The organism is Bacillus sp. MYb209 (assembly GCF_002975175.1).
Taxonomy (GTDB): domain Bacteria; phylum Bacillota; class Bacilli; order Bacillales; family Bacillaceae_G; genus Bacillus_A.
On sequence record NZ_PCNZ01000002.1, the window covers coordinates 562,187 to 604,363 of the forward strand.

The 42,177-nt window shown below is 37.1% G+C and carries 38 protein-coding genes and 1 other annotated feature (1 of these 39 running past the window's edge); all 38 genes read left to right on the plus strand.

The genetic code is table 11. The features are described 5' to 3' along the window. Positions 1-799, plus strand: partial view of a bacillithiol biosynthesis cysteine-adding enzyme BshC gene (gene bshC / locus CQZ94_RS06720; RefSeq protein ID WP_105584728.1) — the final stretch only. Its footprint begins 818 nt before the window's first position; only the last 799 of its 1,617 coding nucleotides appear in the window; the start codon falls outside the window, past its left edge; the stop codon is at positions 797-799. Positions 800-1,165: 366 nt separating this feature from the next. Further along, positions 1,166-2,098, plus strand: a complete 933-nt coding sequence (rsmH, locus tag CQZ94_RS06725) for a 16S rRNA (cytosine(1402)-N(4))-methyltransferase RsmH (protein ID WP_002014746.1) — start codon at positions 1,166-1,168, stop codon at positions 2,096-2,098. A 15-nt stretch (positions 2,099-2,113) separates the two neighbouring features. Continuing rightward, the gene (ftsL, locus tag CQZ94_RS06730) at positions 2,114-2,476 is read left to right on the plus strand and encodes a cell division protein FtsL (RefSeq protein WP_016106033.1); all 363 of its coding nucleotides are present in this window, start codon (positions 2,114-2,116) and stop codon (positions 2,474-2,476) included. 22 nt (positions 2,477-2,498) lie between these two features. Beyond that, positions 2,499-4,649 (plus strand): penicillin-binding protein, encoded by a 2,151-nt coding sequence (locus CQZ94_RS06735; protein ID WP_105584729.1) that lies wholly within the window; start codon positions 2,499-2,501, stop codon positions 4,647-4,649. A gap of 81 nt (positions 4,650-4,730) precedes the next feature. Beyond that, positions 4,731-6,647: a stage V sporulation protein D gene (locus CQZ94_RS06740; protein WP_105584730.1), complete on the plus strand. Its 1,917-nt coding sequence runs from the start codon at positions 4,731-4,733 to the stop codon at positions 6,645-6,647. Between the two features lie 210 nt (positions 6,648-6,857). Further along, positions 6,858-8,333: a UDP-N-acetylmuramoyl-L-alanyl-D-glutamate--2,6-diaminopimelate ligase gene (gene murE, locus CQZ94_RS06745; protein ID WP_105584731.1), complete on the plus strand. Its 1,476-nt coding sequence runs from the start codon at positions 6,858-6,860 to the stop codon at positions 8,331-8,333. A 22-nt stretch (positions 8,334-8,355) separates the two neighbouring features. Next, the gene (mraY, locus tag CQZ94_RS06750) at positions 8,356-9,330 is read left to right on the plus strand and encodes a phospho-N-acetylmuramoyl-pentapeptide-transferase (protein ID WP_002014738.1); all 975 of its coding nucleotides are present in this window, start codon (positions 8,356-8,358) and stop codon (positions 9,328-9,330) included. Then, positions 9,331-10,683, plus strand: coding sequence for a UDP-N-acetylmuramoyl-L-alanine--D-glutamate ligase (gene murD / locus CQZ94_RS06755; protein ID WP_105584732.1), 1,353 nt, complete (start codon positions 9,331-9,333; stop codon positions 10,681-10,683). It abuts the gene before it with no gap. A 90-nt stretch (positions 10,684-10,773) separates the two neighbouring features. Further along, entirely contained in the window at positions 10,774-11,865 is a 1,092-nt protein-coding gene (gene spoVE, locus CQZ94_RS06760) for a stage V sporulation protein E (protein ID WP_078184359.1), read from the plus strand. 102 nt (positions 11,866-11,967) lie between these two features. After that, positions 11,968-13,062: an undecaprenyldiphospho-muramoylpentapeptide beta-N-acetylglucosaminyltransferase gene (gene murG / locus CQZ94_RS06765; protein WP_105584733.1), complete on the plus strand. Its 1,095-nt coding sequence runs from the start codon at positions 11,968-11,970 to the stop codon at positions 13,060-13,062. A gap of 61 nt (positions 13,063-13,123) precedes the next feature. After that, entirely contained in the window at positions 13,124-14,029 is a 906-nt protein-coding gene (murB, locus tag CQZ94_RS06770) for a UDP-N-acetylmuramate dehydrogenase (RefSeq protein WP_105584734.1), read from the plus strand. 98 nt (positions 14,030-14,127) lie between these two features. After that, positions 14,128-14,898, plus strand: coding sequence for a cell division protein DivIB (gene divIB / locus CQZ94_RS06775; RefSeq protein ID WP_105584735.1), 771 nt, complete (start codon positions 14,128-14,130; stop codon positions 14,896-14,898). A gap of 401 nt (positions 14,899-15,299) precedes the next feature. Continuing rightward, a complete protein-coding gene (gene ftsA, locus CQZ94_RS06780; RefSeq protein ID WP_105584736.1) occupies positions 15,300-16,601 on the plus strand; it encodes a cell division protein FtsA in 1,302 nt (433 codons plus the stop codon). 39 nt (positions 16,602-16,640) lie between these two features. Next, a complete protein-coding gene (ftsZ, locus tag CQZ94_RS06785) occupies positions 16,641-17,795 on the plus strand; it encodes a cell division protein FtsZ (protein WP_105584737.1) in 1,155 nt (384 codons plus the stop codon). 459 nt (positions 17,796-18,254) lie between these two features. After that, the gene (spoIIGA, locus tag CQZ94_RS06790; protein WP_142395765.1) at positions 18,255-19,172 is read left to right on the plus strand and encodes a sigma-E processing peptidase SpoIIGA; all 918 of its coding nucleotides are present in this window, start codon (positions 18,255-18,257) and stop codon (positions 19,170-19,172) included. A 19-nt stretch (positions 19,173-19,191) separates the two neighbouring features. Then, the gene (gene sigE, locus CQZ94_RS06795) at positions 19,192-19,911 is read left to right on the plus strand and encodes an RNA polymerase sporulation sigma factor SigE (RefSeq protein ID WP_002128857.1); all 720 of its coding nucleotides are present in this window, start codon (positions 19,192-19,194) and stop codon (positions 19,909-19,911) included. 157 nt (positions 19,912-20,068) lie between these two features. Then, complete coding sequence (gene sigG, locus CQZ94_RS06800) at positions 20,069-20,848, plus strand: RNA polymerase sporulation sigma factor SigG (RefSeq protein ID WP_000197755.1); 780 nt, start codon at positions 20,069-20,071, stop codon at positions 20,846-20,848. Between the two features lie 294 nt (positions 20,849-21,142). Further along, positions 21,143-21,421, plus strand: coding sequence for a YlmC/YmxH family sporulation protein (locus CQZ94_RS06805; protein ID WP_105584739.1), 279 nt, complete (start codon positions 21,143-21,145; stop codon positions 21,419-21,421). A gap of 118 nt (positions 21,422-21,539) precedes the next feature. Further along, positions 21,540-22,349 (plus strand): peptidoglycan editing factor PgeF, encoded by an 810-nt coding sequence (gene pgeF / locus CQZ94_RS06810; RefSeq protein WP_105584740.1) that lies wholly within the window; start codon positions 21,540-21,542, stop codon positions 22,347-22,349. A gap of 5 nt (positions 22,350-22,354) precedes the next feature. Further along, entirely contained in the window at positions 22,355-23,029 is a 675-nt protein-coding gene (locus tag CQZ94_RS06815; protein ID WP_105584741.1) for a YggS family pyridoxal phosphate-dependent enzyme, read from the plus strand. 19 nt (positions 23,030-23,048) lie between these two features. Next, on the plus strand, positions 23,049-23,519 hold the full coding sequence (locus CQZ94_RS06820; RefSeq protein ID WP_105584742.1) for a cell division protein SepF: 471 nt from the start codon (positions 23,049-23,051) through the stop codon (positions 23,517-23,519). A gap of 6 nt (positions 23,520-23,525) precedes the next feature. Further along, complete coding sequence (locus tag CQZ94_RS06825; protein WP_002088250.1) at positions 23,526-23,789, plus strand: YggT family protein; 264 nt, start codon at positions 23,526-23,528, stop codon at positions 23,787-23,789. Positions 23,790-23,804: 15 nt separating this feature from the next. Next, on the plus strand, positions 23,805-24,572 hold the full coding sequence (locus CQZ94_RS06830) for a YlmH family RNA-binding protein (protein ID WP_105584743.1): 768 nt from the start codon (positions 23,805-23,807) through the stop codon (positions 24,570-24,572). Positions 24,573-24,661: 89 nt separating this feature from the next. Beyond that, positions 24,662-25,168, plus strand: coding sequence for a septum site-determining protein DivIVA (gene divIVA, locus CQZ94_RS06835; RefSeq protein ID WP_001131609.1), 507 nt, complete (start codon positions 24,662-24,664; stop codon positions 25,166-25,168). A 51-nt stretch (positions 25,169-25,219) separates the two neighbouring features. Beyond that, positions 25,220-25,445, plus strand: a binding site (T-box leader). A 71-nt stretch (positions 25,446-25,516) separates the two neighbouring features. Next, positions 25,517-28,282, plus strand: coding sequence for an isoleucine--tRNA ligase (gene ileS2 / locus CQZ94_RS06840; protein WP_105584744.1), 2,766 nt, complete (start codon positions 25,517-25,519; stop codon positions 28,280-28,282). A gap of 156 nt (positions 28,283-28,438) precedes the next feature. Next, positions 28,439-28,768: a TraR/DksA C4-type zinc finger protein gene (locus CQZ94_RS06845; RefSeq protein ID WP_105584745.1), complete on the plus strand. Its 330-nt coding sequence runs from the start codon at positions 28,439-28,441 to the stop codon at positions 28,766-28,768. Positions 28,769-28,892: 124 nt separating this feature from the next. Next, positions 28,893-29,351, plus strand: coding sequence for a lipoprotein signal peptidase LspA (gene lspA, locus CQZ94_RS06850; protein WP_002111421.1), 459 nt, complete (start codon positions 28,893-28,895; stop codon positions 29,349-29,351). Between the two features lie 4 nt (positions 29,352-29,355). Then, positions 29,356-30,264, plus strand: a complete 909-nt coding sequence (locus CQZ94_RS06855; RefSeq protein WP_105584746.1) for an RluA family pseudouridine synthase — start codon at positions 29,356-29,358, stop codon at positions 30,262-30,264. Positions 30,265-30,470: 206 nt separating this feature from the next. Beyond that, positions 30,471-31,013 (plus strand): bifunctional pyrimidine operon transcriptional regulator/uracil phosphoribosyltransferase, encoded by a 543-nt coding sequence (pyrR, locus tag CQZ94_RS06860; RefSeq protein WP_001156489.1) that lies wholly within the window; start codon positions 30,471-30,473, stop codon positions 31,011-31,013. A gap of 146 nt (positions 31,014-31,159) precedes the next feature. Next, positions 31,160-32,434, plus strand: a complete 1,275-nt coding sequence (gene uraA, locus CQZ94_RS06865; protein WP_142395766.1) for a uracil permease — start codon at positions 31,160-31,162, stop codon at positions 32,432-32,434. 147 nt (positions 32,435-32,581) lie between these two features. Continuing rightward, positions 32,582-33,496, plus strand: coding sequence for an aspartate carbamoyltransferase (gene pyrB / locus CQZ94_RS06870; RefSeq protein ID WP_105584748.1), 915 nt, complete (start codon positions 32,582-32,584; stop codon positions 33,494-33,496). Beyond that, positions 33,480-34,766, plus strand: coding sequence for a dihydroorotase (gene pyrC, locus CQZ94_RS06875; protein WP_105584749.1), 1,287 nt, complete (start codon positions 33,480-33,482; stop codon positions 34,764-34,766). Before pyrB ends, pyrC begins: the two co-directional genes overlap by 17 nt. Beyond that, positions 34,763-35,860, plus strand: coding sequence for a carbamoyl phosphate synthase small subunit (locus CQZ94_RS06880; protein ID WP_105584750.1), 1,098 nt, complete (start codon positions 34,763-34,765; stop codon positions 35,858-35,860). Before pyrC ends, CQZ94_RS06880 begins: the two co-directional genes overlap by 4 nt. Next, a complete protein-coding gene (gene carB / locus CQZ94_RS06885; RefSeq protein WP_105584751.1) occupies positions 35,845-39,063 on the plus strand; it encodes a carbamoyl-phosphate synthase large subunit in 3,219 nt (1,072 codons plus the stop codon). The genes CQZ94_RS06880 and carB overlap by 16 nt, the downstream gene beginning before the upstream one ends. After that, positions 39,060-39,839: a dihydroorotate oxidase B electron transfer subunit gene (gene pyrK / locus CQZ94_RS06890; protein ID WP_105584752.1), complete on the plus strand. Its 780-nt coding sequence runs from the start codon at positions 39,060-39,062 to the stop codon at positions 39,837-39,839. Before carB ends, pyrK begins: the two co-directional genes overlap by 4 nt. Then, positions 39,836-40,747, plus strand: a complete 912-nt coding sequence (pyrD, locus tag CQZ94_RS06895) for a dihydroorotate oxidase B catalytic subunit (RefSeq protein WP_002121858.1) — start codon at positions 39,836-39,838, stop codon at positions 40,745-40,747. Before pyrK ends, pyrD begins: the two co-directional genes overlap by 4 nt. 2 nt (positions 40,748-40,749) lie before the next feature. Beyond that, entirely contained in the window at positions 40,750-41,466 is a 717-nt protein-coding gene (gene pyrF, locus CQZ94_RS06900) for an orotidine-5'-phosphate decarboxylase (protein WP_105584753.1), read from the plus strand. Further along, on the plus strand, positions 41,463-42,095 hold the full coding sequence (gene pyrE, locus CQZ94_RS06905) for an orotate phosphoribosyltransferase (RefSeq protein WP_105584754.1): 633 nt from the start codon (positions 41,463-41,465) through the stop codon (positions 42,093-42,095). The genes pyrF and pyrE overlap by 4 nt, the downstream gene beginning before the upstream one ends. Positions 42,096-42,177: the final 82 nt, after the last annotated feature.

A 42,177-nucleotide genomic window follows, 5' to 3' on the forward strand; every position in this document is an offset into this window, starting at 1 on the left:
TATTGAAACGAAGACAAATGCAGTGCATATATTTATGGAAATTGATAATGAGCGAGTATTGCTTGAAGAGAATCAAGGGAAGTTTATTGGAAAAGATGGAGTACATTCATTTTCGTATGAAGAATTGATGGAAGAGATGGAAAGAAGTCCAGAACGTTTTAGTAATAATGTTGTAACGCGCCCTCTTATGCAAGAATATGTGTTTCCTACGTTAGCGTTTATTGGCGGTCCGGGGGAGTTAGCTTATTGGAGTGAATTACAACAAGTGTTTCATACTGTCGGTTTTCAAATGCCACCCGTCGTTCCGCGTCTTACGATTACTTATATGGAGCGAGATATAGCGACAGATTTATATGATTTAGATTTGCAAGAAATTGATCCATTTCTAAATAATATAGATAATCTGCGTGACAATTGGCTTTCTAATCAAATAGAGGAACCGATAGACGAGCGATTTATAGAAGCGAAAAAAGAAATAATGGATATTCATACATCATTACAACAATTCGTGAAAAAAATAGATCCAGGGTTAAATGAGTTTGCTGGGAAAAATGAACTGAAAATTAATGAGCAAATTGAACTGTTAGAAAGAATGTTGAAAAGAAATGTTGAGAAGAAACATGAGGTTCAACTGAATAAATTCCGCCGTTTACAATTTGCGCTTCGTCCATTAGGAGCACCGCAAGAACGTGTGTGGAATGTCTGTTATTATTTAAATCAGTTCGGTCTTGATTTTGTTGATCGAGTAATGGAACAATCTTTTTCGTGGGACGGAAAACATCATGTAATAAAACTATAAAATCTTGCTCTTTTGAGCAGGATTTTATTTTTATTCCGTTGAATTAACTGTGAAGTGAAAAATTTCTGAATTATCCATCTTGTGTTAATGTAATGAATCGCTATGTATCAGGTATATATATATGACAAAATAGCACAAAATGTAAACGGATTATTATCTTTTTCGACAGGTTTTTGTTTAAATTCCCGCAAAAAATGATAAAATTTAGTATATAATAAAATAAAATAGCGATTTGTATAGCATGCTACCTTGTTGGAAGTTAAATGAGTCGTTCTTTAGTAGCATTTCATCCTCTAGTAGTAAATTTTGTTTGTAGAGTGAGAAATGTATTTAACATAATTAATTGGAAAAAGAGTAGGTGCAGCAATGTTCAAACACGTAACAGTACTTTTGAAAGAAACAGTAGATGGCTTAGATATAAAGCCGAGTGGTACATATGTAGATTGTACACTGGGTGGAGGAGGACATAGTTCTTATTTATTATCTCAGCTAACAGATGGTGGAAAATTAATAGCATTTGATCAAGATGAAATAGCGATTCAAAATGCGAAGGAAAAATTTTCTTCTTATGGTGAACAATTTGTAACAGTGAAGAGCAACTTCCGTTATTTATCTGAAAAACTACATGAATTAGGTATTACAGAAGTAGACGGGATTTTATTCGATTTAGGTGTTTCATCCCCACAATTAGATACACCAGAGCGTGGCTTTAGTTATCATCATGATGCACCGTTAGATATGCGGATGGATCAAGATGCCCCATTAACAGCATATGATGTTGTGAACAGCTGGTCATATGAACAACTCGTAAGAATTTTCTTCCAATACGGAGAAGAGAAATTTTCAAAGCAAATAACAAGGAAAATTGAAGCTTATCGCGAGAATAAGGCTATTGAAACGACAGGAGAATTAGTGGAATTAATTAAAGAAGGTATTCCAGCTCCGGCACGTAGAACAGGTGGACATCCTGCGAAGCGAGTATTCCAAGCGATTCGTATTGCTGTAAATGATGAATTAAAAGTATTTGAAGAAGCGTTGGAATCTGCAATTGATATGGTCAAGCCTGGTGGAAGAGTTAGTGTTATAACATTCCATTCTTTAGAAGATCGTATTTGTAAAACGACGTTTAAGCGAAATAGCACAACGCCGCAATTACCACAGGGACTACCGATTATTCCGGATGAATTTAAGCCGAAATTAAAGCTTATTACAAGGAAACCGATTTTACCTTCTGACATTGAATTAGAAGAAAATAATCGAGCGCGTTCTGCGAAGTTGAGAATCGCTGAAAAACGATAAAAAGGAGAGAGAGGTATGACTAATTTAGCTGTAAAGTATAAACAACAGGCGCAAGAAGAGGTACAAATTCAAACGCCACCACAGCAGATGGTTAAGCCAAAAGTTAAAACGAAAATTACAAGAATTGAAAAGCTATTGTACGTAACGTTTATTGGATTTTTATTATATGCCTGTGTAGCTTTTATTGGGAATAAAGCGGGTTTATATCAAGTTAATGTAGAAGCAGCGACGATAGAAGAAGAAATTGTGAAAAAACAAAAGGAAAATCAAGAATTGCAGGCTGAAGTAGAGAAGTTAAGTCGTTATGAACGTATCGCTGAAGTTGCAAAAAAACACGGGCTAGAAATTAATGCGAATAATGTGAAAGGCCTAAAGTAAGGCAAATAGGTGTGAAGAAAAGATGAAGAGAACTATGAACAAATTTCATACCAATAAGGGAGCAGGTTATTTTATGATATTTTTCCTCCTGCTCTTTTTGCTGTTATTAGCCCGATTTTTTTACATACAAGTAACAGGAACAGTGGACAATCATGATTTGAAAAAACTTGCTGAACAGAAACATAGTAAAAAAGGAGTTCTCGAAGCGAATCGAGGAACAATTTATGACCAAAATGGCCATGTGCTAGCGCAAGATGCAAATTCTTATAAACTTGTAGCCGAGTTAAAAGGAGCCAACGCCGTTAAGGATAAAGAGGATACTGCAAAGAAAATCGCAGGAGTACTCGGAAAAGATGAAGATGAAATTTTAGCTACTTTAAATAAAGAAGGCAAAAGTCAAGTGGAATTTGGAACATTAGGTAAGGACTTGACGAAAGAAAAGAAAGAACAAATAGAAGCATTGAAATTGCCGGGAATCTCTTTTATTACTGAAAATGCGAGAGTTTATCCAAACGGTGATTTCGCATCTTACGTCATAGGGCATGCAAAACCGAATGAAGATGGAATTTCAGTAGGTCAATTTGGCTTAGAACAGAGTTTGGATAAGTATTTAGGTGCTTCTAATGGAGAGGTAGCTTATACAGGGGACCGTAAAGGAGTATCACTTGACGGTGGGAAAGTGGATGTAAAAGCGCCTAAAAATGGAGATAACGTGTATTTAACACTTGATCAACGTATTCAAAGTTATTTAGAAGACGCAATGAAAGAAGCGAGCAAACATTATGAACCAGAAAATTTAATTGGAATTGTTGCGGATCCGAAGACAGGGAAAATATTAGCGATGTCTAGTAAACCTAGTTATGACCCTAATGATCGTCAAATTAAATATTTCTTCAATGACGCAATTGCAAATGCATTTGAACCGGGATCAACAATGAAGATTTTCACATTAGCAGCGGCCATTAATGAAGGTGTATACAATGGACAAGACTTTTATCAGTCGGGTACATATCAAGTTGGTAATCGGAAAATAAAAGATCATAACGGCGGTGCTGGATGGGGTTCTATTACTTTTGATGAAGGGGTAGAGCGCTCTTCAAACGTAGCGTTTGCAATTTTAGGTGATCAAAAACTTGGTCCAGATCGTTTCCGAAAATATATTCATAATTTTGGATTAGATGAAAAAACAAACATTGATTTACCTGGTGAAGGGTCAAATACAATTTTATTTGATCAACAAATACAACAAGTAACAACAGCGTTTGGACAAGGTTCTACAGTTACACCAATTCAACTTGTACAAGCTGCAACAGCGATTGCAAATGATGGGAAAATGATGAAACCTTATACAATTGATAAAATTGTTGACCCAATAACAGGTAAAGTACAGCTAGAGCATAAACCAGAAGAAGTAGGAAAACCTGTTTCCAAAGAGACAGCAGCGCAAGTAAGGCAATTACTAGAACGTGTTGTTACATCACCGAAAGGAACAGGAACTGCATATAAAGTTGATGGGTACTCAGTCGGGGGTAAAACAGGTACAGCACAAATTCCTGACGGGAAAGGTGGCTATATGACAGGAAGAGAGAATTATATATTCTCATTCTTAGGTATGGCACCGATGGACGATCCGCAACTTGTTGTGTATGTGGCCGTTAAACAACCAAAATTAAAAGATGATGAAAACGGGGCTAAACCTTTAGCTGATATCTTTAAATATGTAACGAAAAATAGTTTAGAGTATTTAAAGATTAAGCCAAATGAAATAAAGGATCCGAAGAAATATGTGAAAGAGCAACAAACTGTCGTTCCAGATGTAACCGGAAAAACGATGGATGAAGCGAAGAAAGCAATTGATAAAGCAAAACTTCGTCCAATCGTATTAGGTGAAGGGAAAGTGCAGCAGCAAGTGCCGAAGGCAACTGAACAAACATTAAAGGGTGATCGAGTCTTCTTAGTAGGAGATAAACCTACAATGCCAAATATACAGGGATGGGCACTGCGTGATGTTATGAATTTAGCAAAAACATTAAAGCTTAACTTAAAACCTTCTGGTACAGGATATGTAACGGAACAAAGTGTGGCGGAAGGAACATTGTTGCAACCTGGTACAGAATTAGGTGTAACACTCGTACCACCACTTGAACCGCAGCAAGAAGCGGAAAAGCCATAATGGTAATAGGGAAGAAGTTCTAATTAAATAAGTACAAGCATATATTGGAACAAGCTAGGCGTAAGGGAGGCTTGTTCCAATATGCGTGTATCAAATGTAACAGTTAGGAAACGACTTATTTTTATACTTATATCGGGTATACTCATTTTCACCATTATCGATATTCGTCTTGGATATGTGCAATTTTTTCTTGGAAATATGTTAACGGATCGTGCGAAGGATTCATGGAGTCGTAATATTACTTTTGAACCAGAGCGAGGGAAAATTTTAGATCGAAATGGTGTGGAGCTTGCTACGAATAAAAGTGCACCGACCGTCTTTGTTGTGCCGAGGCAAATTGAAAAACCAGCAGAGACTGCAGAGAAGTTAGCTGCAGTATTAGGTGTGGAAAAAGATGATATTTATAAGCGGATTACAAAAAAAGAGTCGATTGTAAGGCTTGATAAAGGCGGAAGGAAAATATCGCATGACAAAGCGAAAGAAGTACGCGGATTAAGTTTAAAGGGTGTGTACATCGCAGAGGATTCTATCCGGTACTATCCATTCGGTAATTTTTTATCACACGTATTAGGATTTGCGGGCAGTGATAATCAAGGGCTTATGGGACTAGAGAAATATTATGATAAAGAGCTAAATGGTGATAAAGGTCATGTGCGATTTTTTGCAGATGCAAAAGGACAGAGAATGCCTAACGTTGGAGATGATTTCAAAAAACCAGAAGCTGGCTTGAATTTAGGATTAACAATTGATTCACGCATTACGAGGATTATGGAAAGAGAAATGAATATTGCGGAATCAACGTATAATCCTGATGGTATGATAGCAATTGCAATGAATCCGAAAAATGGTGAAATTTTAGGTATGTCAAGTCGGCCAAGTTTTGATCCAGCAGATTTCCAAAGTGTTTCTCCCGAAGTATATAACAGAAACTTACCTGTATGGAGTACGTATGAGCCGGGGTCAACATTTAAGATTATTACATTAGCTGCAGCCTTGAATGAAAATTTGGTAGACTTAGAGAAAGATACGTTTTATGATGATGGAGCAGCTGAAGTCGGTGGAGCTAGATTGCGATGTTGGAAAGCTGGAGGCCATGGTAGCCAAACGTTTTTAGAGGTAGTTCAAAACTCTTGTAACCCAGGATTTATTGAACTCGGTGATCGTCTTGGTAAAGATCGATTGTTTAAATACATTCGCAATTTCGGGTTTGGACAGAAGACCGGAATTGACTTACAAGGTGAAGGTAGCGGGATTTTATTTAATTTAGATAAAGTTGGTCCAGTCGAGCAAGCGACGACTTCATTTGGGCAAGGTGTTTCTGTTACACCGATTCAACAAGTAGCAGCTGTAGCGGCCGCTGTAAATGGTGGAACTTTGTATCAGCCATATATAGCGAAGGAATTTATTGATCCGAAGAATAATCAAGTTGTCAGCAAAAAGACACCTGTTGCGAAAAGGGAAGTTATTTCCAAGGAAACTTCAGAGAAAGTTCGTTACGCATTAGAGAATGTTGTAGCGAAAGGTTCTGGTAAAGGGGCTTATATTGATGGATATCGTGTAGGTGGAAAAACTGGAACTGCTCAAAAGGTGAAAGATGGAAAATATTTGGATAATAACTATATTGTATCATTTATCGGTTTTGCTCCAGCCGACGATCCGCAAATTGTTGTTTATGTGGCAGTGGATAACCCAAAAGGAGTCACTCAATTTGGTGGAGTTGTAGCAGCACCTATTGTTGGGAATATTCTTCGTGACGCACTTCCTGCAATGGGAGTGGAACCGAGAAAAGAGCAAGTTGAGAAAGAATATAAATGGGGCGATACACCAACTGTGGAAGTTCCGAATTTAATTGGTATGAAAAAGAAAGATTTACAAACGCAACTTGTAGACTTGAAGCTTGATATAAGTGGTGATGGTGGGAGAGTAATTAAACAATCACCAGAAGCAGGAGCTAAAGTAAAAGAGGGTTCAAAAGTTAGAATTTACTTCGGGAATTAAAGGTAACTGATTGTGTTTTATGGTACAATTGGTGGAAGTGAGTTCTTTATAGAAAAATTGCTTTATTTGAGACGATAAGTGTCTCATTAATAAATAAATCTATTGATTAGACTATAGTAGCACTTACCTCCTATTTTTATATAACTAGGAGGTAATGTGTTACTTGCTAAAATAAGAGATAAATAAACAATGTAGAGAGGGTTTAGTGAAATGAAGTTGCATACACTTGTATCATGTTTGCATGATTTTCCAGTTGTTCCAAAAGAAAATCCAGAAATAACATCTATTGAAGCTGATTCACGTAAAGTGAAAGAGGGAAGCTTATTTATATGTATGAAAGGATATACGGTTGATAGCCATGACTTTGCTAAGCAAGCAGCCGCACAAGGAGCGGCTGCTATTATTGCGGAAAGACCAATTGATGTTGACGTTCCAGTTGTACTTGTGAAAAATACTTTTCGTTCGTTAGCGGTTTTAGCTGATTATTTTTATGGCCAACCAACACACAAGTTACATTTAATCGGTATTACAGGTACAAATGGAAAGACAACAACATCGCATATTATGGATGAAATTATGCGCGCACATGGTCATAAAACAGGGCTAATTGGAACGATTAATATGAAAATCGGTGATGAAACATTTGAGGTGAAAAATACAACACCAGATGCACTAACACTTCAACAGACGTTTTCAAAAATGGTTGAACAAGGTGTGGATAGTACAGTAATGGAAGTTTCGTCTCATGCTTTAGATCTTGGCCGTGTACACGGGTGCGATTATGATGTTGCAGTATTTACGAATTTAACACAAGATCATTTAGACTATCATAAAACGATGGAAGAATATAAACATGCGAAAGGGTTGCTTTTTGCACAGCTTGGCAATAGTTATCATCATAATCGTGAAAAATACGCTATATTAAACAGTGATGATCCAGTGGCAGAAGAGTATATGAGAAGTACAGCAGCTACTGTTGTAACATACGGTATAGATGTTGCAAGCGACATTATGGCACGAGATATCGTAATGACGAGTGGCGGTACAACATTTACACTTGTAACACCGTATGAAACTGTAAATGTTACGATGAAATTAATTGGTAAGTTTAATGTATACAATGTGTTAGCTGCTACAGCAGCAGGTCTTGTTTCAGGAGTGAGCTTACAAACAATTATTGATGTAATTAAAGAGCTTGCTGGCGTTCCTGGACGTTTTGAAGTTGTTGATGGTGGACAAAATTACACAGTTATTGTTGACTATGCACATACACCTGATAGCTTAGAGAACGTACTAAAAACAGCAAAACAGTTTGCAAAAGGTGATGTATATTGTATCGTTGGTTGCGGTGGAGATAGAGATAGAACGAAAAGACCAATAATGGCAAGTGTTGCAACCGAATATGCAACTCATGCAATTTACACATCAGATAATCCAAGAAGTGAAGATCCGAAGGCTATTTTAGATGATATGGTAAATGATGCAAATGGGAATAATTATGAAGTAATTGTTGATCGAAAAGAAGCGATACGTTCCGCTATCTCGAAAGTGAAAGCAGAAGATATTATTATTATTGCTGGTAAAGGGCATGAAACGTATCAAATTATTGGTAAAGAAGTTCATCATTTTGACGATCGTGAAGTTGCTAAAGAAGCAATCACGGAGCGTTTAAACAACGAAGTGTAACAGCATGAGAGGAGGACTACATGTGCTTGAACAAGGTTTATTAGTAACGGCTGGGGTAGCATTCTTAATTTCTGTTGCCCTTTCGCCATTATTTATTCCATTTTTAAGAAAGTTAAAGTTCGGACAGAGTATTCGTGACGAAGGACCGAAGTCACATCAAAAGAAATCAGGGACACCAACGATGGGTGGTATTGTCATATATGTATCTATGATGGTGACTACGCTTATTATGGCGATTAAATTTAACAATTTAGGTGCAGAAGTATCATTGTTATTATTAGTTACATTTGGGTACGGATTAATCGGATTTTTAGATGACTACATAAAAGTAGTAAAGAAAAGAAATCTTGGTTTAACATCAAAACAAAAATTGATTGGTCAGCTTGTAATTGCTATTGCGTTCTTTTTAATTGGAAAAGGGCAAGCATTTCACACTTATATCATGATTCCGGGAACTGATGTTAAATTTGAATTAGGCTGGGCATATTTTGTTCTTGTATTATTTATGCTTATTGGTGGATCAAATGCGGTTAATTTAACAGATGGTTTAGATGGTTTATTATCAGGAACAGCTGCTATTGCATTCGGAGCATTTAGTATTATTGCTGTAGCTCAAGAACAATTTGGGGTAGCGATTTTCTGTATGGCAGTTGTAGGAGCTGTACTTGGCTTTTTAGTATTCAATGCGAATCCAGCGAAAGTATTTATGGGGGATACAGGTTCTCTAGCTTTAGGTGGTGCTATCGCAGCTGTAGCGATTTTGTTAAAACAAGAATTGTTACTCGTTATTATTGGCGGCGTATTCGTAGCGGAAACTTTATCTGTTATTATCCAAGTTATTTCGTTCAAAACAACAGGAAAGCGTGTCTTTAAAATGAGTCCATTACATCATCATTATGAATTATGTGGTTGGTCAGAGTGGCGCGTTGTTGTAACGTTTTGGTCTGTAGGATTTTTATTAGCTGTGCTAGGAATTTATATCGGGGTGTGGATGTAATTGAAAACTGTAACTGAATATCAAAATAAAAATGTTCTTGTATTAGGTATTGCTAAAAGTGGTTATGCAGCAGCTACTTTATTAAAAAAATTAGGGGCAAACGTCATTGTAAATGATGGGAAACCATTAGTGGGTAATGTGCTTGCTGCTGAGTTACAAGCGGAAGGAATGGATGTTATATGTGGTGGGCATCCGTTAGAATTGCTGGAGAGAAACATTTCACTTGTCGTAAAAAACCCAGGAATTCCATATTCTAATCCACTCTTAGTGGCGGCGAAAGAAAAACAAATTCCAATTGTAACTGAGGTTGAATTAGCATATCGCATTTCAGCAGCACCGTTTGTTGGGATTACAGGATCTAACGGCAAAACAACAACGACAATGTTAACGTTTGAAATGTTAAAAGAAGGACAAAAGCACCCAGTTATTGCGGGGAATATAGGTACTGTAGCTTGTGAAGTTGCACAATTGGCGAAAGAAAATGAAGTTGTCGTTACGGAACTTTCATCGTTTCAATTGATGGGAGTGGAATCGTTCCAACCAAAAATTGCAGCCTTTTTAAATTTATTTGAAGCGCATTTAGATTATCACGGGACGAAGAAAGAGTATGGTTTGGCGAAAGCGAATATTTTCAAAAACCAAACTGAAACAGATTATAGTGTAATTAACGCAGATGATGCAGATGTCATGGCGTTATCGGCATATAGTAAAGGACAGAAAGTATTATTTTCGACGACGAAAGAAATTGAAGATGGTGCGTATATAAAAGATAACGCTCTTTATTTTAAAGGCGAAAAAGTAGTTAAAGTAAGTGATATTGTTTTACCTGGTAAGCACAATTTAGAAAATATTTTAGCAGCAATGAGTGTTGCTAAATTACTAGGTGTTTCTAATGAAGCAATTACTGCTGTGTTAAAAAGTTTTACAGGTGTAAAACATCGCTTAGAATATGTAACAACGATTAATAATCGTAAATTTTATAATGATTCAAAAGCGACGAATATGCTAGCGACAGAAAAAGCATTATCTGCATTTACACAACCGATTGTATTATTGGCTGGTGGACTTGATCGTGGTAATGAATTTGATGATTTAATTCCATACTTTAAACATGTCAAAGCGATTGTAACATTTGGACAAACTGCACCAAAATTAGTAAGAGCGGCAGAAAAAGCAGGATTAGATGTAATTGAAAGTGTCGATACTTTAGATGATGCAGTAGTGAAAGCTTATGCTCATTCTACCGATGGTGATGTTATTCTTCTTTCACCAGCATGTGCAAGCTGGGATCAATTTAAAACATTTGAAGAAAGAGGAGACATTTTTATACAAGCTGTGCATAAACTTATATAAAGTAAATCAAAACATCAGTAGGCTAACACCTACTGATGTTTTGTTACATAGGGCAAAAGGTTCTGCCCAAAGAGGTGGTGTTCATGGGTAATGAAGAAAACGCCTGATTTTATTCTCATCATCGTTACACTTGCGTTGTTAACAATCGGAATGATTATGGTTTATAGTGCGAGTGCGGTTTGGGCCTCTTATAAAATGGGGGATTCATTCTTTTTTGCAAAAAGACAATTGTTATTTGCAAGTCTTGGGGTAGTAGCTATGTTTTTTCTAATGAAAATTGATTATTGGGTGTGGCGTACGTATTCAAAAGTAATTTTGCTAGTTTGTTTCGTTCTTCTTATTCTCGTTCTTATTCCTGGAGTAGGTCTCGTTCGTGGGGGGGCGCGAAGTTGGATTGGAATCGGGGCATTTTCTATCCAACCGTCAGAGTTTATGAAATTCGCGATGATTATTTTCTTAGCAAAATTTTTAGCGGAACGACAAAAATTAATTACATCTTTTAAACGAGGTTTACTACCGGCTCTTAGTTTTGTATTTCTTGCTTTTGGGATAATTATGTTACAGCCAGATCTTGGTACGGGAACGGTAATGGTTGGGACATGTATTATTATGATATTTATTTCGGGAGCAAGGGTCTTTCACTTTGCAATGTTTGGTTTGCTTGGTGCAGCGGGATTTGTAGGGTTAATTGCATCAGCGCCATATCGAATGAAACGCATCACATCATATTTAGATCCGTGGTCGGATCCACTCGGAAGTGGATTTCAAATTATCCAATCGTTACTCGCAATTGGACCTGGTGGTTTATTTGGGCTTGGACTTGGACAAAGTAGACAAAAATTTCTTTATTTACCTGAACCACAAACAGACTTTATATTTGCAATCTTATCCGAGGAATTAGGTTTTATTGGTGGTTCATTTGTGTTATTATTATTTAGTCTATTATTATGGCGTGGGATTCGTATAGCATTAGGAGCGCCAGATTTATATGGTACGTTTTTAGCAGTAGGTATTGTGGCGATGATTGCGATTCAAGTAATGATTAATGTTGGTGTTGTAACAGGACTGATGCCTGTTACGGGTATTACTTTGCCATTTTTAAGTTATGGTGGATCAAGTTTGACCTTAATGTTAATGGCAGTAGGTGTATTATTGAATATAAGTCGCCATTCTCGCTATTAAACCCTGTTTAAAAGACAGGGTTTTTCGTGTGTGTGTGAAAATACAATATGTATATAGAAATAAATACGATTGAATAAGAACAGGGAAGTGGAGGAATCAGTAGTGCGAGTATTAGTAAGTGGTGGGGGTACTGGAGGACATATTTATCCAGCTCTTGCTTTAATTAGAGAAATAAAAAAACTAAATCCAGAAGCAAGGTTTTTATACATTGGTACAGAGAATGGATTAGAGAGTACCATCGTACCGAAAGCGGGTATTCAGTTCCAATCTATTGTTATAAGTGGATTTAAACGAAAAATATCTCTTGATAATGTAAAAACAGTGATGCGTTTCCTAAAAGGTGTTCAAGATAGTAAACGATATATTCGTCGTTTTAACCCTGATATTGTGATTGGCACGGGTGGATACGTATGTGGGCCAGTTGTATATGCTGCGGCTAAATTAGGTATTCCGACTATTGTACATGAACAAAATAGTGTACCTGGTGTAACGAATAAATTTTTAAGTCGTTATGTCGATAAAGTTGCAGTTTGCTTTGAAGCAGCTGCAGAACATTTCCCACAGTCAAAAGTGGTTATGACAGGTAATCCACGTGCATCAGAAGTAATGGACCAAAATGGAATGAAAGGAAAACGTTCGGTAGGACTATCCCTTTCTAAAAAATCCGTGCTTATTTTTGGTGGGAGTCGCGGGGCTAGACCGATTAACGATGCTTTTGTAGAAGCGATTGAACAATTTGGGAATAAAAGTTACGAAGTATTATATGTAACAGGCGAAGTACATTATGATAAAGTTATGGAAGCCGTGAAACAAAAAGGGAATCCGAATAATGTTATTATTAAACCTTTTATTCATAATATGCCAGAGGTACTGACGGGTGTAGATCTTGTTGTTTCAAGAGCAGGGGCTACAACGCTTGCAGAATTAACAGCGTTAGGAAAGCCAAGTGTATTAATTCCAAGTCCGTATGTAACAAATAACCATCAAGAAAAAAATGCACGATCAGTTGTTGATAAAGGAGCAGCTAAAATGCTACTTGAAAAAGATTTAACATCTGAAACGCTTATTCGTGACATTGATGAGATTTTATTGGATACACAAACATTACAAAATATGAAACTGGCTACTAAGCAACTTGGTATTCCAGATGCAGCAAATAAGCTATATGAAGTAATGAACAAGCTTATTAAAAAATAACATTAGGTGAACGCCCTGCATATTACTGTAATAAGGAGACTTAATATGGGGGAGATTGTCTATGGAACAATTAGTAAAAGAGCTTTTAGAAGCAAATGTTGGTCGCGTGTTAGTTAATGAACCGTTAGCGCGTTACACGACTATGAAAATAGGCGGACCAGCTGATATTTTAATTGTGCCAAAGCATGTTGCTGGTATTGAGAAGACGCTAGAGTTAGTAAAGAAGTACAAGACAGGGTGGACTGCAATTGGTCGTGGTTCAAATCTTCTCGTATCTGATCAAGGTATAGAAGGTGTGGTTATTCGTTTAGGAGAAGGATTAGACCATTTAGAAGTCGAAAAACATAGAGTAAGAGTTGGTGCTGGATATCCCCTTATTAAATTGTCAACTTTACTTAGTCGACAGGGATTAGCGGGCTTGGAATTTGCAAGTGGTATTCCAGGAAGTGTTGGCGGTGCAGTGTATATGAATGCAGGCGCTCATAAGTCCGACATATCGAGTGTATTAACGAAAGCTCGTATTTTGTTTGACAATGGAACAATTAATTGGTTGACGAATACCGAAATGGGATTTTCTTATCGCACATCTGTATTGCAAATGAAACGCCCTGGTATTGTTTTGGAAGCTGAATTCCAATTGGAGGTAGGCGAACGCGAGGAAATTGTAAGAAGCATGCAAAAGAATAAAGAGTATCGCCGTGAAACGCAGCCTTGGAATCACCCTTGTGCAGGAAGTATATTTCGAAATCCAGTCCCATATTTTGCAGGAGATTTAATAGAAAAATCAGGGCTTCGTGGCTATAAAATAGGTGGAGCTCAAATTTCTGAAATGCATGGGAATTTTATTGTTAATACTGGTGTGGCTTCAGCGCAAGATGTATTAGACTTAATCGTATTGGTAAAGCGTACAATTAAGGATAAATTTGGTGTTGATATGCATACAGAAGTAGAAATAATTGGAAGATAACGGTTGTTCGTTCCGCTCATTATCATTTATGTTATAATAAGAAGATAAGAACGGCATGAGGAACATGCCGTTCTTTATGTTACATAGGGGGATCGTACATGAAAAATAGTAAAGTGATTGAACTACAAGATCGTGTACCAAAATTAAAGAATCAAAAGAACAAGAATACGAAACCTGTTAATCATCGGTTAATTTTATACATATCGATTTTATTTTTATTAGTACTCTTTTTAATTTATTTTCGGTCTCCGCTTAGTAATATAAAAAAGATAAGTGTGTTTGGAAATCATTATATGACAGATGAACAAGTTATGAAGGAATCAGGTGTGACATATGATACGAGTTATTTCCGAGTAACAGCACATAAAGCAGAAGAAAACTTAACGAAACGAAAAGAAATTAAAGAGGTAAATGTAAAAAAACGTTTCCCAAACAAAATTGATGTTCATATCGAAGAATATTTGACAATTGGCTATATAAACAAAGATGGGAAATTACAACCGTTATTAGAAAATGGGAAAACACTCGATGTACTTCCGAACGGAAAACTTCCAGTTGCAGCACCAATTTTTGAACCGTTTAAAGAGGAAAAAATGAAGGAATTAATTGCAGAACTAGAAAAATTAACGCCGACTATTTTAAGGTCTATTTCTGAGATTCGTTATACACCAACGAACGCAAATGAAGATCATCTTACTTTATATATGAATGAAGGATATGAAGTGAGCACCACTATTCAAAATTTCGCAAAGCGAATGGAAACTTATCCACTTATTTTAAAAACAATTGAACCTGGTAAGAAGGTTTTAATTGACTTAGAAGTGGGTGCATATACGAAGGAACTAGGTGCTGAAGAAAAGAAAGAATAGAATGATAGTTTTTACTGCGTTATTACGTATGAAATGAAACAAACGTTCTTTTATATGGATGCTAATTTGCAAGAATGCTTAATTTGATGAAAAAAATGTAAATTTTCTTAGATTCATACTAGGATTGGTACAAGTTTCACTTTTCTACAAGTACATCTTAGTGTAGACTTATACTTGGCGGTAATCTTTACACTTGAAATATAATTATTTCAAGATAGAGCAGTTATTCACAGGTTACTGCGATATTCTTAAATGAATGTTAAATAAAAATAAGAAAAATATAAGGTTAAAAAAGGGAAACGTATAAAGACGTTGAATATTTTTCTTATAAATAGTAAAGTTGCGATTGTTGTTCCATATATTGAGTTGTATGGTATAAATAAAGAAGGAGGTGCCAAAGAATGAACAGCAATGAAATATATGTTAGTCTTGACATCGGTACATCCAATGTTAAAGTCATCATTGGTGAAATGGTTAATGACAGCTTAAACATTATTGGTGTTGGAAACGTAAAATCAAATGGTTTGAAGAAGGGATCGATAGTTGATATAGATGAAACTGTTCGATCAATTAAAAAAGCAATTGAACAGGCTGAGCGCATGGTGGGTATCCACATTGAGCAAGTTGTAGTAGGTGTCAATGCAAACCAGGTACAGTTGCTCCCGTGTCACGGAGTAGTCGCTGTTTCAAATGAAGATCGTGAAATCGGGAATGAAGATGTCTTACGCGTTCTAGATGCAGCGCAAGTTGTGTCAATTGCTCCTGAACGTGAATTTATTGATGTGGTACCTCGACAGTTCATTGTAGACGGTCTTGACGAGATTAACGATCCACGCGGGATGATCGGTGTAAGATTAGAAATGGAAGGTACACTTATTACAGGCTCGAGAACTTTACTACATAACCTACTTCGTTGTGTAGAAAAAGCAGGTCTTGAAATTGTTGATATTTGTCTGCAACCTTTAGCGGCAGCGACAGTTGCGTTATCTTCGGATGAAAGAAATAGAGGGGTAGCCCTTGTTGATATGGGTGGAGGATCTACGACCTTATCTATTTTTAAAGATGGAGAGTTGCAAGCAACGAGCGTATTGCCATTAGGTGGAGATCATATAACGAAGGATATAGCGATTGGGCTGAAAACTTCAACAGAAAATGCAGATCAAATTAAGCTGAAATATGGACATGCTTTTTATGATACAGCATCTGAAGAAGAGATGTTTACGGTTCCTATTATGGGAAGCGATCAAACAGAACAATATTCTCAGTTGGAATTATCGGATATAATAGAGGCTCGTGTAGAGGAAATTTTAATGTTTGTTCAAGATGAAGTGCGTAAGTTAGGAGTAAAGCAAGTAGCTTCTGGATATGTACTAACTGGTGGGATAGCTTCTATGCCAGGTATTCTTGATCTTGCATACGATATTTTACATGAAAATGTTCGTATAGCAACTCCTGATTATATTGGTGTTCGTGAGCCTCAATATACAAGTGGAGTTGGATTAATTAAACATTCTTATCAAAAAGCTAAATTACGTGGGAAAAATGTGCAGGAAAAGCAAGAACATTTTGAACCAGTACCAGCACCAATGCCGGTACAACAGCAACCTGCGAAACAAAAAACTCGTAATCAAAACAATACTAATCAAAATGATGACCGTATGATGTCAAAAGTAAAACGTGTATTCCGTTATTTATGGGATTAAAATTGGACACGAAAAATGAGGTTCTAGGGGGATTTCGACATGTTAGAGTTTGATACTACTCAAGATCAATTAGCGAATATAAAAGTTATCGGTGTCGGCGGTGGCGGAAACAATGCTGTAAACCGTATGATTGAACACGGTGTACAAGGTGTAGACTTTATCGCTGTGAATACTGATGCACAAGCATTAAATCTATCAAAAGCTGAAACGAAAATGCAAATTGGTGGAAAATTAACGCGTGGACTTGGTGCAGGCGCAAACCCTGAAGTAGGGAAAAAAGCTGCAGAAGAAAGTAAAGAACAGATTCAAGAAGCGCTTCGTGGCGCGGATATGGTCTTCGTAACTGCTGGTATGGGTGGCGGAACTGGAACTGGTGCAGCTCCAGTTGTTGCTCAAGTTGCAAAAGAACTAGGCGCGTTAACAGTTGGTGTTGTAACACGCCCATTTACATTTGAAGGGCGTAAACGTGCAACTCAAGCTGCATCTGGTATTGCGTCATTTAAAGAAAATGTAGATACACTTATTGTAATTCCAAATGATCGCTTATTAGAGATTGTTGATAAAAATACGCCAATGTTAGAAGCGTTCCGTGAAGCAGATAACGTATTACGTCAAGGTGTTCAAGGTATTTCTGATTTAATTGCTACACCAGGTCTAATTAACTTAGACTTTGCAGACGTAAAGACAATTATGTCTAATAGAGGTTCTGCTTTAATGGGTATCGGTTCTGGTAATGGTGAAAATCGTGCTGCTGAAGCTGCGAAAAAAGCGATTTCTAGTCCATTACTAGAAACATCTATTGATGGAGCTCAAGGTGTTATTATGAACATTACGGGCGGCGCAAACTTAAGTTTATATGAAGTACAAGAAGCAGCAGACATTGTAGCTTCAGCTTCGGATCCAGAAGTAAATATGATCTTCGGTTCTGTTATTAATGAAGGATTAAAAGATGATATCGTTGTCACTGTAATTGCAACTGGTTTTGATGATAGTGCTTCGATGCAGCCACCAAAACCAATTATCCGTCCGACTGCGAATCATTCACAACAGCAACAACAGCCAGTAGCTCAACCTTCAAAACAACGTGAAGTTAAGCGTGAAATGAAACGTGAAGAGCCGGTTGTGCATGATCGTCATACAGATTCAGATGACATCGATATTCCAGCATTCTTACGTAACCGTCGTAGACGATAAAAGAAAAGGAGCTTTCATGCTCCTTTTTTTGTTGTCTAAATGGAAAAGATCTGCTAAGCAGATCTTTTTTTATTATTTTGCATATGGAGAGCCCAGTCCTATTTTTAAGCTATAAGCTGTGATAAATAAAGTGAAAATTTAATTAGTTGGGGTTGTTCATCCAAAAATGATTGTTAGCCCGACTCCCACTTAACTTCTGTACTTTTGTATAGCTGAATTTTGAGGCAGGGGTCTTACTGCCCGCAAATAGCAAGATAAATTTTGTATATATATATAATTCAATTATTATGTATACAAGTAAGAAATTTATATTATTCTATGAAAAATACACTTTTATTTTTTACCGACAGATTATGTCTAGAAATCACAAAATAACAAAAAAACCCCTCCACCAATTGACACACTTTCCTATTGGATATGCATTATACTAGTCTCAACTTAAAAAAAGAGGTGAATTGTTTGGTTGTTTACGCCGACATTGTTTGGTTGTTAAACGCCTGCATTGATTTTCTTTTACTTTTATTAACAGCCACCGTGTTAAAAAAGAGAATCAAAAGATGGAGGCTTGTGTTAGGGGCATTTATAGGTTCAACTATTGTTATTTTCGCCTTTACGCCTTTTGCTTCTATGATGACACATCCAATTATGAAACTATTGTACTCGTTACTTATTGTGTATACAGCATTTGGGTTTTCGACATTTAGAAATTATGCACAAACTGTTTTTACTTTCTATTTTGTAACCTTTATGGTTGGTGGAGGATTAATTGGAACGCATTACTTTTTGCAAACGAACGAAATGGTAAATGGATTAGTTCAATCTAAATCAGTTTCTTACGGTGATCCAATTAGTTGGTTGTTTGTTATTTTTGGTTTTCCAGTAATTTATTATTTTTCTAAAAAGCGTATAGAAAGCGTAGAGGTCACAAAGATACACTATGATCAAATCGTGAAAGTGAAAATTCAATTAGCTGGAGAGGAACTAGAACTAGCAGGCCTAATTGATAGTGGGAACCAACTTTATGACCCGTTAACGAAAACACCCGTTATGATTATGCATATTTCATCATTAGAACATTGTTTGCCAGCTTGGTTAACAGAACAAATTTATTCCAAAACAGAAATTCCTCAAATACCAGAAAATGATTCTGGATGGGCGACGAAACTACGTTTAATTCCTTTCCGAGCAGTAGGAGTAGAGAATCAATTTTTATGGGCAATTAAGCCAGATTGTGTGCGAGTTTATCATGAAGGTAGTTCGATTGTTGTAAACAAAGTACTGATTGGATTAAATACACAACAATTATCTACCAATGGAGAGTATCAATGCATTGTACATCCGAAAATGTTGATTTCGCAAAAGATGGTAATTGCTTAATTATGAGAGGCGGGATAATATGGTGAAATTTAAATTTTATTTGGTATACCTTTGGTATAAAGTATTGCTGAAATTAGGAATTAAGACCGATGAAATTTATTATATTGGCGGAAGTGAAGCGTTGCCACCGCCGTTAACGAAAGAAGAAGAGGCAGTTCTTTTGAATAAATTACCAAATGGAGATCAAGCTGCGAGGTCGATGCTTATTGAACGTAACCTACGGCTTGTTGTATATATAGCAAGAAAATTTGAAAATACAGGGATCAATATTGAGGATTTGATTAGTATAGGAACAATTGGTCTTATTAAGGCAGTGAATACATTTAATCCAGAAAAGAAAATTAAATTGGCAACATATGCATCTCGTTGTATAGAAAATGAAATTTTAATGCATTTGCGTCGAAATAATAAAAATCGTTCGGAAGTTTCTTTTGATGAACCGCTTAACATTGATTGGGACGGAAATGAACTGTTATTATCAGATGTTTTAGGTACAGATGATGACATTATTACAAAAGATTTAGAAGCTACTGTAGATCGTCATCTTTTAATGAAAGCATTGCATCAATTAAACGATCGTGAAAAACAAATTATGGAGCTTCGGTTTGGACTCGCTGGTGGCGAAGAGAAGACACAAAAAGATGTGGCTGATATGCTTGGAATTTCACAGTCTTATATTTCTCGTTTGGAAAAAAGAATTATAAAAAGATTACGAAAAGAATTTAATAAAATGGTGTGAAGAATAAGACCAGTCGGTATCTAGACTGGTCTTATTCTCTTTTTGTGCATTAGGAAATATGATGTTTGTGAAAAACGATGGAAAAACCGTATGCATAAAATCCCCTTCAAAGGAAATACTTTACACTGTACAGCAACTCCCGATAGGAGGGAACACTTTGACGAGAAACAAAGTAGAAATTTGCGGTGTTGATACAGCTAAACTTCCAGTACTAAAAAATGAAGAGATGCGTAAATTATTTCGTGAAATGCAAAGTGGAGAGATAAGCGCCAGAGAGAAATTAGTGAATGGAAACTTACGTCTTGTACTGAGCGTCATCCAAAGATTTAATAACAGAGGAGAATATGTTGATGATTTATTTCAAGTTGGTTGCATTGGACTTATGAAATCCATTGATAACTTTGATTTAGGCCAAAATGTAAAATTTTCAACGTATGCTGTGCCGATGATTATTGGGGAAATACGCAGATATTTGCGTGATAACAATCCAATTCGCGTATCTCGCTCATTACGAGATATTGCGTATAAAGCGTTGCAAGTAAGAGAAAAATTGATTGCTGAAAATTCAAAAGAACCAACAGCAATGGATATTGCCAAAGTTCTTGAAGTGACACATGAAGAAATTGTTTTTGCGTTAGATGCTATTCAAGATCCAGTTTCATTATTTGAACCGATTTATAATGATGGAGGAGATCCTATCTTTGTTATGGATCAGTTAAGCGATGAAAAACAAAAGGACGAGCAGTGGGTTGAAGAACTAGCGTTGAAAGAAGGGATGAAGCGTTTAAATGATCGTGAGAAAATGATTATTCGAAAACGGTTCTTCCAAGGAAAGACACAGATGGAAGTTGCCGAAGAAATTGGGATTTCTCAAGCACAAGTATCACGTTTGGAGAAGTCTGCTATTAAGCAAATGAATAAGACGATTCAAGGATAAAGGACCTCACCAGTTATGGTGAGGTCTTTTTTATATATAATATTTTGCGCTCATAGTAGAGTGGGTAGGTTCATATAATGAAAATAAAATGGATGTTCTATTAGTAGCGGTTATATACTGTTTATCCGCTTCGAAATTCGGCTGAAGTAAGAAGTTAGATGGAAGCGGAGCTACCCGTGAAAGTCCGATTAGCATGGACTAATAATCAGTAGGGATGGGAAAAATCCCACTGATTAAGGTTTCACTTTATTTGAGAGCGTACTTACGATTCATGATATAAGGGAGAGGATGAATATGATACGAGTTTCGGAGTTTCAAATGAAGGATGTTGTAAATATTTCAGATGGAAAAAGACTTGGAAATATTGGAGATATTGATTTTGATATAGACACAGGGAAGATTAGGGCAGTTATTATTTCCAAGCAGACACGTATGCTAGGACTCTTTGGAAAGGAAGTAGAATTTGTGATTCCTTGGGAGCAAATTATGAAAATTGGGGAAGATGTCATACTTGTCAGAGTAGATAATATTAATTCTGTAACAGAATCAATACAAACACCGACAATTTCATAAAGAATATTACAAATTCCTCTTTTTTTTCAGTTGTCATTATGAAAAAATAAAAGTATGGTAAAATAGACAGGAAGTACCATGCTTTTTTCTATTATTTTAATTAAAAGGAGCCGCTTTTATGAGAGAACCATTTAAATATGTGGACGGTATACTGTATTTACAAGCGTGGAAAGAACTTGGAAACATTACTGTTGGATTTACGACAAAAGATGGTGGCGTAAGTACAGGCTCCTTTCATGCGATGAATTTAGGATTACATGTGAATGATATCGTGGAGAATGTTCATGAAAACAGACGCATTTTAGCGAATAAGTTACAAAAACCATTAGAAAAATGGATTTGCTCTGAACAAGTTCATGACCATCATGTTGAGAAAGTAGGAGTGCAAGAAAAAGGGAAAGGCATTTATTCATATGAAGACGGTATTCCAAAAACGGATGGCATTTATACGACTAACAAAGATGTTCTCTTAACATCTTGTTACGCTGATTGTGTTCCGCTCTATTTTTATGCACCATCACATGATATGATAGGACTTGCGCATGCTGGGTGGAAAGGGACTGTAACAGAGATTGCGAAAGAAATGATTCAAAAGTGGAATGCAGAAGGTGTTTCAAGTGATGAAATTCATGTCGCGATTGGTCCTGCAATCGGATCATGTTGTTATGTTGTTGATGATTGTGTATTAACAGCAACACAGCAAGTAGTAAACGGATCTGTTCCCTATAAAGTAATTTCTGATGGTCAGTATGCAATTAATTTAAAAGAAGTTAATCGTATATTATGTGTACAAGCAGGCATAAAAGAAGAACATATTGTAATGTCATCTCTTTGTACAAGCTGTGAAGAACAATTATTTTTCTCTCATCGTCGTGATCAAGGTAAGACGGGGAGAATGTTGAGTTTCATAGGTTTTAAGGAGGAGTGAAGTAAGTGACAGTGCAAGGGAATTTAGTAGATGTAAACGAAGCAATTAAAGAATCTTGTGTACGAGCTGGACGTTCGATGAAAGATATTAAGCTCGTTGCAGTTACAAAAACTGTAGGAATTGAAAAAACAAGCGAAGTAATTGAAGCAGGAATTATTGATTTAGGTGAAAATAGAAATGAAGGTTTCTTACAAAAATACGAGCATTTCGGTTCAAAAGTGAATTGGCATTTTATTGGATCATTGCAAACGAGAAAAGTAAAAGAAATCATTAATGAGATTGATTATTTACATTCATTAGATCGTCTTTCGCTTGCAAAAGAAATTCAAAAACGTGCTGATAAGAAAGTTAAATGCTTTATTCAAGTGAAAACATCATCTGAAGAATCAAAGCAAGGATTGGCGATAGAAGAAACAATTTCTTTTATTCAAAGTTTGCAAGAATTGGATAAGATTGAAGTGGTAGGATTAATGACAATGGCTCCGTTTACAGGAGAAGAGGAAGAGATTCGTCGCTGCTTTAAGGAATTGCGCATGCTACAAACAGAGGTGCAGGAGCTAGAATTATTACATGCACCATGTAAAGAATTATCAATGGGAATGTCAAATGATTACACGATTGCAATTGAGGAAGGCGCTACATATATTCGTTTGGGAACGGTTTTAGTAGGAAAAGCGTAGGAGGAAGGAGAAAGTTATTATGAGTTGGTCAAAAGTAAAATACTTCTTTTTTGACACACCGGAAGAAAAAGAAGCAGCTCAATATAGTTATGAAAAGGAGCAAACAGACATGAAAAAGCAACAAAATCCCCCAGAACAACAAGATGTTCCGTTTGCGAAAGTGCAACCGAAGCAAAATGTAGTGAGTATTGAAACAGCGAAGCAATCTTCAAAAGTTGTTTTACTAGAACCACGCACATATTCGGAAGCGCAAGGCATTTCGGATCACTTAAAAGGTAGACGAGCTGTTGTAATTAATTTGCAAAGAATGTCTACAGATCAAGCTGTACGTATCGTTGACTTTTTAAGTGGTACTGTATACGCTATAGACGGGGATATTCAAAAAATAGGCCCGAAAACATTTATGTGTACACCTGAAAATGTTGATATCGTTGGTGCGATTTCAGAGTTATTCGGTGAAGAAGAAGAGACAAATATAAAGAGGTGGTAATACGCCATGACAACAGTTTTAACAGTGTTACTTACTGCTATCGAGATTTACTCGTGGGCACTAATTATTTACATTCTCCTATCATGGTTTCCTGGTGCAAAGGAATCAGCTTTTGGAGATTTTCTTGCGCGTATTTGTGAACCGTATTTAGAGCCATTTAGGAGGTTTATTCCACCATTTGGTATGATTGATATTTCTCCACTTGTTGCTATTATTGCCTTGAAACTTGCTAGAGGTGGTTTAGTAAGTTTATTCAACTATTTTTTATAGTGTGAGGTTAAATACATGAGCATCTACGAGCATTTTAGACCTGATGAACAGGTCTTTGTGGATAAAGTATTAGAGTGGAAACAGGCTGCTGAGTACCATCAAGTCAAGTTAACAGATTTTCTTGATCCAAGACAGCAACAAATTGTTTCTATGGTAATAGGGCAAGGAGATGTAGCTGTACGGTTTGATGGTGCGATGCCTGAAGCCGAACGGAAAAGAGCACTAATTTATCCAGATTATCTAGAATTAAATGAAGAGGAATTTCAAGTAGAAGTATTAGAAATTGACTACCCTTCCAAGTTTTTCACGCTAGAACATAGGCAAATATTAGGTGCATTCATGTCACTTGGTTTAACAAGGGAAAAATGTGGCGATATTTTGCTTCAAGAAGATCGTGCCCAAATTGCAGTTGCGAAAGAAGTTGTATCCTATATTGAAATGAACTTACAATCAATAGGGAAAATGAAAGTCACACTCTCTCCTATACAAGTAGAGAAAATTTTGCGTGTAGGTGAAAAGTGGGGAGAAAAATCTGGAACAGTTTCGTCACTTCGTCTAGATGTTTTATTAGCTGAAATGCTGCATATATCTAGGCAGAAGGTACAGCCTCTTATAAAAGGTGGCTTAGTAAAAGTCAATTGGAAAACAGTAGAGCAAACTTCGTATGAATGTTTTCCGGGGGATGTTTTCTCGGTTAGAGGGTATGGACGAAGTAAATTATTTTCTGTAGAAGGTAAAACGAAGCGCGACAAATGGAGAGTTTTGTATGGTATACTAAAATGATTGGTTTTTTAGAAGGAAATTCTCTTATTTTGTCGAAGAAAAGATATAATTGAAAGAGGAAATTTAGATAACTACTTGGAGGTGGCGTTGTGCCGTTAACACCATTAGATATTCATAACAAAGAATTTGGTCGCGGATTTCGTGGCTACGATGAAGATCAAGTAAATGAGTTTCTTGATCAAATCATCAAAGATTATGAATTAGTCATTCGTGAGAAAAAAGCTTTAGAAGAAAAGGTTGCACAATTAGAAGGAAAGTTAGACCATTTTTCTAATATTGAAGATACGCTGAACAAATCTATCATTGTCGCACAAGAAGCTGCTGAAGAAGTGAAGCGTAATGCACAAAAAGAAGCAAAATTAATTGTACGTGAAGCAGAAAAAAATGCAGATCGTATCATTAATGAAGCGTTAGTGAAATCAAGAAAAGTTGCTTTTGATATTGAAGAGTTGAAGAAACAAGCGAAAGTATTCCGAACTCGTTTCCGTATGTTATTAGAAACACAACTTGAAATGTTAAACAACGATGATTGGGATAAACTAATTGAATTAGAAGACGAAGTGGACGAGCTGTTGAAAAAAGAAGAAACAGTGTAAGCTTGACGTTTTTCTCATTATTACATATAATTTTAAACAACATATTTATTAAGAAAAACGAAGATAGGGATAAGTACCTTTTTCATACCTTATATAGCGAACTGAGGATGGTGTAAGCTCAGGATAAGGAGATAATGGGAAATATCACCCTGGAGTTCCGCGCTGAACAAATGAAGTAAGCGTAGGCGTATATTCGCGTTAAGAATATAAAGAGGATTTTATGCATACGTATAGGATCTACTAGGGTGGTACCGCGGGAGACTTTCTCGTCCCTTTTTGGGATGAGAAAGTCTCTTTTTTATTCCGTTTTTTAGGTATTTCTTTTATACATGTAAGGAGGAATTAAGCATGGAGTACAAAAATACATTACTAATGCCAAAAACAGAGTTCCCAATGCGTGGGAATTTACCGAAACGCGAGCCTGCAATGCAAGAAAAATGGGCTGAAATGAATATTTATGAAAAAGTGCAAGAACATACGAAAGGTCGTCCTTTATTTGTACTACATGATGGACCTCCATATGCGAATGGTGACATTCATATGGGACATGCATTAAATAAAGTATTAAAGGACTTTATTGTTCGCTATAAATCAATGACTGGATACTGTGCACCATATGTACCAGGTTGGGATACACACGGTTTACCGATTGAACAAGCTTTAACGAATAAAGGTGTAAAACGTAAAGAAATGACAGTTGCTGAGTTCCGTAAGTTATGCGCAGAGTATGCATATGAGCAAGTAGAACGTCAACGTGAACAATTTAAGCGTTTAGGTGTACGTGCAGATTGGGATAATCCATATATTACTTTAGAGCCAGCTTATGAAGCACAACAAATTAAAGTGTTTGGTGACATGGCGAAAAAAGGTTATATCTATAAAGGACAGAAACCAGTTTACTGGTCTCCAACGAGTGAATCAGCTTTAGCAGAAGCTGAAATTGAATACCAAGATAAAAAATCAGCATCTATTTACGTAGCATTCCCTGTAAAAGACGGAAAGAACGTATTAGAAGGTGATGAGAAGTTCATTATTTGGACAACAACACCTTGGACGTTACCTGCTAACTTAGGTATTTCTGTTCATCCAGAACTTGAATATGCTATTGTGAAAGTAAATGATGAGAAATATATTATTGCTTCTGAACTATTTGAGACAGTTGAAAAAACGTTAGAATGGGAAAATGCTGAAGTTGTGAAAACGGTAAAAGGTAGCGAACTTGAGTATACAGTTGCAAAACACCCATTCTACGATCGTGACTCATTAGTTATGCTAGGGGAGCACGTTACAACAGATGCTGGTACAGGTTGTGTTCATACAGCACCTGGGCACGGGGAAGACGATTTCCTTGTTGGTAAGAAATATGGTTTAGAAGTTCTTTGTCCAGTTGATGATAAAGGTGTATTAACAAATGAAGCACCTGGATTTGAAGGCCTATTCTATGATAAAGCTAATAAACCAATTACGGAAAAATTAGAAGAAGTAGGTGCGTTACTAAAATTAACATTTATTACGCATTCATACCCACATGATTGGAGAACGAAAAAACCAATTATTTTCCGTGCAACAGCACAGTGGTTTGCATCTATTGAAGCATTCCGTAAAGAATTATTACAAGCTGTTGAAGAAACGAAATGGGTGCCAGCGTGGGGTGAGACTCGTCTTCATAATATGGTTCGTGACCGTGGTGATTGGTGTATTTCTCGTCAACGTGCATGGGGTGTACCAATTCCAGTGTTTTATGCGGAAAATGGAGACCCAATTATTACAGATGAAACAATTAGCAATGTAGCAAATTTATTCCGTGAACACGGTTCTAACATATGGTTCGAGCGTGAAGCGAAAGATTTATTACCAGAAGGATTTACACATCCAGGTAGCCCAAATGGTGAATTCCGTAAAGAAACAGATATTATGGATGTATGGTTTGATTCAGGTTCTTCTCACCAAGCGGTATTAGAAGAGCGTGATGATTTACAACGTCCAGCAGATTTATATTTAGAAGGATCTGACCAATATCGTGGTTGGTTTAACTCTTCATTATCAACAGCAGTTGCTGTAACAGGTAAAGCACCGTATAAAGGTGTTCTAAGCCACGGTTTCGTACTAGATGGTGACGGACGTAAAATGAGTAAGTCGATTGGAAACATCGTTGTACCGAAGAAAATTATGGATCAATTAGGCGGAGATATTTTACGCTTATGGGTTTCTTCTGTTGACTATCAATCTGATGTACGTATTTCAGATGATATTTTAAAACAAGTAGCAGAAGTATATCGTAAAATCCGTAATACATTCCGTTTCTTATTAGGAAATTTAGATGACTTTAATCCAAGTGAAAATACAGTGGCGGCAGCTGAGCTTCGTGAAGTGGACCGTTACATGTTAGTAAAATTAAATGACTTAATTACAAAAGTAAAAGAAGCATATGAAGCATATGACTTTGCGGCAGTATATCACGCAATCCATAACTTCTGTACAATTGATTTAAGCTCATTCTATTTAGACTTTGCGAAAGACATTTTATATATTGAAGGTGCAAATCACCACGATCGCCGCGCAATTCAAACAGTATTATATGATGTTCTTGTTGCATTAACAAAACTTGTAACACCAATCTTACCTCATACAGCTGATGAAGTATGGCCTTATGTTCCTGGTGCAGAAGAAGAAAGCGTACAGTTAACTAATATGCCAGAAGTTGTAGAAGTAGATGGTGCTGAAGCGTTAAAAACAAAATGGGATGCATTTATGACGTTACGTGATGACGTATTAAAAGCTTTAGAAGTTGCTCGTAATGAAAAAGTAATTGGTAAGTCATTAAATGCAAGTATTACACTATATCCGACTGCAGAAATGAAAGCTATGTTAGAGTCTATTAGTGAAGACTTAAAGCAACTATTTATCGTTTCTGAGTATAAACTTGGTGGTATGATAGAAGAAGCGCCAGCAGATGCGCCTAAGTATGAGCATACAGCGGTTGTTGTAGCTCAGGCAACGGGTGACACATGTGAACGTTGTTGGGTTGTTTCAGAAACAATTGGTAAAGATACGGAACATGAAACATTATGTGAGCGTTGTGCAACGGTTGTTAAAGAAAACTATGTAAAATAATGAAAAAACTGACTGCTCATAATAGCAGTCAGTTTTTTGTTGATGATATACCGAAATAACTTTCACTCTCTTTCCTATGAAGGAAAAATGTGTGTGAGGTAAGCGTGGAAATTTCGGACACACTAATTGTACATTGCAGCTGGGAGGAATGTACACGTGAATGGAATTTATATGGAAATAAAAGAAGAATTGCAATTGATGAGAAAAGAGTTGCAAGATAGACTGGCGAAAGAAGTAATGCACACATACTATATGGAATTTGGGCAAGAACTTGGATACGAAATAAAGGAAGAGACAAAGAAAAAATTGCTATTACATGATATAAAAGAGGATTTAAAAGATGTAGAACGTGCATTGTTTAAAATGGAAATAGATATGTACGGTATTTGTGAAGAAACTGGAAGAGCGATTCCTACAAAACAAATGAAAACAATGCCGACTGCTCGTACTATTCATGAATTTTTCTATGAAAAGGTAAATGTATGAATGCACACAACGATATTATGTTACCTTTTTTTAATTTATTTTATTCTTCCGTAAAGGTTCATTGTGAAAAGTTAGCAGCTATGCTAAAATTTTGAGGTACACTGTCTTTGTGGGGGAAATGAAAATGATATATTATGTAATAGCGTTATTTGTCATTGCCATCGATCAAATATCGAAGTGGCTAATTGTAAAGAACATGGAATTGGGTACGAGCATTCCGATTATCGATAATGTATTATACATAACATCACATCGAAATAGAGGAGCCGCCTGGGGTATTTTAGAAAATAAAATGTGGTTTTTCTACATTATTACAGTCATTTTCGTAGTATTTATCGTATTTTATATGAAAAAATATGCGAAAACGGACAAGCTTCTAGGTATTTCATTAGGTCTAATTTTAGGCGGAGCAATTGGCAATTTTATTGATCGTGTATTTAGACAAGAAGTAGTGGATTTCATTCACGTGTATATTTTCTCGTACAACTATCCAGTATTCAATATAGCTGACTCAGCATTATGTATTGGAGTTGTATTAATTATTATTCAAACAGTATTAGAAGGAAAGAAAACGAAGGAGTAATTGAATGAGTGAAGTAGTACAAGTAACAGTTGCAGAAGAACAAAAAAGCGAGCGAATTGATAAATTTGTTGCAGAAATAAATAGTGAATGGTCACGTTCACAAGTACAGCAATGGATTAAAGATGCTGTTGTGACGGTAAATGGAAAATCAGTTAAAGGGAATTATAAAGTAAAAGGAAATGATGAAATTACAGTAACAATTCCCGAGCCAGAAGAGTTAGATATTCAACCGGAAGATATGAATTTAGAAGTTTATTATGAAGATGCCGATGTACTAGTTGTAAATAAGCCGCGTGGAATGGTAGTACATCCAGCACCAGGGCATACGAAAGGTACGCTTGTAAATGGACTTATGCACCATTGTACAGACCTATCAGGTATTAACGGTGTAATGCGCCCTGGTATAGTGCACCGTATTGATAAGGATACATCTGGACTATTAATGGTTGCTAAAAATGATATGGCGCACGAATCACTTGTAAATCAACTTGTAGCAAAAACGGTAACAAGACGCTATAAAGCGATTGTACATGGTGTAATTCCACATGATAAAGGAACAATTGATGCTCCAATTGGTCGTGATAAAAAAGAACGTCAAAGTATGACCGTTGATGAAAACGGTAAGAATGCTGTTACACATTTCCAAGTGTTAGAGCGATTTAAGGATTTCACACTTGTAGAATGTCGCTTAGAAACGGGACGTACACACCAAATTCGTGTTCATATGAAATATATTGGTTATCCACTTGCAGGGGATCCAAAGTATGGTCCGAAGAAAACATTAGATATGAATGGACAAGCACTTCATGCAGGGATTTTAGGTTTCAATCACCCTCGTACTGGTGAATATATTGAGTTTGAGGCACCGATTCCAGAAGTGTTTGAAGAAGCACTAAATATTTTACGGAAATAGTATTGACAAATCATAAAAAAACTGAGATACTGACAACAGTTAAATAATGATCCTTTAACACAGCCCCGTGAGGTTGAGAAGGTAACGGTTTGAAATACTTAGGGTATGCTGTACCCTTTTTTCAAAAGTCCTCTCACACACGCTGAGAGGACTTTTTTTATACCATTACTCTCACGCAAGAAAAAAAAAACTTGGAGGTGTAGAGCATGCAAGAGAAAGCTGTCGTTTTAGATGACCAAATGATTCGCCGCGCTTTAACACGAATTAGTCATGAAATCGTGGAACGAAATAAAGGTGTCGATAATTGTGTTCTTGTCGGAATAAAAACACGTGGAATTTTTATTGCACAACGTTTGGCAGAACGAATTGGTCAAATTGAAGGAAAAGAGATGGAAGTAGGAGAGTTAGATATTACGTTATATCGTGATGATTTAACACTACAATCGAAACATAAAGAACCACTTGTAAAAGGTTCTGATATTCCTGTAGATATTACGAAGAAAAAAGTTATCCTTGTGGATGATGTGTTATATACAGGAAGAACAGTTCGAGCAGCAATGGATGCTCTTATGGATTTAGGTAGACCATCACAAATCCAATTGGCTGTTCTTGTTGATAGAGGTCATCGTGAATTACCAATTCGCGCTGATTATGTAGGAAAGAACATCCCAACATCTAGTGAAGAGCGTATCGAGGTTGATTTGCAAGAGACAGATCAACAAGATCGAGTAAGCATATACGATAAGTAAAGCCCTTTTAAATGTAGTCCTGTGAGGCTGCCAAAGGGTCTTGGCTTTCATATGTCAAATTTGGCATATGAAAGTGTAGGACTCTTTGTGCACAGGCACAAAGAGTTTTTTTATTGCAAAAATTAAAACTGAAGGAGGATGTAACAATGGAGCAAAAGCCAGTGTTAGACATTCATGAAGTACCGAAACCGGGAAAATGGTTATTATTAAGTATACAACATTTGTTCGCGATGTTTGGATCAACAGTGCTTGTTCCGTTTTTAACAGGACTGAATCCATCAGTAGCTTTAATATCAAGTGGGTTAGGAACGCTAGCGTTTCTTCTAATAACGAAAGGTCAAGTACCAGCATATTTAGGATCATCATTCGCCTTTATTGCACCAATTATTACAGCAAAAACAGCAGGGGGACCTGGAGCAGCAATGCTTGGTGGCTTGCTAGCGGGACTTGTGTACATCTTAATCTCACTCGGAATTAAGAAATCTGGGTCAGAGTGGATTATGAAATTACTTCCGCCAATCGTAGTTGGACCAGTCGTAATGGTAATCGGTTTAGCTTTAGCACATACAGCAGTGAACATGGCGATGAACGGTGCGGATGGTAAGTATAGCATTACACACTTTTCAGTAGCATTAGTAACATTAGCAATTACAATCATTTGCTCCATATTCGGGAGAGGTTTTTTCAGTATCATACCAGTTCTACTTGGAATCATCGGCGGGTATATATTCGCTTACTTCCAAGGGCTAGTAGATTTAAAGCCCGTAGCTGAGGCAAAATGGTTTGTCATACCAGACTTCACAGTACCGTTTGTAACATATACTCCGGAGTTTTCATGGAAAATTGTACTCTTAATGGTACCAGTTGCACTTGTAACAATTTCAGAACATATCGGACATCAAATTGTACTTGGAAATGTTATTAAAAGAGATTTAATTGAAAAACCAGGTTTACATCGTTCAATCTTCGGTGATGGGGTAGCAACATTGATCGCATCACTAATAGGTGGACCACCGAATACAACATACGGTGAAAACATCGGTGTGCTAGCAATTACGAGAGCATACAGTGTATACTTATTCATCGGTTCAGCAGTATTCGCAATCATATTCGGGTTTATCGGTAAGATTTCCGCACTGATTCACTCCATACCAACACCGGTTATGGGTGGTGTATCAATCTTACTATTCGGTGTAATCGCATCAAGTGGTTTACGCATGATGGTAGATGATAAAACAGACTTAAGTGACAAACGAAACTTAATGATTGCATCAGTTATACTAGTAATCGGTATTGGCGGAGCGGTACTGCACGTAGGGGAATCGTTCCAAGTAGAAGGAATGGCACTAGCAGCAATTGTAGGTGTACTGCTAAATTTACTACTACCAGAAACGAAACAATCTAAGCAGATTGCTTCATAAAAACAACCTTTTAATTCAGTCCTGTGAGACGGAAAGGGTGGCTTCTTCCTTGCACCCTAGTCTCACACGACTAGGGTATTTTTATGCAGTTGTTGTTATATAAATACAAAAGTGATAACATAAAAATCAGAAAGATGAGGGATGACGATGAGCCATTTGTTAACGATGAGTGAATTATCGGAACGAGAAATTTCAGAAATCCTAAAAGACGCAGAAGATTTTGCGAATGGAAAAGAGAGCAAAACGACAGAGCAAACATTTGTTGCGAACTTGTTCTTTGAGAATAGTACGAGGACGAGATTTAGCTTCGAAGTTGCTGAGAAGAGATTAGGACTTGAAGTATTAGACTTTTCAGCAGATTCATCTAGCGTACAAAAAGGAGAAACTTTATACGATACGATAAGAACACTAGAATCAATCGGAACAAAAGCGGTAGTCATCCGCCATGAGCAAGATCGTTACTTCGATGAATTAAAAGATCAGGTGAATATCCCAATCTTGAACGCTGGAGATGGATGTGGAAATCATCCAACGCAATGTCTACTCGATCTTCTAACAATTAAACAAGAGTTTGGAAGATTTGAAGGTTTGAAGATTGCAATAGTTGGGGATGTTCGTCATAGCCGAGTAGCACGTTCTAATGCAGAGGCATTAACGAAACTGGGCGCGACAATTTACTTTGCAAGCCCAGAAGATTGGAAAGATGAAGAGAACTCATTTGGAACGTACAAGAGTTTAGATGAACTTGTTCCAGAAGTGGATGTGATGATGTTACTTCGTGTACAACATGAGCGTCATGACCATTATGAAACAGACATTATGAAAGAGTATCACGAGCAACATGGGTTAACAGTTGAAAGAGAAAAACGTATGAAAGAAGGAAGCATTATTATGCATCCAGCCCCTGTAAACCGTGATGTTGAAATTGCGAGTGAACTTGTCGAGTGTGAACGCTCACGCATATTTAAGCAAATGGAAAACGGGGTCTACGTAAGAATGGCTGTACTAAAACGCGCATTACCAAATGTATTAGGAGGAATGAAACATGAATTATTTGTTTAAAAACGGTCGTTATATGAATGAAGAAGGAAAAATTGTAGCAACAGATCTTCTCGTACAAGATGGTAAAATTGCGAAGGTAGCAGAAAATATTACGGCAGATAATGCTGAAGTAATCGATGTAAATGGAAAGTTAATCGCACCTGGATTAGTAGATGTACACGTTCATCTTCGTGAACCAGGTGGTGAACATAAAGAAACAATTGAAACAGGAACACTTGCAGCAGCAAAAGGTGGATTTACTACAATTTGCGCAATGCCAAACACACGCCCAGTACCAGATTGTAAAGAACATATGGAAGACCTACAAAAGCGTATTAAAGAAAAAGCACATGTAAATGTATTACCATATGGAGCAATTACAGTACGTCAAGCAGGTTCTGAAATGACTGATTTTGAAACGTTAAAAGAACTTGGAGCGTTTGCTTTCACAGATGATGGAGTAGGCGTGCAAGATGCAAGCATGATGTTAGCTGCTATGAAGCGTGCATCGAAATTAAATATGGCAGTTGTTGCACACTGTGAAGAGAACACACTTATTAATAAAGGATGTGTACATGAAGGGAAGTTTTCTGAGAAACACGGATTAAACGGTATCCCATCAGTATGTGAATCCGTACATATTGCCCGGGACATCTTACTTGCGGAAGCTGCAAATTGTCACTATCACGTGTGTCACGTAAGTACAAAAGGATCTGTACGTGTAATCCGTGATGCGAAACGTGCTGGAATTAAGGTGACAGCAGAAGTAACACCGCATCACTTAGTATTATGTGAAGATGATATCCCATCGGCTGATCCTAACTTTAAAATGAATCCACCGCTTCGAGGAAAAGAAGATCATGCAGCGTTAATTGAAGGACTATTAGATGGAACAATTGATATAATCGCAACTGACCATGCACCGCATACTGCAGAAGAGAAAGCGCAAGGGATTGAAAGAGCACCGTTCGGAATTACTGGTTTTGAAACAGCATTCCCGCTTTTATATACGAACCTTGTGAAAAAAGGAATCATTACATTAGAGCAACTAATTCAATTCTTAACAGAAAAACCAGCTGACACATTCGGTTTAGAAGCAGGGCGCCTAATAGAAGGTAGAACAGCTGATATTACAATTATCGATTTAGAACAAGAAGAAGAAATTGATCCAACAACATTCTTATCAAAAGGAAAAAATACACCATTCGCAGGTTGGAAATGCCAAGGTTGGCCGGTTATGACAATCGTTGGTGGTAAGATCGCATGGCAAAAGGAGAGTGCATTAGTATGAAAAGACAACTTATCTTAGAAGATGGAACAGTATTAATTGGAAAAGGTTTCGGAGGAGAAATCGAAAAGTCAGGTGAGGTTGTATTTACAACTGGGATGACTGGATATCAAGAAACTTTATCTGATCCATCATACTGCGGTCAAATCGTAACATTTACGTATCCATTAATCGGAAACTACGGCATTAACCGTGATGATTTTGAATCAATTCACCCATCTGTAAATGGCTTAATCGTAAACGAAATTTGTGATTATCCATCAAACTTCCGTAATGAAATTTCGTTAAATGATTACTTGAAAGAAAGAAATATCCCAGGATTAGCAGGAATTGATACGAGAAAATTAACAAGAAAAATTCGTCAATATGGAACTTTACGCGGACGTCTTTGCAATATGGATGTGGATGTAGAGGACATCGTTAGCCAATTGAAAGCAACTGTCTTTACAGATCATGTGAAACGCGTAACAACAAAAGATCCATATCCAAGTCCAGGCCGTGGTCATCGCGTTGTACTTGTAGACTTCGGAATGAAACATGGTATTTTACGAGAATTAAATAAGCGTGACTGTGATGTAATTGTTGTACCTTATAATACAACAGCAGAAGAAATTTTACGCCTTAGCCCAGATGGAATTATGTTAAGTAATGGACCTGGGGACCCAAAAGATGTACCAGAAGCAATTGAAATGTTAAAAGAAATTATTGGTAAAGTTCCTTTATTCGGGATTTGCCTAGGACATCAATTGTTCGCGCTAGCATCTGGTGCGAATACAAGTAAGTTAAAATTCGGTCACCGTGGTTTAAATCATCCAGTAAAAAATCTTGCAACTGGAAAAGTAGCAATTACATCTCAAAACCATGGTTACGCAGTAGAAGAAGAATCAGTTGGAAATACAGAACTTGAAATTACACATGTTGCTTTAAATGATGGAACAGTAGAAGGTCTTCGTCATACGAAGTTCCCAGCATTTACAGTGCAATACCATCCAGAAGCTTCTGCAGGACCAGAAGATGCAAATGATTTATTCGAAGATTTCTTAGCAATGATTGAAAACTTCAAGAAAGAAGGGGAAGAGTTATGCCAAAACGCCTAGACATTAACACAATTTTAGTAATCGGATCAGGACCAATTGTAATTGGGCAAGCAGCAGAGTTTGATTACTCTGGTACACAAGCTTGTCAATCTCTTAGAGAAGAAGGTTACAAAGTAATCCTTGTTAACTCTAACCCAGCAACAATTATGACAGATACTGCAACAGCAGATAAAGTATATATAGAACCATTAACACTAGAATTCGTAAGCCGTATTATTCGTAAAGAACGTCCAGATGCAATCCTACCAACATTAGGTGGTCAAACAGGCCTAAATATGGCAGTTGAACTTGCGAAATCAGGCATACTTGAAGAGTGCGGAGTTGAAATTTTAGGAACAAAATTATCAGCAATCGAGCAAGCGGAGGATCGTGATTTATTCCGTACATTAATGCAGGAATTAAATGAACCAATTCCATCTAGCACGATTATTCATACGCTGGAAGAAGCACATGAATTTGTAAAAGAAATTGGTTATCCAGTTATTGTTCGCCCGGCATTTACAATGGGGGGAACAGGTGGCGGAATCTGTAGTAATGAAGAAGAACTAATTGAAATCGTATCAGGTGGATTAAAACATAGTCCAGTAACACAATGTCTATTAGAAAAGAGTATTGCTGGTTGTAAGGAAATTGAATATGAAGTAATGCGTGATTCGAATGATAACGCGATTGTAGTATGTAACATGGAAAATATCGATCCGGTTGGGGTTCACACAGGTGATTCTATCGTTGTAGCACCGAGCCAAACATTAAGTGACCGTGAGTATCAAATGTTACGAAACACTTCATTAAGAATTATTCGTGCATTAGGAATTGAAGGTGGATGTAACGTTCAGCTTGCACTTGATCCACATAGCTTCCAATACTATGTAATCGAAGTAAACCCGCGTGTGAGTCGTTCGTCTGCACTAGCATCTAAAGCAACTGGATATCCAATTGCGAAGCTAGCGGCGAAAATTGCAGTCGGTTTAACATTAGATGAAATTGTAAACCCAGTAACACAAAAAACATACGCTTGCTTCGAGCCAGCATTAGATTATGTTGTTTCAAAAATTCCACGTTGGCCATTTGATAAGTTTGAATCAGCAAACAGAACACTTGGTACACAAATGAAGGCAACTGGTGAAGTTATGTCAATCGGACGTAACTTAGAACAATCATTATTAAAAGCGATTCGTTCTTTAGAGCTTGGCGTTTATCACCTAGAGTTAGACCACTTAAAAGAGCTTGATAAAGAAACGATGAAAAAGCGTATTATAAAAGCTGATGATGAGCGACTGTTTGTTGTAGCAGAAGCGATCCGTCAAGGTGTAACGAAAGAAGAAATCAACGAATGGTGTGAAATGGACTTCTTCTTCTTACAAAAAGTTGAAAATATCGTAAACATGGAACGCGAAGTAAAAGCGAATGTAGGAAATATGGAAGTGTTACAATCTGCGAAAGAAATGGGCTTCAGTGACCATTACATCGCCAATGCTTGGAACAAAACAGAGCGTGAAATTTACGATATGCGTAAAGAAAGCAATATGACTCCTGTTTATAAGATGGTAGATACTTGTGCGGCAGAGTTTGAATCTGCAACACCATACTACTACAGCACATATGGTGACGAGAATGAATCGATTGTAACAGATCGTAAGAGTGTAGTTGTACTAGGATCTGGTCCAATCCGTATTGGTCAAGGTGTTGAGTTTGATTATGCAACAGTTCACTCTGTATGGGCAATAAAAGAAGCTGGATATGAGGCAATCATTGTTAATAACAACCCAGAAACAGTTTCAACAGACTTCAGTATTTCTGACAAATTATACTTTGAACCATTAACAATCGAAGATGTAATGCACATTATCGATTTAGAAAAGCCAGAAGGTGTTATCGTCCAATTTGGTGGACAAACGGCAATTAACTTAGCAGCTAAATTAGAAGCACACGGTGTAAAAATCTTAGGAACATCACTTGAAGATTTAGACCGTGCAGAAGATCGTGATAAGTTTGAAGCAGCTTTAACAAAGCTTGGTATCCCGCAACCAGTTGGTAAAACAGCAACGACTGTAGAGCAAGCAGTAGCAATTGCTGACAAAATTGGTTACCCAGTATTAGTAAGACCATCTTACGTACTAGGTGGACGTGCGATGGAAATCGTATATCGTCAAGAAGAATTACTGCACTACATGAAAAATGCGGTTAAAGTTCACGCAGATCACCCAGTATTAATCGACCGTTATATGGTTGGTAAAGAAATTGAAGTAGATGCAATTTCAGACGGTGAGAATGTATTCATTCCAGGTATTATGGAACATATCGAACGCGCTGGAGTCCACTCTGGGGATTCAATTGGAGTATATCCACCACAGAGCTTATCTGAAAAACTAAAAGAACAAATTATTGAACATACAATTGCGCTTGGAAAAGGTTTAAACATTGTTGGATTACTAAACATTCAGTTTGTAGTATTCAAAGATGAAGTGTATGTAATTGAAGTAAATCCACGTGCGAGCCGTACAGTACCATTCTTAAGTAAAATTACAGGCGTACCGATGGCAAATATCGCAACGAAAGTTATTTTAGGTCAAAACCTTGTAGAACAAGGATATGGAACTGGCTATCACCCAGAAGAGAAGGAAGTGTATGTAAAAGCACCAGTATTCTCATTTGCAAAACTACGCTCAGTTGATACAACATTAGGGCCTGAAATGAAATCAACAGGGGAAGTAATGGGTAAAGATTTAACGCTTGAAAAAGCATTATATAAAGGACTTGTTGCTTCAGGAATTAACATTCCAACGCACGGATCAGTAATCATCACTGTAGCGGATAAAGATAAAGAAGAAGCGATGGAAATCGCAAAACGTTTCCATGAAATCGGCTATAACTTATTAGCAACAGCTGGAACAGCACAATCATTAACAGAACAAAACATTCCGGTGCAAGTTGTAAACAAAATTGATTCAGAAGACTACAACTTACTTGATATTATTCGTCAAGGAAAAGCACAGTTTGTAATCAATACATTAACAAAAGGAAAACAACCAGCGCGTGATGGTTTCCGCATTCGCCGTGAATCAGTAGAAAATGGTGTGGCTTGCTTAACATCACTTGATACAACGAGAGCAATCTTGGGAGTATTAGAATCTATGACATTCTCAGCTCATTCAATGAAAGAAATTACGCAAACGAAGCGTCACGAGGTGGTACATGCATGATGCAAAAGCAAAATATGATCGTCGTTAACCAAAAAGAAATCGCAAAAAACATTTACGAATTAGTGCTTCAAGGAACTATAGTGCAGCAAATGAACGATCCAGGGCAGTTTGTACACATTAAGGTAGCAGAGGGGATTACGCCCCTTCTGCGCCGCCCAATTAGTATTTGTAATGTCGATCAAGACAAGAACGAATTTACAATGCTATATCGTGCGGAAGGACAAGGAACAAAAACATTAGCGAAAAGAAAACAAGGTGAACTTGTAGATGTGTTAGGACCACTTGGTCATGGATTTCCTGTAGAAGAAGCGGAATCTGGACAAACGGCTCTATTAGTTGGTGGGGGAATTGGTGTACCACCACTATATGAATTGTCACAGCGTCTTGTAGCAAAAGGAGTACGCGTTATTCACATCTTAGGTTTCCAAACGAAAGATGTTGTTTTCTATGAAGAGAAATTCGCAGAACTTGGTGATACGTATGTTGCAACAGTTGATGGTACACATGGTACAAAAGGGTTTGTAACAGATGTAATTGATAGCTATGGAATTGACTTTGACATTCTATACTCATGTGGACCTTTAGCGATGCTTCGTGCATTAGAAGGACGCTATAAGGAGAGAAAAGCCTACATTTCATTAGAAGAACGTATGGGCTGTGGCATCGGAGCATGTTTCGCATGTGTATGCCATTTGCAAGCAGATCCGAGTGGACATTCTTACAAGAAGGTGTGTAGCGACGGACCAGTATTTCCAATCGGGGAGGTTGTACTATGAACAGATTGCAAGTTGAATTACCAGGGTTATCATTAAAAAATCCAATCATCCCAGCATCTGGTTGCTTCGGATTTGGTCGTGAGTATGCACAGTTCTATGATTTAAGTGTACTTGGATCAATTATGATTAAAGCGACAACAGAACAGCCTCGTTATGGAAACCCAACGCCTCGTGTTGCTGAAACACCAGGCGGAATGCTAAATGCAATCGGGCTTCAAAATCCTGGATTAGAAAAGGTAATGAATTCTGAATTACCTTTTCTCGAGCAATTTGATCTTCCGATAATTGCAAACGTCGCTGGTTCACAAGCTGAGGACTACGTAGCGGTTGCGAAGGAAATTTCAAAAGCACCAAATGTTCATGCGCTAGAATTAAATATTTCTTGTCCAAACGTAAAAACGGGTGGTATCGCTTTTGGTACGAATCCTGAAATTGCTGCTGATTTAACGAAGCGAGTAAAAGAGGTTTCTGAAGTACCGGTATATGTGAAATTGTCACCGAACGTGGCAAACATTGTGGAGATTGCAAAAGCAATTGAAAATGCAGGTGCGGACGGTTTAACGATGATTAATACATTGCTTGGTATGCGTCTAGATTTAAAAACTGCAAAACCAATTTTAGCAAACCGTACGGGCGGACTATCAGGGCCTGCGATTAAGCCAGTAGCAATTCGCATGGTACATGAAGTAAGTCAAGCGGTTAACATTCCGATTATCGGAATGGGTGGTATTGAAACAGCGGAAGATGTAATTGAATTCTTCTATGCTGGCGCAAGCGCGGTCGCAGTTGGAACAGCGAACTTTATCGATCCGTTCGTATGTCCGACAATTATTGAAGAATTACCAGCATTACTAGATGAATTAGGATTTGATCACATTTCGGAATGTCAAGGAAGGAGCTGGAAGTAAGTATGTCACAGTCGCTAATTGTTGCACTAGATTTTCCAGGGAAACAAGAGGTAGAACAATTCTTATATCACTTTGAAGGGGAAGAGTTATTTGTCAAAGTTGGTATGGAGTTATTTTACAAAGAGGGTCCTGCAATTATTACGTACTTAAAAGAAAAAGGACATAAGATTTTTCTAGATTTAAAACTTCATGATATTCCGAATACGGTAAAAAGTGCTATGCGTAGCCTAGCTAGTCTAGATGTAGATATGGTAAATGTTCATGCTGCTGGGGGAAGTAGTATGATGAAAGCTGCGATTGAGGGATTAGAGGAAGGTAAGCAAGAAGGAAAAGAGAGACCGATTTGTATTGCAGTTACACAACTAACAAGCACTTCGGAAGCTATGATGAAAAAAGAGATTGGCATTGAGAAAACGTTAGAAGAAGCGGTTACTCATTATGCAAAATTAACGAAAGAAAGTGGACTTGATGGAGTTGTTTGTTCAACACTTGAAGTACCAAAATTACGTGAAGTATGCGGAAATGAATTTGTAACAGTAACACCGGGGATTCGTCTTGCAAGCGATGATGTAAATGACCAAGTGCGCGTAGCAACACCGAAACGTGCGAGGGAACTTGGTTCAAGCTACATCGTAGTTGGACGTAGTATTACAAAAGCAGAAAATCCGCTTGAAGCGTATAAAACAGTAAAACAACAGTGGGAAGGTGTAACAGTATGAAAAAAGAAATCGCATCGCATTTATTAGAAATTGGAGCAGTATTTTTACAACCGAATGATCCATTTACTTGGTCTTCTGGTATAAAATCACCAATTTATTGTGATAATCGTTTAACTTTATCTTATCCAAAAGTACGCCAAGCGATTGCAGCTGGATTAGAAGAGTTAATTAAAGAGCACTTCCCAACTGTAGAAGTTATTGCAGGAACAGCAACGGCTGGTATTGCGCACGCAGCATGGGTAAGCAATCGTATGGATTTACCAATGTGCTACGTACGTAGTAAAGCAAAAGGTCACGGTAAAGGGAACCAAATCGAAGGAAAAGCTGAAAAAGGTCAAAAAGTAGTAGTAGTAGAAGACTTAATTTCAACTGGTGGTAGTGCAATTACATGTGTAGAAGCACTTCGCGAAGCTGGTTGTGAAGTATTAGGAATCGTATCAATCTTCACATACGAGCTTGAGTCAGGAAAAGAGAAACTAGAAGCAGCAAACGTAGCATCATATTCTTTAAGTGATTACAGTGCATTAACTGAAGTTGCAGCAGAAAAAGGTATGATCGGACAAGCTGAAACGAAAAAATTACAAGAGTGGCGTAAAAATCCAGCTGACGAGGCTTGGGTTACAGCGTAACATGAAAAAAGACGACTGCGGGGGAAATAATCTGTACCCTTTGTAAAGGACATTTTGAAAAAAGTTAGGCAACATCAAGAAG

Bases quoted from the DNA above. Each gene is read 5' to 3' on its own strand.
- ftsL (WP_016106033.1), top strand. From the start codon at position 2,114: ATGACTAATTTAGCTGTAAAGTATAAACAACAGGCGCAAGAAGAGGTA.
- lspA (WP_002111421.1), top strand. From the start codon at position 28,893: ATGATATATTATGTAATAGCGTTATTTGTCATTGCCATCGATCAAATA.
- pgeF (WP_105584740.1), top strand. From the start codon at position 21,540: ATGAGAGAACCATTTAAATATGTGGACGGTATACTGTATTTACAAGCG.
- pyrK (WP_105584752.1), top strand. From the start codon at position 39,060: ATGATGCAAAAGCAAAATATGATCGTCGTTAACCAAAAAGAAATCGCA.
- CQZ94_RS06805 (WP_105584739.1), top strand. From the start codon at position 21,143: ATGATACGAGTTTCGGAGTTTCAAATGAAGGATGTTGTAAATATTTCA.
- CQZ94_RS06740 (WP_105584730.1), top strand. From the start codon at position 4,731: ATGCGTGTATCAAATGTAACAGTTAGGAAACGACTTATTTTTATACTT.
- CQZ94_RS06830 (WP_105584743.1), top strand. From the start codon at position 23,805: ATGAGCATCTACGAGCATTTTAGACCTGATGAACAGGTCTTTGTGGAT.
- CQZ94_RS06855 (WP_105584746.1), top strand. From the start codon at position 29,356: ATGAGTGAAGTAGTACAAGTAACAGTTGCAGAAGAACAAAAAAGCGAG.
- uraA (WP_142395766.1), top strand. From the start codon at position 31,160: ATGGAGCAAAAGCCAGTGTTAGACATTCATGAAGTACCGAAACCGGGA.
- divIB (WP_105584735.1), top strand. From the start codon at position 14,128: ATGAAAAATAGTAAAGTGATTGAACTACAAGATCGTGTACCAAAATTA.
- murB (WP_105584734.1), top strand. From the start codon at position 13,124: ATGGAACAATTAGTAAAAGAGCTTTTAGAAGCAAATGTTGGTCGCGTG.
- CQZ94_RS06880 (WP_105584750.1), top strand. From the start codon at position 34,763: ATGAAAAGACAACTTATCTTAGAAGATGGAACAGTATTAATTGGAAAA.
- ileS2 (WP_105584744.1), top strand. From the start codon at position 25,517: ATGGAGTACAAAAATACATTACTAATGCCAAAAACAGAGTTCCCAATG.
- pyrC (WP_105584749.1), top strand. From the start codon at position 33,480: ATGAATTATTTGTTTAAAAACGGTCGTTATATGAATGAAGAAGGAAAA.
- carB (WP_105584751.1), top strand. From the start codon at position 35,845: ATGCCAAAACGCCTAGACATTAACACAATTTTAGTAATCGGATCAGGA.
- spoVE (WP_078184359.1), top strand. From the start codon at position 10,774: ATGAAGAAAACGCCTGATTTTATTCTCATCATCGTTACACTTGCGTTG.
- pyrR (WP_001156489.1), top strand. From the start codon at position 30,471: ATGCAAGAGAAAGCTGTCGTTTTAGATGACCAAATGATTCGCCGCGCT.
- CQZ94_RS06825 (WP_002088250.1), top strand. From the start codon at position 23,526: ATGACAACAGTTTTAACAGTGTTACTTACTGCTATCGAGATTTACTCG.
- pyrE (WP_105584754.1), top strand. From the start codon at position 41,463: ATGAAAAAAGAAATCGCATCGCATTTATTAGAAATTGGAGCAGTATTT.
- pyrD (WP_002121858.1), top strand. From the start codon at position 39,836: ATGAACAGATTGCAAGTTGAATTACCAGGGTTATCATTAAAAAATCCA.
- ftsA (WP_105584736.1), top strand. From the start codon at position 15,300: ATGAACAGCAATGAAATATATGTTAGTCTTGACATCGGTACATCCAAT.
- pyrF (WP_105584753.1), top strand. From the start codon at position 40,750: ATGTCACAGTCGCTAATTGTTGCACTAGATTTTCCAGGGAAACAAGAG.
- CQZ94_RS06820 (WP_105584742.1), top strand. From the start codon at position 23,049: ATGAGTTGGTCAAAAGTAAAATACTTCTTTTTTGACACACCGGAAGAA.
- CQZ94_RS06735 (WP_105584729.1), top strand. From the start codon at position 2,499: ATGAAGAGAACTATGAACAAATTTCATACCAATAAGGGAGCAGGTTAT.
- ftsZ (WP_105584737.1), top strand. From the start codon at position 16,641: ATGTTAGAGTTTGATACTACTCAAGATCAATTAGCGAATATAAAAGTT.
- rsmH (WP_002014746.1), top strand. From the start codon at position 1,166: ATGTTCAAACACGTAACAGTACTTTTGAAAGAAACAGTAGATGGCTTA.
- sigE (WP_002128857.1), top strand. From the start codon at position 19,192: ATGGTGAAATTTAAATTTTATTTGGTATACCTTTGGTATAAAGTATTG.
- murE (WP_105584731.1), top strand. From the start codon at position 6,858: ATGAAGTTGCATACACTTGTATCATGTTTGCATGATTTTCCAGTTGTT.
- pyrB (WP_105584748.1), top strand. From the start codon at position 32,582: ATGAGCCATTTGTTAACGATGAGTGAATTATCGGAACGAGAAATTTCA.